Here is a 57,671-nt window from a genome sequence, read left to right on the forward strand (position 1 = left end):
GGCGGCGAAGCCGACCGCGCAGGACAAAGCGCCGTCAAGGCTCGACGCCTGCCGGTCATCGGCCGCGCCGGTAAGCAGCGCGCGGAGCAGCCGCTCGTCACCGCCTCCATGGCCGCCGCCCTCGTCGGTCAACGGAATCTCCGTAACCGCGTTATTCCGTCCCACCACCCGCATGGTCTGTACGGTTTGACCGGCATACGGGCCTGTCGATCCATTCAAATATTCCGCTTCCAGCCTGCCCTTCGTGCCGGTGAAGACGATCCGAAATCCTTCATACGGGGCGTAAGCCGTTAACGAATAGCTCATCATCGCACCCCGCGCATACCGTACCGTCAAGCTGACGGTGTCCTCGATATCGATTTCGTCCGCAAAGACGCAGCCGTCCCGGTAATACCGGTCCTCTTCCTCGCAATCCGCATACAGCTCCTTATAGTTCCCTTCGCGGATATCGAGATGGAACTCGCAGCTCCCGGCATAATCGCACCCGAAGCAGCGCACGCCTCGTTCCTCTTGCGTCGGACCGTAATATCGGGTCGAACCGAAGGCATGCACCTCTATCGGCTCATCCGCGAGCACCCAATTGACGATATCGAAATGATGGGTCGACTTGTGGACGAGCAGCCCGCCGGAATTCGCCTTCTTGCGGTGCCACCTTCGGAAATAATCGGCGCCGTGCTTCGTATCCAGAAACCATTCGAAATGGACGTGCGTAATCGTGCCGAGCGAACCTTCGCCCGCCATTTCCTTCAATCGGCCCATAAACGGCATATAGCGCAAGTTAAACGTAACCGTCACCCGCTTGCCGGTTCGCCGCTCGGTTTCCAGAATAAGGCTGCACTTGTCTTCGTCGATCGTAAGCGGCTTCTCCGTGATGACATCGCATCCGGCTATCAGCGCTTGAACGATATAAGCGTGATGCGTGCTGTCGATGGAAGTGACGATCACAACGTCGGGCTTTGCCTCGGATAGCATCGCCGTAAAATCTTCATAGACAGGAAAATGGCCGCCGGCACGCGATCTCAGCAAAGCCGCGCGCCTGGCGTTCGTGTCATAGACACCGACGATTGTCGCCATTTCCGGATAATCCCGGCTCATCGGAACAGCGTACATATACGTTCCCCGATTGCCCGCACCTACGAAAGCATAGCTTCTCACCTAAGAACCGGCCTCCTCTTAGAAAAAGTCCGTCATAAACGAAATGCGCCGCGGCAAAGCCAGCTCCCATGCGGCAACGGCTTCCGCCGACCCGTCCAAGCGGCCTTGAAGGGCCAATTGCGCCGGGCGCTGGCAGCCTATCATCATGGTTGAGAACGTTTGGATCGTGCATCGGATTGCCTCCCGGCTCTTCACTTCGTCGTCTACTCGTGAAGCAGCTGCGGTTCCATCCGCATTCACGGAAATTTCCCAGAGGCCGCTGTTCCAAGCGGCATGCTCGTCATCGAGCATGATGTGCAGGCGGCTCGCCGGCGAACCGTCGAACCGGTACCGCTTCACGAAAGCCGCGGCATCGACGACGCGTACCATGAAATTCGCGTGCACTTCATGCTGGAGGTTAGGTTCGGACAACGCGAACAGAAACGGATCATCGCATGGCGCGGTGAATTTCAGCCTCGACACGACCGAATCATGATTGCCGATGAATTGCCATAAGCCGTTTCGGCTATCATTGTCCAGATAGACAAGCTCGTGGATCGTCATGAACCGGTCTTTCATGTCATAGAGCATATAACCGCTCGGTTCCCCGCCGCCATGCGGATAATAGACGGCCAAGCTGCCAAGCTTCCGCTTGAAGACATGGCGCAGCCACCAGTTCTCCTCCCGCTGCAGCATGCCATTATACCGCTTTGCATACGAGTCATAGACGATATCGGCTTGCGCCCAATCCGACGCATGAAGCCTTTTCACCGTGCCTAAAGGCGCTTGGCACTTCGGCACGGCGCTCATCTCAAGCGTATACGCGCTCTGCGTCGAGAAGTACTCCCAACCGTATTTCCGGTAGAATCCGTATAAGAATGGATTCAGCATCGAAACGGATTGTCCTGCTGCGCGCATCGAATTCAAGCTTCGGACGAGCAGCTTGCCGACCATCCCCTGCCTGCGCATTTCCGGATAGGAAGCCACATGGGCAATGCCGCCCATCTCCATGACTTCTCCCTGCACATAGATCCGAAGCGGCAATACAGCCAGCTGCGCTGCCAGCTGCTCCTCAACATAGAATCCCAGATAGTGCTCCATGTTCATTTTCGAAAGGCGGTCCTGAATGTCGCTCTCCGTGAATCGGACGGCAAAAGCGGCCTGCGTCAAATCGAGCGATTGCCGGGCTTCCTCCTGCTTTATCGTTCTAATCATGCTACTCCCCCTCTTGCTTCCTTTGCCGTTCACGTCTCCATGCCCTCACTATAACGAATCGCCGCACCGCCTGAAACGGGCAGTATTTGTTATCGTTCATTTAATTTGCAATACCCAAAAAAACTGTGAAGTTATGAAAATAAGACCATTGTTCAAACACCGTCTATTAATTAATATAGATGTAAATAGGCTTGAAAACAGACCACGACGAGAAAGGGTTGTTTTCATGAATCGGATTGCGACGCTTCTAAAGTTACCCTACGCTCGTATAAAATCTCCCTCTCTTTTCTTCTGGCTCCTGCTGAGCTACATGACGATCGTGATCCTGCTTGTTACATTCATTTTATATTCCGTTTTCTTCTACAAAGGCCAAATTAAAGATGAAGTCATCACCTACAATACCGTCAATTTGAAAAACACGATCGACAGTTACGAGGCCAATATCAGCCTGATCCAGAATTCCGTCCTATCCTTTTCCATGAACGAAAAAATCGCCGCCCTGGACAAGCCGAATTTCGATTATGCGGCCGGCAGCAAGCTGATCGACGAGCTTCAAGTTTTCCTTATGAACCAATCTCTCTACCTCGAGAATATGATCGTCTACTTCAAGAAAAGCAACGTGACCATTGAAAAATCGCGCGGCGCCGACGCCGACGTCATGTTTCAGCGCTATTTTGCCAGCGCGGACTATTCCTACGACTTTTGGAGAGCGCAATTCGATAACCTGTATGTAACGCGCATCCTGCCCTCCTCCATATTTTCCGAATATGACTATTCGAACAAGAAGATTACAAGGCAGCTCATTCCGATTATCATTAAGAACCAGACTAATCCGTCCGTCCTCATCATCGCTCTTGCGGATGCGAAGAAGATGTACATGGCGTTTCACCAATCCATCACGGATGATTTCTATATCGTGGACGATGTACAGCGGCCTTATTTCGTAAGCGGCGACGAGGTACACGAAGCATTCCCGGTCTTCGACGTGAATGCCAGTTTCTTGAGGGATGGAAGCAATTATTACTTCTATAAGAAGGGCCAAAGCAGCAGGCTGACCTACGTGAACGTCATTCCGGACGATACCATCTCGCAGATGAAATGGAACATCAACTTTGTCATGCTGCTCGTGCTGGCCGTCCTGATCAGCATCCTTGCCTCTTTCCTGTTCAGCTTGCGGCTGAACCGCCCGGTCAAGCAGCTGGTGCAGGCAATCGGGCAGCTGACGACCGGTTTCCCCTGGCACAAGAACAGCGCAATCAAGGAATTTGCCATCATCCAGGAGAAGGTCCGCCACCTGCTCGATTCCAATTATGACATCAGCCAAAACCTCGAGGAGAAGAATTCCCTGCTGCGCCATTACGCTTATATCAATCAATTGAAGAACATCCGGAACAACGCCAGCTTCCTAAAAGATTTGATCAAGAGCAACCAGCCCTACCGGATCGTGCTATTCAAGCTAACCTTCCGGCCGCAGCTGCTGGAGGAAATCGATGATGACGAGGAACGCGCAACCTTATTCATTAGTGCTTATATCAATAAAATCTTGACCGAGAAGTATCCGGAATCGCTCACGTTCCAGCTCGAAAGCGATCAGCTGCTGTCCGTTATCTATTCCGGCGATGCCGAGCTTAGCTTGGACGAAACGCTGGAAGGGTTCAAAATCGTGCTCGATCTGGACCGTGCCTACTGCTTCTCGACGATAGCGGTCAGCGACCGGTACGAGCATCCGGACGAGTTCAAGCTGTCATTCGAGCAGGTCAAATCGCTTCTTCAGCACCGGAAATTCAACGACATGAATCAAGTGCTGCGCGAGAATGCCAATCCGAGGCTGGCGAATTATTATTTGATGCCCGCCCAGGAAGAAGAGCTTAATGCTTGTATGACCAACGGGAATGAGTCGCAAGTGATGCAGTTCATACATCGCGAGCTTGCGGCGCTTCGGAAGCGGGAATCGACCGAGAATGAGGTGCAGAGCTTCGTAAGCTGCATCGTAGACCGGACCAAACGGGCTTTTATCGTCAATCAGCTCGATTCGGAGCTGCTCCAGACGATGCAAGCCCGCCTGCAGCACTGTCATACGTTCGACGAGTTGGAGCTGCTGTTCGAAGAATGGCTGCCGCGGTTGACGGATTTGATCAAGAGCAAGAAAGAGAAGAAGGATCATATTACGAGCTTCGTGTTTGAGTATTTGGAGCAGCACTATGCCAATGATATTACGCTCGATATGATGGCCGACAAGCTAAACATAACGCGCAGCTATCTGTCCACGTATTTCAAAGAGAAGACCGGCACCTATTTCGTCGATTATGTTAATTTAATCCGGATAAGCCGGGCGAAGGAGCTGCTCTCCCGCTCGGACGTCAAAATCCAGGACGCCGCCGCCCGGGTCGGTTACCAGAACATTAACTCGTTCAACCGGATGTTCAAAAAATTTACGGGCGTTACACCAAGCGAGTTCCGCAAGGTGGAACGGGTCTAGCCTAGGGCTTATTCGTACAAATCGGTGCTTAAGTACTTAAGACCGGAATCGTTGATGGTGAGCGCGATCCGGGCGCCGCGCTCCCGTTCGCGCAGCAGCCGCAGCGCCGCGGCGACGTTAGCGCCCGAGGAGAAGCCGGCGAAAATGCCTTCCTTGCGGGCTAACTCCCTTGTCGCCTCAATGGCTTCTTCATCCGATACGGTCAAATAATCGGTAGCATCCTCCTTATCCAGCAGCGGCAGCTTCATGCTGTACCCGCCGCCCTGGATACGGTGATTCGGATTCGTAACCGGCTGCCCGGCAAGATACGGTGCGGTTTCAGGCTCAACGACATAGCAGCGGATAGCTGGATTGCAGCGTTTCAACGCCTTGGCGCATCCAGCGAACGTGCCTCCGCTTCCGGCGAAGTCGACGAATACGTCGATTTCGCCTTTTGTTTGCTCCCACATTTCCATGGCCGTGTAGTATTCATGGGCATGCGTGTTGCCGAGGCGCTCGAATTGATCCGCGCGGAACGCCCCTTTCTCGCGAACGAGACGCTGCGCCTCCGCTTCCACTATCGCTAGACTATCGCCCGACACCTGCCCCGGTACCGAGCCCGGCGCCTGGTCCACCAGCACGACTTCTGCGCCGAGCGCCATCATCATGCGCGCACGCTCATAGGAATTGCCTTTGGACATGACCGCAACAAACGGATATCCCTTCACCGCGCAAACGATGGCAAGACCGGTGCCGGTATTGCCGCTAGTCAGCTCGACGACCGTCTGCCCCGGCAGCAGGCTGCCGTCCCTTTCGGCTTCCTCAATGATTTGCAAGGCGATCCGATCCTTCTTGCTGAAGCCGGGATTGAGGTACTCCAGCTTGGCATAGATCGCGCCTTCGAAGCCGGCTGTCAGCCTCGAGAGACGTACCATCGGCGTATTGCCGATCGCTTGGTGAACTCCGCTCAACAGTTGTTGTCCCCTCATCGGTTCCATGTACCTCCATGCTGCGTAGTGACTGTCTTTTTCATCGGATCCAGCCAGCTCTCAACGAAGACGTTGCCCGGCTGCAAGACTTGAACCAGATCGGGAATGTCGAAGGCGCAAAGCAGTCCAGGAACGATGATGCCTGATTCATACCGGTGTCCTTTAGCTTCCGCAAACGCTCGGAAGCTCTCGAGCAAGCCCGCAACGCGCAGCCTGTGAATGCCGCCCGTCAACACGGCAGCATACAACGCGGTTAGCGCATGCTCTTCCTCCCCGTATAGGGTGATCTCCGCCTTTTCGAAGCCGCGTAACTGTTTCAAACCGCTGATCGCGGCGAGCGCATCGGCGACCCGCATGCCTTGCAGCGATCGGCCCAGCATCCGGGCGTTGTAGCCGCTGGCATTTTCAGGCTCGAACATGCCGAAGGTACATTCCTTCTCCATTGCCGCAGGCCCTGAGCCGCGCGGATGAATCGTAAACACCGCGTCATACCCGGCCTCCCGGGCTTGTTCAAGGCCCTTCTCGCTCATGCCGCCGACCGCTAGGCAAATCCGGGCCGTACCCCGATCCGTCGTGAAACGATGCAAGGAGCCGGAAATGCGCATGCCCTCCTCGGACTCGAAAGCAATACCGCCATTTTCGTCGACGGCTAGCGGCGACAACCGCAAATCGCTGTCCAGAGGCAGCTGCAGCATCTCCTTCAGACGCTCCCGGACTTCTCCGGGCTCCAGCTTGGAAGGAAGCGACTGCAGATGCTCCCGGATGATTTGCTGCATCGTGCCGTCAGCTGCGAATTCGCTCGATGCCTCGCCTAACCCCATGCAAAGCAATTCCGTCTCCGTAGGCAGCCGTTCATAATCAATTGCCTTATCAGGCTGGTAGGCAACCTGGAACGTTCGGCAGAAGAAACGAAGCACCTGTTCCCGCATATCGTGCCAGAAGCCGTGGCCTTTCATCGATACGTACAGCTCCAATAGCTCTTCCGCTTCGAGCAGCCGGTACAGCTTCTTCGCTTCAATGAACGCATCGCGCAAGCCGTCGATCGGGAAGAAATCGAACATGGCCGCGCCGATCAGATACGGCTTCGGCGCTGCGGCCGTCACGAGATCGCTGTGATCGAGTCCGCGCTGCATGAAGCCGGGCAAGCATTGCTCCGCGTCTTGCGCCATGATGCGGTACAACAGCGAGCGAAGCTCGGTAATGTAGCAGCACGGCGCAACCGCCTGGATTCGGTCGTCATAGGCCCCCATATACGCCGACATCGTGCCGCCGCCGGAATTGCCGGTCACGCCGATCCGCGTCGCGTCCACCTCAGGTCTCGAAAGCAAATACGACAGCGCGGCGATATTATCGCGCATCATGTGGGCGCCAAGATGCTCGCCCAGCAAACTAAGCTTTTGATCCAGGAAGCAGTGGGCGGCCACCGGGTCCATCCATGCCCCATCTCCGCTCCCGCCCGCTTGCGGAACCCGCCTCTCCCCCTGCCCGATCGGGTCGAACGTCAATACGCAGAAGCCGTTCATAACCGCTTCAACGCAGAACGACACATAAGAACCATACGCTTTCCCTTCATTCGCGTGACCGCAGAACAGCAGGAGAGCCGGCAGCGGTCCGCTTCGCTGCTTCGGGTAATAGAAGCTGCCTGTTGCAAGTAGCCCCGCGACCGTTTCGATGCACACCTTGTCAATCAGGTAGATTCCCCGATCCAGCGTTCCGGTTACAAAAGCACTGCCGCCGGCTTCTTCCGGGAGCGGACCGACGGACGCGCGGAAGGCATCCCGAACCTGCTGCCGGTACGCCATCGCCGACGCTTTATCGTTCACCTGTTTTAGCGCAGACTTGCGTTTGACTAAATAATCGGCGTTCAGCCTATCCAGATAGCGCCGGAACGGATGGCTGTGAAACCGCTCGATATCCGGATAATCGTCGATGTAGGACAGCTCTCGCCGCCGATTGGCCTGCTCTTCCTGCAAGGAGAATGTACGCATAGCCAGCTCCTTTCGTCTTGTCGCTTCAATACGTCCTATGTAAAGAAGGAGAGAGTTTCCTCTCTCCCTCACACCTTGGGACGGCCTATTTCCATTCGCCCGCGATTCCGTTTTCGTCCAGCAGTTTGTTGACGTCGTCGATGATTTCCTGGCCGCCCGCGTTCAAATATTCCTCGACCATCTTATCCCAGTCGGCGATCGGCTCCTGACCGACAATCATCTTCGTTGTATGTTCGACAACAGCCTGATCCAACTCAGATACTTTCGCGTACAACAAGTCGGAGTGAATGCGGTTGACCGGGTCCAGATACGTCTTCGTCGTCTTCAGCAGATCGACCGCCGACTGCACGAACCCTTTCGTGAACGGATCCTGAAGCACCATCGCCGGCTGGGTGTCTTCATCCGTCGGCGCCCAGTACCGAATGCCGAAATACGTCGTAGGCATCTCGCTGAACGCGCCATCTATCGAGAGGGCAACGCCGTTCTCCATCGTGTACCCTTTGCCTACGCCGCCGTACTGCCAATCATACTCCGGATTTTGATCGTTGCGCTGATCGACCGGTATGAACGTCATGAAGTAGTTGATCATTTCTAGAATGCGATCGATCTTGTCCGGATCGTCTGCCATTTTCGCGTTTAAGCTGTGCAGCTCGTAAAAGCCCGACAGGCCGGTAAAGCCTTGCTGGCCGTCCTCTTGCACGAACGGAGGAATGACCGCGAGCTCCGCGCCCGGATTCGTTTCCTTCAGCGTCTTGAATCGCGTTTCGGAAATATCATACGGTTGTTCGTAGAAGATGCCGATTTTGCCGGCGAAGAAATCTTTGCGGGCGTCTGCCGACTTGGTGACGGCCCAGTCCTTGCTGATGGCTCCTTCTTGGTACAGATCGTGCAGCAGCGTCACTTGCTTTTTGAAGCCTTCGGAGATATTGCCCGGAATCAGCTGGCCATTCTCGTTCTTGTGATACCATCCGCTGTCCCACTCCGCGCCCATCCATGCACCGTAGACAATGGACTTTGCAAGGCCCAAACCGAGCGTATCGTTCTTGCCGTTCTTGTCCGGATCGTTCTTCGTGAAGGCGATCGCGACTTTCTTCAGTTCGTCATAGGTGGTTGGCATCGACAAGCCTAGATTGTTGAGCCAGTCTTGGCGGATGATCGGCTTCTTGCCATATTTTGAAGGGAAATAATTCGGAATCGCGTAAATCTTGCCGTCAACCGTAACGGCATCCCAGACGTTCTTCGGAATGTTCTTGATCGCATCGTACTTGTCGATGTAATCGTTCAGCGGGAGGAACGCGCCTTGTTTCGCCCATTTGACGAAGTTGGCATCGACTCCTTCCATGCCGATGACATCCGGCAGATCGCCGGCAGCCATGACGACCGGCAGCTTGTTCGCATATTCGTCATAAGGCACGAACTGCGTCTTAAGATCGACGTTGAACTTCTCATTGATCATCTTGGCGCCGTTTCCGTTCGGGTCCGGGAGCGGACTGGCCCATGTGCCTTGTATGGTGGAAATTTCGAGCTGCTTCTTTTCATCAGCCGCAGGCTGCTGGTTGGTTGCAGCCGGCTCGTTCTCGGTTGTCGCGGCCGGCGTATTGCTGGAGTCGGTCGTTTGAGCGGTGTTGGCAGGCTTGTTATTGCCGTTGTCGTTAGAGCCGCCGCATCCGGTAAGCCCGGTAATGATACTTGCGGCCGCTAACAGCGTCACGATTTTCTTCGTTTTCATGCTTAGCCCCTCCCTAGTATCCATCTTAATGGTATGCCGAATCTGGACGCAATTACAATCCTGCTTATTAACCCTTTACCGAGCCCAGCATCACCCCCTTGGCGAAATGCTTTTGCAGAAACGGATACACGATCAAAATCGGTATCGTCGCTAAAATGATGGCGGCCATGCCGATCGTCTCCGGCGGCGGCAAGTGTGCCGATCTCGCGGCATCGCGCGCGGCGCTTGCAAGGGTGTTGGCGGCGTCGTCCAGAATGACGATTTGTCTCAGGATGACCTGCACGGTCCATTTCGCCGGATCGTTCAAGTACAGGATCGCGTTAAAATAGGTGTTCCATTGGCCGACCGCGTAAAAGAGGCCGAAGGCGGCAAGCGCCGGTTTGGATAGCGGGAGAATGATGCGGGTGTAAATTTGCCAATCGTTCGCGCCGTCGATAACGGCGGCTTCGTTCAATTCCTCCGGAATGCTCATGAAGAACTGGCGCATGACGATGAGGTTGAAGGAACTGATGGCATCCGGAATGATAAGCGACCAATAGGAGTTGATCAGGCCCGTCGCTTTGACTATCAAGTAGGTCGGGATCATGCCCGCCCCGAAAATGAAAGTAAACAACACGAGGAACAGATAGAACCGTTGGCCCCACAGCCTTCTCGTCAGCGAGAAAGCCATCGTGGAGGTGAGCAGAAGGCTAACGAGAGCGCCGACGATCGTAATATACACCGTTACGCCGATGGATCGGATAAATTCCTTGGAGTCGAAAATGAACCGGTACGCGTCCAGCACCCAGGCTTTCGGGAACAGGAGCAACTCGGTATTCACGAACTCTTCATAGGAAGAGAACGAGACCGCGGTAATGTAATAGAACGGAAACAGCATCACAAGCGACAGCAGCAGCAGCAGCAACAGGTTGATTCCATCGGTGATCCGATCCGACAAGGTTCGCTTGATCGGCATGACTCGCCCACTCCTCCCTGATTTAGAATACCCCTTCTTCGCCGAACTTTTTGGCCAGCCGGTTCACAGCCAAGATTAGCACCAGGCCGACAAGCCCTTTGAACAACCCGACTGCCGTACCGAAGCTGAAGTCTGACTGCTGGATCCCTTTGAAGTAAACGAAAGTGTCGAGGACGTTGCCGACATCCATCGTGAACGGATTCAACATGAGGAAAATTTGCGTGAAGCCTGAATCAAGCACGCTGCCAAGCCGCAGGATCAATAGAATAATGATCGTGCCCCGAATCGCAGGGAGCGTAATATGCCACATCTGGCGCCACCGGCTCGCGCCATCCACAATGGCCGCTTCATAGAGAGTCGGATTAACGCCGGCGAGTGCAGCGAGGAAAATAATCGTGCCCCAGCCCGCTTCCTTCCAGATGACCTCGAGCACAATAAGCGGCATGAACCAACCCGGTTCCTGGAGGAACTGAATCGGTTCCATCCCGAAGACGAAGTGCAGCCCTTTGTTAACGATCCCCTCCGTCTTCAGGAAAATCGTCACGATGCCGACAACGACGACCCAGGAGAGGAAGTGGGGCAAATAGACGACCGATTGAATGAGGCGCTTCACCCGCTGATTCCTTACTTCATTCAGCATGAGCGCAAGGATGATCGGCACAGGGAATGCGAACAACGTTTGCAGGAAAAAAAGCCAGAGCGTGTTCCCGATGACCCGGACCACTTCCGCATCCTCGAAGATGCGCTTAAAATGCTTCAGGCCTACCCAATCGCTGTGCAGAAACCCTTTGAACGGGCTGTAATCCTCGAAGGCGATAATGTTGCCCAGCATGGGCACGTACCGGAACCAGATAAAGTAGACGAGTCCCGGAAGCAGAAGAAGAAATCCGTAGCGCTCCCGGAATAGCCTTGCGGCAAGAGACCTGGTCGGCGCTTTTTTGCTCTCGATCACCGTATTGCCGGCTTCCACGGATGTCGTAGACATGCAGTTTCTCCTCCCCGCTTTCGTATTGAGTGCGAACTACTCCTTGATATAGCGGATGAAATGAGGAAACGCGACTTCCGGCTCTTCGATCGACGGTACCCACCGCTTCTCCCATTCAAAGGACAACCAGCCCTCGTAGCCTTTCTCGGCGAGCAGCCTGACGCAATCGCGGATTGGAACGTCGCCTTCGCCGACCAGCGTGATTTGGCTATGCATTTCCGCGCCTTGCGTATCCTTGATATGCGCATGCTTGATGTAGCGCCCTAACCTTTCGTAGGTGACGCCAAGCGGCTCGCCGTCCCCGTACTTATAAGGATTGTTAATGTCCCACAATACGCCGAGCGCGCTGCTGCCGACCTGTTCGATCACCGCAAGCAACGTCCGGGAATCCGAGAAATCGCCGTGCGTTTCGATCAGCACGCTGACGCCGGTGCCTTCTGCATGGCGGCAAACCGCTTGCCAGCCTTGCGCAACCTGGGCGATCGTTTCCTCGCGGGCGTTTTTGTCGGGAATCGCATCCCCGAACACCCGTATGTATGGCACGCCTAGCTTGACCGCCAAATCCACCGCTGCCTTTCCTTCTTCGATCGAAGCTTCGAGCTTCGCCGGATCGTGAAAGACGCAGGACGTATCCAGGCAGATGATTTCAAGTCCGTATTCTATTAACTGCCGCTTGGACCGCTCGATATTGTCCGGCAGAAACGGCGTGCATTTGTGCAGCGCCATCTCTTGCTCGATACCTCGAATTTCGATGCCGTCGTACCCGAGCTCGGACGCTTCTTTTAAAATTCTCTCCCAGCTCCAAGCCGGGCACCCCAGCGTGGAAAATGCTATTTTCATAGACTCGCCTCCAATTTGTGTTCGCTTGCGTTGATTCCAATGTACAGTAAGCCCTATAGGAAATGAAACTGCTGCATTTTTCACTCGTTCATTTATTTTGCGCTGGCCGTAAAATTCGTGAAGGACTGAAAAAAGCGACTAGTTAAGGTACGGTAAATTCGTGAACCATCCGAAATTCCTACACTTTCGCTTTGGAGGGCTTAGGCGCACAATGGCTATAGCGGTTAAATTTTGAAGGAGTTGATTCCGAAATGGAGCTTTCGGTATGGGCAGTGAACGACGGCGAGAAGGTGTTGAAGGAGGACTTGGCGAATCCGAATAAAACCGGCAACAGCGTATGGGACGGCCGCACGATTCGGCTGTTCGGCGCCCGAAACGAGACGATCGCTTTTCAGGTCATCGTGGAGAACGGGGACGAGGAGGCCTCAAGCCTCTCTGTCGAGATGTCCGGGCTCGTCCATGCGGAGCATGAGGAAAGCCGGATCGAGAATGACGCTGCGCTCGACCCGGACCCGACTAACTATGTTGGCCGGCGAATCGAAGTGTTCACTCAGCATTATCTGTATGTCTCCCCTGATTTAGGAACGGCACCACAATGGTTCTATGCGGAATCCGCGCCTCCTCTCCACCGCTCCGGCTGGATTCCGGATGGGCTCATTCCCGCAAACGCCCGCCCTCGGCTTGGCGGCCAGCCTGTTCGCGTGTCCGCCCGATCCAATCAAGGCTTCTGGATCGATATCTATATTCCGCGCGAGGAGGCGTTGAAGCCGGGGATGTATAGCGGCTCCGTTACGGTGCGGTGCGGCGATGCGGTGGTTGCGAAGCTGCCGGTATCGCTTCAGCTTTATGACTTTGCGCTGCCGGACGAGAATCATTCGGTCACCTTCGTGTATGCAAGCGATGTGTCCGATTATTACCCGGATACGCCGGACATTCGGGACCGGTTCCGCCGCATGGCGCACCGGCACCGCTTCGACCTGGTCGGCTCCGACGTGCACATGAAGCCGTTCGATGCCGAGCTTCTCGCGCGGTACGCTCCGTATTTGGACGGATCGTTCTTTTCGAAGGAGAACGGCTATGAAGGACCCGGGGAACAAGTCGGCGAAGGCGTTTTTCCGATCGGCATGTACGGCGCCTCTGTTCTCGGACGTGAGCAGGAAGCCATGCAGCGCGAAGTCGATAAGTGGGTCCGGTACTTCGAGGAGCTGAATTGGCCCGGCGTCTATTTCAACTACTTGATCGACGAACCGCTTCCGGCAAAGTACGAGTGGATCCGGGAGCAAGCGGGCATTATTCATGGCTCCCCGGGCGCAGGCAATCGGCTGCCGCTCTTCACGACGCGGCGTTATACGCCGGAAATCGAAGATGCCATCGATATCTGGTGCGCGCATAAAATCGATCCGGAATCAATGGCACGCAGTCAAGAAACCGGAGAGAAGCTGTGGTTTTACAACGGCTATCGGCCCTATCACGGCTCGCTGATCCTCGAAGCGGAAGCGGTCGACATGCGGGTCAATTCGTGGCTGCGGTACCGTTATAGGATTGAAGGCTATTTCGTCTGGCATGGCACGCATTGGCGGCATAACCATCAAGGTCCGCGGGGACGCTGGCACCAGAACGTCTACAGTTATGCGGTCACCTTCATGTATGTCGCGAAGGATGAAGCGGCCTATTATGGCGAGGACGGCGTCCACTTCGGCAATGGCGACGGGATTCTGTTCTATCCCGGCCGCGAGCCGTTCTTCCGTGAGCAGGACCGCGGCATCGACGGGCCGATCAGCTCGATCCGCATGAAAAATCTGCGCCGCGGCATTCAGGACTACGAATATTTGTGGCTCGCAGCCCAGCGCGGCCATCAAGCAGCGGCGGACGCCATTGCGCGGGAGGCAGTGCCGATCGGCATGCACGAAACCGTTGCGGGCGGGCAGGCCTCCTGGTCTTCTTGCGGCAGCAAGTGGGACGACTACCGGAGGCAAGCGGCTGAATTGATCGCATCTTCAGCAATAGATGTTACAGCAAACTAAACGAGAAAACGGAGGCTGCAAACGATGTCGCTGGCATCTACCAAAAAAGTGATCGTCATCGGAGAGTTAAACGTAGATTTGATTTTCGCGGATTCGAACATTAAACCGGAACCGAACCGGGAGAAGCTGGTTCGCGAGTTCCGTCTGGCGCTCGGTTCGTCTTCGGCAATCGCGGCTGCCGGTTTAGCCGGGCTCGGATTCGACGTTTCGTTCGTCTCCATTGTCGGAGATGACGAGTTTGGCCGTTTCAGCGTTAGCGAGTTGATACGCCTGGGGGTGGACGTATCGCATGTAATCATAGACAGAACCGTTCAAACCGGCGTAACGCTATCGCTGACCGATGGAAGCGACCGTTCTCTCCTCACCTATATGGGGTCGATCGGCTCGGTTTCGCCTTCGATGATTCCGCCGGAGCTTATGCGCGAGGCGTCGCATGTGCATTTCGGCTCCTACTTTCTGCAAGAACAAATGCAGCCGCACTGGATCGAGGTGTTCAAGCTGGCGAAGGCGCAAGGACTGACCACCTCCTTCGATGCAGGCTGGGATCCAGCCGAGCATTGGGACCGTGAGCGGCTGGCTGCCCTGCTCGCCTACACCGATTGGTTCATCCCGAGCGAGGAGGAGGCATTGCGGATTTTTGAGGTCGGTTCGGTTGAGCAGCTGCCGGAGCGTCTGCCGTCTGCGCGCGGGGCTGTAATCGTGAAATGCGGCAGCGCGGGCTCGGTCGGCATCTTCGAAGGCGGGCGGATCGAGCATGCCCGGCCGTTCGCCGTTCAGCCGGTCGATACGACAGGCGCGGGCGACTCCTTCAATGCCGGCTTCATCGCTGCTAAGCTCCACGGTTTATCGGATCTCGAAGCGCTCGAATACGCGAATGCGTGCGGTGCGCTTTCCACGCTCGCCATAGGCGGCGCAGGCACTGTTACCTCAGAAGGCTTGGCGCGGTTTTGGCCGGAAGGACGGCAGCTTGCATGAACGATAATCAGAACGTAGAGCAATCATCAGGCATGTCTATCGTCTGCGTCTCCTTGAATAGCGCGATCGATAAACGGCTGCTCGTTCCCGGATTTCAGCCAGGCGCCGTGAACCGCGCCGTCCACGCTGACGCAACGGCAGGCGGCAAAGGATTGAATGTGGCCCGCGTCGCACAATCGTTAGGCGCTACCGTACTGGCGACCGGATTCGCGGGCGGCAGCAACGGGAGCTGGATCATGAACAAACTGCATGAGATCGGTTTGCCCCATCAGATGGTGCCGATTTCGCAGGAATCCCGGATATGTTTAAATATCATTGACGAGCTTACCGGTGGATCAACTGAGATTTTGGAGCCCGGGCCTGAAATCTCCCCCGAAGAGAAGGAACGCTTCCTCGCGCTATGGCGTACCCTCTGCCAGCCAGGCAGATGGCTCACGCTGTCCGGCAGTCTGCCGCGCGGACTTGGCGATTCATTCTATGCCCAGTTAGTCGCGGAGGCACGGAAGGCTGGGGCGAACGTTATACTGGATACGAGCGGCTCCGCACTGAAGCTTGGGATGCAATGCGGGCCTCATACGATAAAGCCGAATGAGGAGGAGTTCCGGCAATGCTTCGGCACCGATCCGCGCGACCATACGGCCGTGAGACAAGTGGCCGAGCAGCTCGGCGGTTATGGCGTGCAGTCGCTGCTAGTTTCGCTTGGACGCGAGGGCTGTCTAGCAGCCCGGCCAGACGGACGACTCTGGCTGGCCGTCCCCCCTGCCGTGGAAGCCGTCAATCCCGTCGGCAGCGGCGACTCCTTCGTCGCGGGCTGGACGGTCGCATGTTCGCGAGGGCTGGATGTCCCGGACGCTCTGCGCTGCGCGATTGCGGCGGGAACCGTCAACGCGATGTCGCCGAGTACCGGCCAGGTGAGCCGGGCGGACGCGGAAGCGATGATCGATCGCGTACAGGTCACGCCGATTTAGCAAAGCAAAAAGGCTGCCCCGGAACCATGTTGATGGTTAGGTGGCAGCCTATTTATTGCGGTTTCAACGTTCTGCTTGAACTGGAGCCAAATATGAAAAAGCTCATGCGTGCGACGCAGAAACTTTTTGCTTGCTTTTGGGTGGATGCAAGAGATCTACCAGACTCTAACGGTCATAAATGTCCGTTAGAGCCTAATTTATTGAAAAAATAGTGTCTAACGGTCATGGATGACCGTTAGACTCGAAAACAGCCTCATAACCACATAAATTCAGCCCTAACGGTCATAAATGTCCATTACAATCTCGAAAACTTGAATTTGTGCTTCTAACGGTCATTTATGTCCCTTAGAAATCACTACCTTCGCACGCGGTTATGCCCTTCTGTCGTTATCTCCTTTACTATAATCCGCTCAAATGTCGCCGAACCGAATTGGACGAAGAATCGAAGGTTTCCATTCCCACCGCCGGTTCTGGAGATAAGAGTTCTGGTCCCTCCAACGCAGAGATCGATCCAGCCTTCCTTGATAATAGCTTCGATGGCGACTCTCTCCTTCAGTCCTTCCACCTGATAGATCGATGCAAACTCATCTTCTTGCAGCGAGCTGGCATGGATTCGGTGAATGCCCGCCTTTCGGGCCGACGGTTCGAATCGGACATCGTAACCCTGCTCGAAACGGGGTGAATCTGACAAGGAGAAGCCAAAATACATGTTGGGGTAATTCGCTGTCACCTCAAACGTAACAACGTATTCCGAGTCGAACGAGCCGATTGTCTTAGCATTGAATCCACTCATAGCGTCAACCGTAAAGTCGTCGAATGTCCATTCCGATCCTGTCCCTTCACGCAGCTCAGGTACGAAACCAAGTCCCAAAGCGCCGTCTGCCCGTTGTAAAATCTCGCGGAAAACTAGCTCGCCTCCGTATCTGCCCGGTTCGGACAGAAACCCTGCCGCGATCCGTCTTCCTCCATGGAATGGAGCTGTCTTTGGCACGCGCCATTGTACGCAGTCAAAGGCATCCATCGCCGGCCGCAGCCATGGTCCTTCCGGATCGCGGGAATACCGATAGTGAGCCTGACCGTCGTTGCTGAATATCAAATAATGCCAGCCATTCCATTCGAAGAAATCCGAGCACTCAGGCTCGTCGTGATAGCCGGGCACGATAAAGGGCTCAAGTTCCTCCCAATCCGTCAAATTAGCCGATACGAGATGCGCGAGGCAGCCTTCGTTTCTGACCTCATGAACTAGGCTTGTCGTCACGAGCATATGATAGATTCCCTGATTATCCTGATACACATGTGGATCGCGGACGGACGAGAGCAGATAGCGGTCCGACATACGGATGCTTGCATTGGTTTTTTCGAAATGGATACCGTCGCGACTCTCTGCCCAGGTCAGCCGCGCCGGGGAACCGTCGGTAGCCCTGACCGCGTAAAACGCATAATAGACGCCGTCCTTAAGAAACACCGAGCCGGTGCATATTGAACCTTCCTCTTCTGCTGTAATGCCAACCGCAATGGGATGATGCGCCCACGAACGGAAGTCTTTCGTCGAGATTTGTGCCCACTGATGCGCTCCGAGCCCCCACTTGCTGGCATGGCCTCGGCGGTCGAACAGGTAATACAACCGGAAGGTTTCGCCGTCAAAATAAGGCATGCAATCGCCGACCCCCGTGTTGAATCCTTTTGGCCGCCAATATTGTATGGTTGCAGGCTCTATTCCCAGAATGCGATTCTCCAATTCCGGTGTCCCGGGCTCCGGCGACACCGCTTCATTCCATATGCGAAGACGCTCAGCAGCCGTGTACATCTGAATCGAAGCGTCACTCAGGTCGATGGCACCCAACGGCCAATCCTCATCGACGAGAACCCCGTCCACGAATAAACGAACGGCATGTCCCAAGTATTGCAGATGCACCGTGTGCTTCGAGCTGCCGATGCGATGCCATGGAGCGGATAAGACAAGCGGCGTTTCTTTGGCATCCGTAAACAGTTCGGCGATCAAGGATTGCTCTTTATGTTCATTCAAAAAGCCGTTATAGAAACGAAGCCGCGCGCCCGCTTCCGCAGACGCGATCACTGCAATAGCTCCCTCGGCTTGGCCTCCAATATCAAGGGCGACCGATATCGCTCGTACTCGTCCCCAGTCCAGCTTAATAGGTACTCCGCCGTATTCGGCGGTAATCGCAGCCGGTGTTGTCTCATGCTTGTTCATGAATGATCCGCTCCGTTCTTATCGGGTTGGTAATCCAGCAATGGAAAAAGCTTCTTATTGTTGTTGTACAGTTCTATGTATACGGCATGAAGCCTCGCATAAACTTCGCGGTTTTGCAGGTTAGGTGTAACCGGCGTTTCTTGGATGCGTACTACGGTTCGGCAGGCTTCTTCCACGGTTGCGTAAAGTCCGATGCCGACGCCTGCCATAATGGCAGCCCCTACGCAGGCCTGTTCTTTCATCTTGCTGGTATACACGTTTTCACCGAAAATATCGGCTATGATTTGTTTCCAGAGCGAGCTCTTCGCCCCGCCTCCGGACACAATCAGCTTGTCTGCCTTGACGCCGAGCTGGTTGAAAATATCAAAACTGTCCTTTAGCGAGAAGCCAACGCCTTCCAGCACGGAACGCACGAAATGGCTGGTACCATGACGTAAAGTCAGTCCAAAAAACGCCCCCTTCGCATGAGGGTCCATATGAGGCGTCCGATCCCCTGCCAAATACGGCAGAAACAACAAATTATCGCTCCCTGCAGGACAATCCCTCGCCAACTCATCGAGAGCAGCATAATCACGATTGTTCAATACTTGTCCGCCCAGCCATTTGAGCGATAATCCCGCGCTCATTGAGGCGCCTAGCAGGTACCATTTGTCCGGGGTCGCATGAACATACGTATGGGTCCGTAATTCCTTATCGTATGCCGGACGATCGATCGTCGCAAAGAGCTGGCCGCCCGTCCCGATCGTGCAGGAGACCATCCCTGGCTGGACAATGCCGTTTCCAACGGCCTGCATGGCTTGATCGGCACCGCCAAACACGACCGGAGTGCTAGGAAACAAGCCGGATTCCGCGGCCGCCTCCGCTGTAACGGTCCCGCAAATATGCCACGGTTCGCTCGTTTGCGGAAATAGAGAAGCATCGATATGTACGCGCTCCAACAACGCTTGCGACCACGCCCGGTCCGCCACATCGAACGCTGAAGTGCTTGATGCGTCGGTTGTATCTACGCCAATTACGCCTGTCAGTCTGTATCTGACATAATCCTTGGGAAGAATGACTGTCCGAATTCGACGGTACACCTCGGGCTCGTTCTCTTTTACCCACAATAAAGAAGTCAACTGGAAGCCGGTCGCGACATGATTCTGAATGAGCTGACCAAGCTCCTCCGGCGAGAAAAGCCGTTCCAATTGCTGCTTCTGCGGGATTGAACGCTGATCGCACCAGATGATCGCAGGCCTTACCGCCTTGCCGTCCGCATCCAGCGCAACAAGACCGTGCATTTGGCCGGAGAAGCCGATTCCGGCGATCTCATCCGGCGTTATTTGGGCTTGCCGAATGGCAGCTAAGGAAGTTTGGCAGGTCAAGCCCCACCAATCGTCCGGATTCTGCTCGGCATAGCCGTGAACCGGAATACGGATTTCGTAATCCATTTGCGAGAAACCGAGCATGTTCCCTTGATCGTCCATTACCATCGATTTCACGCTGGACGTACCGATATCAATGCCCATCAGTATGGCCACTTAGATAACTCCTCTCATCTCTAGTAAAATACTCTACAATTTACCGTATAGCGCTTCCTCTATTATGTTCGCTGTATTGTTTCTTCCTCCTCTTGCCAATTGACAAGAGCTCAACCTAAATAGAAAGTCCGCGATCTCCGTTGACTTGAATCGGATTATGTTCGTTGCTACATAGTAGATCAAGGTTTTCTCGTTGTCTATAGAATTGTCTCTGCAAGGATTAAACCACTAAGATCACAAAATAAGTATAAGTATTACATACGCAAGGCAATTTGCTGTTTTATAGAATTTTGTTAAAGTGCATAAGAAATCCGAAAAAGCCCGCGATTTCCGCGGACTTGAATCGGATCCTCTTCTTTTCGCCTACACCCTCATGCCCGCCAATCCAAAATAACGCCGCAGGCTCGATCTTTATTATGAAGCAGCAGCTCATAAGCCTGCTTCGCTTCCGTGCTTGGCAGCCGGTGCGTAATGAACGGCTCAACGCTTAGCGCGCCGGTTTCGATCATATGCAGCGCTTCTTTATAGAGCATGCCCGATGTCGGAAGGCCTTCGATGCCTTTCAGCGAAGCATGCGCGCCGGTTAGACTGATGCCTTTGCGGTGAATCAGGTCATAGACGTTCAAGGTGACGAGCCCTCTCGTCGAGCCGAGCAAAATCGCTTGCCCAAGCTGCCTGCATAGCTCCAGCGCGGTAATGACCAATTCAGGTACGCCGGACGCCTCCACGACGATATCAGGGTCTTTGCCCCCAGTAATCTCATGAACGGCGCCTTTCAGCTCCGCTCCCTCGCCACCGGACAACACAACTTGCGCCAAGCCGGTTCGCTTCGCCAGCTCGAGCCGTTCAGGCACGACGTCGATCCCGATCGGAATCGCGCCTTTCTGCTCAAACAGCTGTGCGGCTACATTACCAACGAGCCCCATGCCGAGGACGGCGACATAATCCCCTTTCCGCACCTTCGACAGCAGCACGGAGGTCATCGAAATCTCGGCGATCCGGCCGAACAGAGCGAGCTCCGGCGCCAGCCCGTCCGACAGCGGCAAAATTGCATCCTCCGAGGCTTGAAACACTTCATGGCTCGCATGATGCCCTCCCGTAAAGACGCGGTCGCCTGGACGGAAGCCGCTGCCCGCCCCCGCAGCCACCACCTCGCCGACCGCGGCATAGCCCGGATAAAACGGAAATTTAGCGAACCGGTTGTTCGGGTTTGGCAAATCGACATGCGTACCCGTGTACAAAGCCAGTTCCGTCCCAGGACTGATCAAGCTATAGTGCGTTTCCACCAGCACGTCACGCTCGACTATTTCCGGATTCAGCTCGCAATCCTCATAGCGAACCGTATACGGGCCGGGAAACACCAGCTTCGTTACCCGCATTGCTCTTCCCCCTCATTTGCGTATTGGGACGCGTATGCAACCGCGCCAATGAGGCCTGCCGAGTCGCCCAATGCCGCTTTCAACACAGCCGGTTTCTTGCTGTGGATATACCTGCCATGAATCTTCTCCCGTATGGGACCAAGCAGCAGCTCGCCGGCTTCGGCAACGCCGCCGCCAATGATGACCGCATCCGGATTGAGCAGGCATACCGCTGTCAACAGCTTCGAAGCAAGCACTTCCCCGGCATAGCGGAAAATCTCCCTCGACGCGGCATCGCCATCGTTCGCCGCCCGATAGACGTCGTATGCGGTCGGTTTGCGCCCCAGCAAGCTCAGCGAAGTGCCGCTTCCATGGGAAGCGATCGCCTCTTGCGCCATTCGGGAGATGCCGGTTGCCGACACGATGCTCTCCACGCAACCGCGCTCGCCGCACGCGCATAGCGCGGTCTCTCCAGCCACCTGATCATGGCCAATCTCCCCCGCAAAATGATCACCGCCCCTCACAATCCGCCCATCAACAATAATGGCGGCCGCAATGCCGGTGCCGACGGTCAAACAAAGCACGTTCCGGTAGCCCTGTCCGGCTCCCGCCAGCACTTCGCCGAGGGCATAGATGCGCACATCATTGTCGATGCGCACGGGAATCCCGAGACGGCTGCCCATCTGCTCCGCGAACGGAACGCCGATCCACCCCATATTCGAAGCCGCCTCCGCCCTTCCGCGAACCGGATCAACCTTGCCAGGCACGCCCATCCCGCAGAGCGCCAAGCCATCCGTGCAATCCGCATCCCGCGCGAGCTGGACGATTTCCTCCTTCAGCAAATCGAAGAAAGCCGCCGGATGATCGGTCGTTCCGGGCAGATGAGGCAAAAGCGTGGGAACCGATTTTTTGCCCAATAAATTCCTTGAATTGTCGAAGATGCCAATCACCGTGTTGGTGCCGCCGATATCTACGCCTACATAAGCCTGCTTAAGCGGATTCGCCGTTTCATTCAATTGGACTCCCTCCGATACACCGTTTTACCGCGAACGACCGTCTGCCTCACTTGCAGCTCCGGATCAAGCAGCACGAAATCCGCATCCTTGCCCTCCTCCAGCGTGCCCTTCGCATCCAACAGACCGGCCTGCCTCGCAGGAACCGACGTGAGCGACGGCAAAATCGCTTCCAGCGAGTATCCGGTGAACCGGATGGCGTTCCGCAGCGCCTGCGCCATCGTGAGCGAGCTGCCCGCAAGACTGGAGCCGTCCTTCAAATAGATTTGACCGTCGTGCATCGTCACATCGCCGTAATCGCCATCCGGAAGACCGGCACAGGTGACAGCGTCCGTGATCATGCATACGTTCGACGGCCCTTTCGTATCGAAAAGCAGCTTGACGACCGCCGGATGAACGTGAATGCCGTCGCAGATCAGCTCGCAAGTCAGATCATCCAGCATCAGTCCGGCTCCCGCGAGTCCGGGCTCCCGGTGATGCAGCGGACTCATCCCGTTAAAATGATGCGTCGTGTGTCGCAGGCCCCAGCCCACCGCCTCTCGGATTTCCGCATAGGTTGCGTCGGAATGGCCGGCCGACACCGTGACGCCCGATTCGGTCAATTGGCGGACCGCATCCAGACCGCCTTCTACCTCGGGTGCCAGCGTCACCAACCGAATTTGCTGCCGGGCTGCTTCCAGGAGCTGCTCGATTTCTAGCCTGGAAGGAGTCCGGATATCGTCTTTACTCTGCGCTCCGCGCCTTTTCAAATCGATATACGGCCCTTCGAGATGAATGCCTGCGAGTTCTGCTCCGCCTAAGCGACAATTCTGGACGGCTGAAGCCGCCGCCTCAAGCGCATGAATGATCCGTTCGAGCGGAGCCGTCGTCGTCGTCGCCAAAAAAGCAGTCGTGCCATGCGCGGCGTGGTAAGTGCTGATGCCATCCAGATGCTCGAGCTCGCCTGCCATCACGCTGAAGCCGTTGCCGCCGTGGATATGCACGTCGATGAAGCCGGGAACCAGCAGCAAGCCGCTTACGTCTTGAACAGGCATTTCGGGGTCGACGGCCAGCCCGGCTTCGTCGATCGCCGAGATTTTGCCTTCATCGTCTACTATGAGACGGCCGCGTTCTACGATGCCATGCGGCGTATAGATCGCTGCGTTCGCAAAGCAAGCAGGCACATCCTCATCTCCTTCGTTTCCGTTATTCGGAACCTAACAGCCGGCCATACCGATCTTTCGCAAACCGAACTAATCCCGCGACTTGGCGCTTAAAACGAATTTCTCCTTCTTCCGCGGACGCATCCGAGTACGGCATTTCTCCGCCTACGCCCAGATGTTCACGAAGCTGCCCCTGATTCGCGGCCATGTTGACCCGGTCGCCGTGCAGATACAGCATCATGCTCGTTTCGATGCCGGCGGCATGATCGCTTGCGCGGCGCGGATCGTCCGGCTCCATGAGCAAATAGTCCATCGTGAAGCATACCGGCTCCGCCCCTTCATCCGTTTTGCAGATGAAGCACACTTCGTCGATGACGTTTTGCTGGATGGTCGGATTATGGCCGGAGACGAGCACGACTAATCGGAAGCCGCGGCTCAAGTAGTTGCGGCATGCATTCACGAGCAGCGACTGGAACAGCTTCGTATCGATGGGGTAGAAGGAGCCCGGCAGCGCGTAACCGGCGGTCGCGTCCATCCCGTAGCCTACGCCGAAGCCCGCATCCCAATAAGCATCCGCCGCAAAATGAATCGCCGGCATGACGACCCCGCCCGTCTGCTTGGCCGCTTCGATGCACAGGCTCTCGGCTTTCAAAGAATCCACGCCTAGCGGATTGTGTCGTCCGTGCCATTCCAGCGTGCCTAGCGGCTGATAGGCGACCGGGAATCGTTCTTGAATGGCCAGCAGCTCGCCCGGCCGCAAGTAGAGCGCCCGCACCTCGGCGGGAATCGGCTCGAATGGAATCTCGCTTTTCACTTTGTCCGCGTCATAATGTTTTTTCATCGGCCGCCCCTCCGTATGATCCATATGCTATATATGCATTTGCTTATGTTGAACATAATTGCGGCCCACTAATTCGATGCCAAATTCGCTTCGCCCATAATGCGAATCCGATCGTTCGGCTCCACCGCTTGAAGCGCCGTTCGGTCAGGAACCAGCTTCATCTCTTTGACCCAGATGCTGCCCCCCACCGGTTGATCGACCAGCAGCTTTACGGCTTTAACCGTCCGGTCCGGATGAGGATTCTCGATCAGCCATCTGTAATAGGTTTCATCGCCTGCCCGCTCAGGCAAGGACGTATATGCCGCTTCCAGCAAAATCGCATCCACGTCGTACTGCGCCGCCGTATGGATCGTCCTTTTGGCCAGCTTCCTCGTCCAGAACCTGTCCTTATTCGAAATGTTAAAGCCGTACGTGATAGGGACGCTAGCCTTCGAGCCGTCCTCATACTCCAGGATGTACTCGCCGATACGGTATTCCCGATTGTCCAGATAAATGCCGTCGACGAACTGGTGGTATTCCCGAAGATGATCTGTCGTATGGAGAACTTCCACGTAGGCAGTACCGGAATTTTGCGTCGATCCATGGCCCAGCGCCTCCCGATAGCGATACCGGTACAGCTCCTCGAAGGCGAGGCTCGCCGTCTCTTCATGCATCGTATCGTCATAGATGTCCCGCCAGAACAAATACGCCGAATAGGCCATGGAAAATAGCGCGCCGTTGCGTTGCAAATTCTCCTCTTTCAGGGCGCTCCAATTGGAAATGATGCCGCCGAGCGGCTTTTGCCGAAGACGCGTGCTCCAATCGACAAACGATGGCCCGTCAAAATTGCCGAATACGACCGGCATCCCCCGCTCGAAGAACGCCTGCTCGAAATGCCGCTCGATGCCCCAGTACCAGTGCATCATGAGGATGTCCTTCGGCACGAGGTCTATCGCTTTGTAAGTCGCAGGGATCGTTTCTCCAAAGTAGACGCCGGTATAGTAATCGACCATGCGCCGTTCGGAGCCGCCGTAGGTTTTGCCATCGGACGTAACGGCATTCAGCAGCTTCTCGCTCCACAGCATCGTTTGAACGCCTCGCGCCTGCAAGTAGGCATAGATGCGATTAATGTCTCCCGCATAAAGCTGCTCCGCAGGCTTGCCCTTGCATTTGTCGCACAGCCCGATGGAATAGAGCTCGTCATGTCCGATATGGACCGTGCGCGGCTTAAATACATCCAATACTTCGTCCAGCACGTCGAACAGCAGCTCATAGGAACGATCGTCCGACGGACAATACGAATCCGGGTAGGGGTCGTTGTGCCGCTCTTTGATTTCGGGATGGTTAATGAGCAAATAATCGCAGTGGCTAAGGCTCGGCACCTCGGGAATGACGTCGAGGAGCCGTTCCTTGCAATAGTCCACCAGCTCCCGTACTTGCTCCTGGGAGAGGTACCGGCCGCCGCCGTTCTCGGCATGAATCGAATTTTTGTACCAATTGAACGTTTTCTCCTGAATGACGATGGTTTTGCCGCTGTATTCGTACATCTCTTCGCAGTAGCGCACCCAGCCTTCATTGATTTCCGGATGCTTCTTATATTCCATCGCGCCGCCGACTTCAATGACGATCGTGTTGTATTTGAAATGCACCAGCATGTCGACGAACCGTTTGAAATACGGGATATCTTCCTCCGTCGGGAGATACACCTTCAGACCTCTTACCGGACAAGTCGGATAGTTGTAGAGCAAGCCTGAAGGCAGGAAGCCTCTCCCGCGGTCCGCAAGCTTCGTCAGCGTAACCGCTCCGTACAGGAATCCTCTTTCCTGCCCGGCATACACCGTAATTACATCGCCGTCCGCATGAATGACATACCCTTCTTCAGCCTCGGCGTATTCGCAATTCAACTGCTCGCGAATTTGCTGGCGAACCTGCTCCGGTACGCCATACCGGAACGCGATCGCCTTGCAATTCGCCCCGTCATCAAGCGGCTGCTTAGCCGCAGCTCCAAGCAGTAAATCCTTGATGAATGAAATCCCGCAATCAATCGCCGTCTCATTCGTTATCCGGCTTCCTGTCTGCTTCCAAGCCGCATGCGACGTCAAAAAATCGTTCATCCCGTAACCTCCCGTTTCGAATTGATGATACGATTGCCGTGATAGGCTTCCGCCCGTCCGCGGACCGCTTCCATGATTTCCACCGATTGGATGGACGAACGAAGATCGTCTTGCAAATCCTGACCGGATTGGAGAGCGTCCAAAAAAGATTTGTTTTCCTCGTAGAAGCCGAAAGCGCTGACCCAATCTCCTTCCTCCGTGAACGTTTCCGTTCTTCCGTTCTCCGAGCAGATCAGCCCTGCGAAGCTGCCAGCGTTCTCCATCAAGGGCATATGCAGCTCGTAAGTGAAGCCTTCACCCCGGACGGTCACCGACTCCCGGGCCAAACCGGCGTACGGATAACAATTCAGCCGCACCCGGATGCCGCTAAAGGTAACGCCTTCGGCTGTCATGTTCATTAGCCCTGGCGAAATCGCGGACAGTTCGTCATAGTGGAAACGAAGGCTTTCGTAATCGGAGCCCGCAATCCACTTCGCCGCATCGATCGCATGAACAGCCGTAGTGGAGAAATCGGCATCCGTCCGCTTAATGCGGATCATATCGTAGGTAAGGCCGTAGATCCGTCTGCCTTGCTGCGTTTGTTCATCCAGCTTGCCGATCAGCTTGCTGACCATCGGGACATGTCTGCGGTTAAACGCGACCCGATGCCTGATCCTTCTCTGGACCGCCTGCTCGTGCAGCAGGATGACCTCCGCCGCGTTCGCTCCGGGAGGCTTCTCTAAGAAGACGGCCGCTCCCGTTTCCATCACTTGAAGCGCGACGGATGTCGTAAGCTGATCGGGAACAATGACCCAGACCGCATCCAGCCGTTCCTCCTTCAACATCTCTTCGAAGCCGGTATAGGCTCGTTCAAAGCCAAAATCCGCCCGGTATGCTTCCGCCGCTTCCATGTTCAGATCGCAGCAAGCGGCCAAAAGGAGATCGGGATGATCTGCCTTATACCGCTTCAAGCTCGGGCCATGCGCAGCACGCGAATGCCAGCCGCAGCCTATAACGCCGATTCGCAGCATCATACACCGCACCGCCTATCGTGATCCACTATGCCCGGATTGCGGACAGGCTTCTTAGGTGGCGTCGTCAAGTAAATCGCATACCAGTCGTCTTGTTCGATTTGAAAGGGACCTTGATAGAGAAGTCCCATATTGATCTCCCTCGGCACCGTCGCCTCAACTCCTTGTGCGTGATGATCAAACTTACTTTCACCATAAGAGAAGCTCCGCGCAAAAGCTATGAGCGATATTTTTGCTTGTTCATCATTTTATCGATTTCCGCAATTCCGGTAGCAAAAACAAAAAAGCGATAAGCCAAGCTCATCGCTTTCTCCTTTAATTAATTCGCCTTCAGCTGCTCGATGTATCGATCGAAGCTTACCGTCTGACCGGTCAGGCGCGATTGTTCCGCTGCGAATACGAGCAGATGGCTGTGCGCGGATTCCATGCCAGAGCTGACCCCCTCGCTTTGCGTCACCACTTGTCTGACGAAGCTCTGCATCAGCACAGAATCGGCGCCGCCATGCGAGCCCTCCTGCTGCTCAGGCCGGATGATTTCCGTTCTCCCGTTGAAGTGGCGGATCTCAATCTCGTTCGTCCCCGAATGGCCGAGCAGCTCTCCGGTCGTTCCCATGATTTTGAACGAACGGCTGGTGTCCCGCGTGAAGGCCGTCATGGTGAAGGCCACGGTCACGTCGTTATCGAAAAGCAGGTTTACGACCTGATGGTCGACGACATCGTTATCGCAGCGGTAGACGCACCGGCCATAAGGGCCGTGCTTCAGCGCATGCAGGCGCGCTTCCAGCGTCGGCTCCAGCGAGACGACGTTTTGCGGCCAATCATCCTTCTCGTTTAGATAAAGCTTGATCGCCGATACGGGGCATTCATGCTCCACCTTGCAGCCGTCCGTGCAGCGGGCGGTCGATCCTTCAGGCGCATTCTCCTCGCGAAAGTAAGACAAGCTGCCGTAGGAGGATACGCTCTTGCAGTTCGCTCCAATGATCCATTTCAAATAGTCGAGATCATGGCAGCATTTCTGCAGCAGCATCGGGCTTGACAGGGCGCTGTTGCGCCAATTGCCCCGCACGAAGCTGTGCGCTTGATGCGCGAAGCCGACATTTTCCGTCCACTGGATCGTCATCAGACGGCCGACCGCTCCTTGATCGATCAAACGCTTCACCGCGCTGAAATAGTCGGAGTACCTCATGCTATGGCAAATCGTCAGGATTCGGTTGCGCCGCTGCGCTTCTTCCGCCATGAGCAGCGCTTCCTTCGGGTCCGGCGACATCGGCTTCTCCAGCAAAATGTGATAACCTACCTCAAGCGCCTTCATCGTCGGCTTGAAATGGTCCCGGTCCATCGTGCAAATCAGCAGCGCGTCGCAAAGCTTGGGCTGGTTGAGCAGCTCCTCCCAGCTTTCGAACTGCATCTCCGGCGCGATGCCGTACATCGAAGCGAATTTACGGCGCCGTTCTTCGTTCGGCTCCGCAACGGCGACAAACTTGATTTCATGAGGCTTGCGTAACGCGTAGGAGCCCAGACCGAACATCCCCCGGCTGCCGGCTCCGATGACTGCTACATGGATCATTTCTTCATCCTCCCAAGAGATTAGAATGATTCCTCGCTAAGATCCGTAATGACGCCGGTAACATGGTCGTAGGGAACAATGGTGAACAGCGCCGTTTTCCGAAGCTTCGTTTGATCAAATACGGCATAGACCTGGCTTGAGCGTGCTATGAACAGCTGAGCAATGCGTGCTTCCAGCTCGGAATGCGTCGTGAACCCGTGCTCGCGCGAGGCGCCGTCAACGCCAAGGAACATTTTCGTAATATTCAGCTTCTCGATGACACTCTCCGCAAGCGGCCCGATCAACTCATAGCTTTTATGCCGCATGACGCCTCCCGAGACAACGACTTGAACGCCCTCGGCATCAAAGAGTTCGGCCGCGATGTTGACTGCGTTCGTAACGACCGTAATGTTCTGATGCTGCTTAAGCGCTTTGGCAATCATGAACGTCGTCGTTCCCCCCGTGAGGCAAATGACATCGCCTTCTTCGACCAACGCCGCAGCCGCGGCGGCTATGCGCTCCTTGCCTTCCTTGCTGACAAACCGTTTATCGGCAAAAGCAAGCTCGGCATTTCTGCCGCTGCCCTCGTCATAGATGGCCCCGCCGATCGTGCGGATGATTTTGTTCGATTTCTCGAGCGCTTCCAGATCGCGGCGGACCGTTGCGATGGAGCTTTCGGTCACCTCCATCAGCTCGCCGATCGTCGCTTTACCGGATTCCTTAATGCGCTCCAGCATTTTCGTTCTGCGCAATTCGCCTTTCGATTGCATCCAGCCTTTCCTCCAGCTTTAGCGTAGTTGTGCGGCCTTGCCAATACAGCCGCAGAGCTGCATCTTCTCGATGGCGAGCTGCTTGACGGCTTGCTTGGCCGGTATCATGTACGTTCGCGGATCATTCTCGTCGGGCCGGCTAGCGAATACCTGCTTGATCGCATCGGAAAAGGCGATGCGAAGCTCTGTCGCGATATTCATTTTCGCCATGCCAAGCGAAACCGCCAGCTTCACCTGTTCGGCCGGGATGCCGGATCCTCCGTGCAGAACAAGCGGCGCAGCCACCCGCTCCGCGATTGCGGCGATCCGCTTGAAGTCGATATTCGGCGTTCCCTTGTAAATGCCGTGCGCCGTGCCGATGGCAGGCGCGAGCGTATGAACGCCGGTTCTTGCCATGAATGCTTCGCATTCGTCCGGGTCGGCCAGCAGCGCATCCCGATCGTCAACGACGATATCGTCTTCGACGCCCCCTACTTTGCCAAGCTCCGCTTCTACGTTTACGCCTGCGGCAGCCGCGACCTCCATGACCTTCGAAGTGCGGGCTGCGTTCTCCTCGAACGGATGCATCGAAGCATCGATCATGACGGAGGTGTATCCGGCCCGAATGCACTTGACGATGAGATTGAAGTCCGTGCAATGATCGAGATGAAGCGCAATCGGCAATCCTGTCCGGTTAGCGGCTACGGTCGCGGCTGCGGCCAGATAGTCCGGCCCCAAATGCTTCACGGTGCCCACCGTTGATTGAATGATGAGCGGGGACTGCGTTTCCGCGGCTGCTTCCGTTACCGCTTGGAGCATCTCCAGCGTGTGCACATTGAACGCGGCTACGGCATAGCGGCCTTCTCTTGCACGCTGAAGCATGTCGGTCGATGAAATAAGGGGCATACCCTTTTCTCCTCCTCATGTTGGATAATTCGCTGTTACCCTCATCATAGCTGGCTGATATGATCTTTACAATCATTTTTTGATGCAAACGATCAATTTGTGATTGATAGCATCAAGAAAAGCATCTATGATAGTAACAGAGATCGATTCATTCGGAGGAGGCGTTCGACGATGAGCTTGACTTATTCAGAAATCAAATCGCAATACGCTGCCCTGCAGCAAACCTACGATTATATGCTTAGCAACCGAACCGCCATTACCGAGTTTGTCCGCTCGCAAGGGAAAAGCTCCGTCGCGTTCATCGGATGCGGTTCGAGCTATACCCTAAGCGTCTCGGCGGCCTTCTCTTTCCGCCTGCGGGCAGGGCTGCCCGCATCCGCTCTTGCCGGCGGGGACCTGCTGCTGAATGCCGATGCCTATGCCCCGCTGCTCCGAGATACGCTGCTGGCAGCGCCATCCCGCTCGGGATCGACGTCCGAAATCGTCGAGGCGGTCCGCTTGCTGAAGTCTCAAGGCGAGGCTCCCTTACTAGCGCTCTCTTGCGTCGCCGACTCGGCGCTGGCGGAAATCGCGGATTTCGCGTTAACGCTTCCTTGGGCGTTCGATCACAGCGTATGCCAAACGAGAACCGTTACCAATTTATTTGCCGCGAATTTGATGCTCGCCGCATTTCTCGGCAATGATGAAGCGGTTATCGCCGATATCGGAAAAGCCATTGCGGATGGCGATGCCTATATGAGCCGCGTAGAATCATCCATTCGGCAGGTCAGCGATTATGCATGGACGAACGCCGTCATCCTCGCCGACGGAGAGCTGAACGGATTGGCTGCCGAAGGGGCGATTGCGCTGACGGAAATCGCCAAAGTGCAGGCGCATGCGTACCATGTGCTGGACGTCCGCCATGGCCCGATGGTGACGGTCGGCCCGGATACGCTAGTCATCGCGCATTTGACGAATCGCGGCGCCGAGCATCAGCGAAAGCTGATGCAGGACATCCGCGCACGCGGCGCGAAAGTGATAGCATTCGGCGATGCGTCCGTAACGATTGCGCAGTCTGACGTTGATCTTGCGATCACCGCGGAGTCGCAGTTGTCGCTGCCCGTACAAGGCATCCCGTTCTTGTTCATCCCTCAGATCGTCGCCCTTTGCAGCGCGGAGCGGCAAGGCTTCAATCCGGATCAGCCGGAAGGCTTGACGGCTTGGGTCAAACTGTAGCCGGACTAAACAAAAAAGATGGCAGCCTGCTTTAGGCGCCATCTTTTTTTGAATTTCTTGCGCAGCTGAACACTCAATCCATCTTCGTCTCTTCAATCCAAGTCTGCCTCTTATTCCGCAACGCCGAAAGCGCGGCTTCCGCCGCCGAACGCTCAGACCGGAGTTGGTTGACGACGATCCGAACGTTATGAATCGCCTGCAGCGTCTGCTCCTGAGAGCTTTGAATCCGGCCTTGCACGATCCAATCCGTAATCAGGCCATCGAACCAGAAATCGGCCATTTTCAACGTGCCGCTAATATCGATTTCGACATGAATGGTGCGTTCCAAATCCTTCAGCTCATCACGGAATTCCAGCAGCTGATGATTCGCCTGATGAATGAAGTTCCTTGCATTGTCAATATGATCATGCTTCGCATGGTGAGTGATCATACCGCCGCCGCCCCATAAGTCCCATTTGCCCCAATTTTCCGCCTTCTCCAGGCTGTTTGAGGCATCCTCCAGCGAAGCCATCACCCGTTGACCGGCAGTCAGCGCTTCCTGGATCTCCTTGACGCTCACGGTCTGGTCCGCGATTTGCTCCTCCATCGCAGCCAGTTCCAGGGAAGACTCAGGCGCGCTGCGCAGCGCGGATTCTTTCGCGGCCATCAGCTGTTTGTAGTCGTGCTCAGCAGTTGAACAGCTGGCAAGCATTTCGCCAACCTGCAGCAGATTCGCTTTCGTGTCCTCCAGCTTTTTCTTCTCCTCCTGCAGCCTGAGTGCCGCAGCCAGCGCCTGCTGGCGCTCCAGTTCCAGCTGCTCGGCTTTGCTGCGCAGCACCGTATGAAAAAGATTGGTCAGCGTAAGTCCGGTGAGCTTATCGACATCCGCCTGTTCAGCTTCTAGCTGCAATTCATACTCAACGATCGCGCGCTCTTGAGCGTACTGTCGCTTTTTAAGCTCCTCTCTTCTGCGCTGCGCTTTCTGCAAGCGATGTACGCGTTCCTTCGCATCCGCCAGTTTTTGACTGAAATCTTCCCACATCGCAATCCCTCCTAGAGCCTCTGCCAAAGATTTTGATAAAGCCCCGTCAATGTCAGCTTAACGATGCCTTTTTCATCCAATGTGATCTCGCCGCTCTCATAGGCATCTACCGGAAATAGATAGAACGAAAAATCATCCCCATCTTTAAAATTGATGCCGCTAGTGCCATATGTCGCGCTTTCATAAACGTTGCCCTTATATTCGGCCTTCATCTTCGCCGTCATTTTCGTCGTAAACTCATGCTCGCCCAACGTCTCGTGGTACTGGCCTGATATTAAGGACGCGCCGTTATGCGAATAAGTTCCAACTGCCCGGAACCCGATTCGGTATCCGCCGCCTGAGACACCTACATTGTCCACCCACATCACATAGATCCGGTGCTTCCCATCGTTGTACAGCTCTTTGCCGACGTTGCTATCTAAATCGGACAAATCAATCGAAACGGAATATTCCCCATCGACGGCATGACCGTGCCGATCTGAAAAAACCGATGTGTCATTCACGATATCAGCCATCTCTCTGGTCCACAGCTCCGGGAGATCGGTCAACCGAAAAACGAGCCATATCCCGAAACCGACAATGATAAACGCACGAAGGAAGTTTGAACTGCGGCTGTCGTTCATCCTTGATCCTCCTTCGCACCGCTGGCATCGTCAAGTTTCTTCAACATATCGAACATACTGAGAATCACGCCTCTTTCAAGAAAGCTTGAAATTGCTCGAGCGTCGCGAATCGGTTAATGGTGACTTCTCTTTGAAGCAGGTGCCCTTCCAACTTCCGGTCCAGCTCCTCTACTGCGGCAAATAGCGGCTCTAAGTCCCGCGCGTCAAGCAAGGCTGTTAGATTTGGGAATCCATGGCTCAGATACAACTCCTGCTCTTGTCGGTTTAAGCGGCTTGGCCATAGCCCCTTCTCCGCAAAAAACAGAAAACGCGCGATTTCGTCTTGCACGCCGATCGCCCAATAGTACGCGCTCGGATAATCGTTCATCTCGCACGCGGTCTTCACTTTGTCGAGCACCCCCTTCACCTCCTCATAGAAGCCCTTCATTCGGTCGGGATAGGAGGGCGCTTCGGCGTAAGAAGCTTTTTGCTTTAGCACAATTGCAATCGTTTCCGACATAAGCTCCATGCACGCTTGCCGAATTGCCGCGGCCGACTGTTCCACCATAATTGTACGGGTGAGCAGCTCCAGACGTTTCGGCTTGAGCGGCAGTGCTGAAATCTGTTCCTCGTTCTTCCCCCAGCCTTTTGTATAGTAGGTTTGGTTTAATAGAGCAAGAGATTGAAGGATTGTTGTCATTACGCCATGCGCTTCTAAGCGAATGCAGGCTAAATCGTCCATGCGATCTGGCTTGCTCATTTCATAAACATGTACCGCAGCATCGCTGATCAGCGTTTCGGCTCTTTCCGTGAAATGTTTCCCATGCTTAGGGTTGCGGATATCGCTAACTCTCTCTCTCAGCTTCATGAATCGCTCATAATCCTCATCGGAGCGAACATACAGCAGCTTGCAATCCGAAATGATAGCCGTCTGCTGTTCCTCGAAGGCTGCCATACGTTCAGCCCTCTCCCAGCTGATCGGCCAGAAATCGAAGCTGATGTCGTTCACGATAAACTGCAAGCTTGCGCGGTAACCTTCCGAAGTTGCCGGGATGAAGAAGAAATCCAAATCCGACCGCGCAGTGGCACTGCCTTGAGCATAGGAACCATAATACGCTGCAACGGCAATCTCGTCCGGATATTTCGTTTTCATATAATCTATAAGCGCATCTGCAACGTCCATGACATGGAACATCCCGCCAATCCCCCTCAGCAACTGTTAAAAAATAACAACTCTAGTTTAACATGATATAGTGCATATAAAAACCCAACCGCTGGCCGCGAAAAGCACGGTTTGCGTTTGGGTTCCTAGCAGGAGATCTAGAACTATTAATAGGACGATTTACGCTTATATCTTTTTCGCTGCAGCTTTTGATAGACAAAAATATACCTGTCCAATTGCTGGCTAACATGAATGACCTTCTCGTGAGTGAGACTTCCAAGTTTACATGCCTGGTCATACATCTCGAAACGTAATGATTCAATTTTCTCTTTCATATAAGATTCCATTGCATCATTCTCCGTTCTTTTAATGACCCTCAGCAGCAGGATGCGCGATATCCAGAGAAAGCCGGTGTCCGAAATGGGTGCAAACAAGTATATTGAAAAGACCCGTGTAGAGGCTGATAAGGCTATATGGGTGCAAGCGAGTATATTGAAAAGACTCGTGTTTCGGCGGATAAGTAAAGAAAAAAACTCGGCGGACATTCCGCAGAGTTTCTCTTCTTCCACTAAATCTGGATAAATACCGTACCTGCTTCTACCTTTACGGGATACGTCTGCAAATCGACGCAAGCCGGTACGCGTACAGCCGCGCCGTTCGTAATATCGAAACGGCCGTTGTGCTTCGGGCATTCGATCTGCTTGCCCATCACAAGTCCGTCGGACAGATGGAATTTACCATGCGTGCAAAAGCCTTCTGTTGCGTAGTAATTGCCTTTATCGTCACGATAGACCGCAAAGGAACGGTCTCCTTCATCGAAACGGATAACATCCTCCACATCGATTTCGTCATCATCGCAAACTTCTACCCATTCCGCCATTATGCTTCACTCCTTGTTGGATAACTCTCGTTCGGGCCGTAACGGTAAGGAACCGCCGTAACCGGCAGCGGCTTGACGACGACGTAGGACGGATCGTCTTTCTGCTTGCGCAGCGCGCCGATGACTTCTTTCAGTGCCGCCCACAGGCTCGGCCGCGCTTCCGGACAGTCGCTCTTCATCTCTTCGTGCAGCTTTGGAAGCGCATGATAAGGCACCATCGGGAACATATGATGCTCAATGTGGTAGTTCATGTTCCAATACAGGAAACGGAAGATCCGATTCGTATAGAATGTCCGACTATTCAAACGGTGATCCAGAACATCCTCGTAAAGGCCGAGATGCTGCGTGACCCCGAACGTGAGAACGAGCAGAAAACCGTAGAACGTAGGAAGAATAACGAACATCGCAGGCAAAATGCTGCCCGTATAAATGCATGCGGCAATGACAGCCAGGAAAATCAACATATAAATGCGCGCTTCGCGGTAAACTTTATGATGCTCCGAAGCCGGGATATATTCTTTCTCATGCTCCTCCAGCTTGCCGAACGTATGCAGGATAAAACGTTTGATTTCGATCGGTCCGCCATACAGGTGGAAAAGCTGCATGTAAAGGATTTTCCAGATTGGCGGTCTTGCCGTAATGATCTCAGGATCGCGGCCGACGATAATCGTATCGGTATGATGACGGGAATGGCTCCAGCGCCATGGCGTTGCCGAGCGCAAAACGGTGAAGGATGCGAAGTGATAAACGACATCGTTCATCCATTGCGTCTTGAATGCAGTACCGTGGCCGCATTCATGCCATCTGGAGTCGCCAGGCGTCGTGTAAAGCAGACCGTAGAAGAAGAATGCAGGTACCGCCCACCAGGTGCCCCACGACATGTAAGCCAGCGTTCCGAGAATAATAAGTCCGATGAACCAAATCAGCGTGTCCCGGATTGCCGGACCATCCTTCCTCTTCATCAGTTCCTTCATCGTCTTGCGCGGAATCGGCGACGCATGCCATTCGGCGGACGCTAGGCCTTTCTCTTCGGCACGCTTGCTTTCAGCGCCCTTCAAGCTGTAGTCTCTGCGTTGAACTACGATTGCCATATTAAACTCCTCCTTCAAAATTTTGTCGTGCGCGGGCACGAAAATTGTCAAAAAAGAAAGCCTTAGAGGCTCTCAGGAATATAAATGTGCGTTTCCGTATAATGATGCTCCATCTCCGGCTGCTTGCCCGCAAACACATGGTCAAACAAAATCCGCAGCGATAAATAGCCTTGCCTCTCCGGATTCTGGACGATCGTAAAATCGATAATGCGCTCCTTGAGACCTTGCTCGGCTGCCGGCATCAAATCGTTGCAAACGACTCGAAGCGCGCCTTCCTTCTTGTGCTTCTTGATGACATCCACGCAAGCGCCAATGTCGCCCGTTGCCACGTAGATGCCGTCAATGGCATCGGCATGCTCCGTCAACGCGCGATCGAGCAGCGTGAAGGTATCCACATAACGATCGTAGCCTTCAATTACCTGCTGCACGAGAAGCCGGTTCCCATGCTCGGCTAATCCTTGCTTGAAGCCTTCTACTCGCGATCGGTGAGCGTGAAATTTCAAGCTTCCCGTCACGATCAGCACCTTCGCGTCCGCTTGTAACACCCGGTTCATGAGCCCTGCCGCGACCAGGCCGCTCTTATGCAGGTCCTGTCCGATAAAACAGATCCGTTTGCAGCCCTCCACGTCCGAGTTGAACGTGACGACCGGCACGTTCCGGCCGGCAGCAAAATCGATGCTCTCGCGAACAAGCTCATCATCCATGAATGAGTACATGATGCCGCTCACGCCTTCGTCCACGAGCTCGCGAATCGCCGCAGCACCTTCTTCCGGCTTCTGATTGTCCACAAACCGGTATTCCAAGCGCACGCCAAGATCTTTAAGCTCTTCTGCCGCGCTGCTGATGCCGCTTCGGATGGCTTCAAAAAATTGAATCTCCTTTGGAGGCATCACGATGCCGAACACAAACGGCTTCTTCTGATAAGCAAGCGCTTTGGCTGCGATGTTGGGAACGTAATTCAATTCATTAGCGATCGATAAAATCCGGTCGCGGACCTCTTGTTTTACGCCGGGCCTGTCGTTCAGCACCCGGTCAACCGTGCCGCGCGACACGCCTGCCTGCTTGGCAATTTCTCGAATGGTAACCGTCATAGTTCGCTCCTATGCCTCGTTAGTGCTCGGGCACATTCAATATTATAGTGTGAATGCCGCGATCTCACAAGAGCCTATTGCCTGGCAAGGCCGACGTTTTGTTCGCGCAGTACTCAATGCCGCTAAGTTGGCTTTATACGCCGACTGTTTTCAGCTTGCCGTCAAGGAATTTCTTCGCGCGTGGAATATCCTCTTCTTCAAGATGCTCGATGATGATCGGAATGTTCGGATGCTGCTTCGCAAGACGCTGCAGGTACAAGTCGTAGTTCAGATCGCCAAGGCCAGGCGCCGGAAGCTCGACTGCGCCAGCGCCGCGGAACGAATGCGATTCCGAAGCGTCGATTGCGGCATGCTTCTCACCCGTGTCTTCGGCGCGTTTGCAGTCTTTTGCGTGAGCGATTTTGATTTTGTCGCCCAGCGTATTGAAGATCTGGTTCAGCGTAGCGTCGATATGATCGATATTGCTGTCCGTGAAATAGTTGGTAGGGTCCATCATTAGGCCAAGACCCGGGTGATTCACGTCGGAGAACAGGCGCGCCACTTGGTCAACCGAACCGATGACGTTGTTCACGTAGTTCTCGATCATGAACATCGAGCCGTTGTCATAGGCGAACTTCGCCAGATCTTCGATTGTCTTGCACACTTCTTCGTAGGCTTCTTCCGTGCCGTTCTTCGGATCCCATACCCAGTCGCTCTCGATGTTGTATGTGCCGGTTTCGCTGACAACATACGGGCTTCCGAGATCACGCGCGAATTGCAGGATTTGCTTTACGCTATTTACGTTTTGCTGGCGTTTAACCGGATCCGGGTGAATCAAGTTCGTGTATGCGGAGACGCAGACGATCGGCAAATTCGCGTCACGGAACGCGTCGCGGATGATATGGCACTTCTCTCTAGTCAAAGCGTCGTACGACAAATCCATATCTTTGAAGGCAAGGTCCAGCTGAACGCAGGAAAAGCCGTCTTTCTTCATGCGGGCGATCGATTCTTGCAGCGAATACGGGTAGTACGCGTTAAAAATACCTACGGATAACATAGCAATTACCTCCACTAAAATTATTTTTGGTTAAATATTTCCGCAAACGTAACGGTTCTTTCTTCTGCAATCGACTTGTAGCATGCATCTACGCAAGCGATCGTTCTCAGGTTATCGCGGCCGCCGATTTCCGGCTCGGTATCGGATTCCACGGCGCGCAGCAGCTGCGCCATCGTGCCTTGGAACGCATCCGGGAACCAAACTTGATCCCATTCCGGACGAATCCACTCGTTCGGCGCTTGCTTCGTCGTGAACGCGAGCGTACTTGGGGAATGCTCCGGATAACGCGGCCAGCCGATCGTTCCCGTTGCCATGCCGTCAAGTCCTTCGACGCGCCACTTGATGTAGATATCTTTCTCTGTTCCTTCACCCGGCCATGCCCATACGTCATCCAGGCTTGTTGCCATGAGCTCGTTAGCGTACTGGAAGGTGTACTGCGTAATGCCGTCAATATGCTTGAACTTCGTACGCGGGTCTCTGCGGGTGACGGCCGTAATTTTCTCCGGGTCGCCGAACAGATATCGGAACGTATCGATATGATGGATACCCATGTTCAATATTTCAATTTGCTCGTATTTCTCCAGGTAAGCCTGCCAGTGCGGAATCGCGCGCATTTCAATCGTAGCCAATACCGTCTCGCCCAAGTAACCGCCGTCCAGGATCGCTTTCAACGCCCGAATGGACTGGTCGTAACGCATGTTGGAGTTAACCGCGAGTTTGATGCCCGCCGCTTCGCACAGCTCTACGATTTCGTGTGCCTCGCGCGAATTCATCGCAAGCGGCTTCTGGCATAGAATGCCTTTGATATGCGGCTGTTTGACCGCTAGCTTAACGACCTCAAGTTGACGGTCCGGTGGAAAAGCGATATCGAGAATTTCAATCTCGGGATCGCAGACAAGCTCTTCCCAAGTGCGGTGCACCTTCGGAATGTTCCGAAGCTCCGCGACTTCCTTAGCATTCTCATACGTACGCGACGCAATCGCTGCAGGATTGAAGCCGGCGTCGCGGTAAGCGACGAGATGGCAATCGCGCATAATGAAGCCGGAACCGATGCATCCTATGCGGTAATCCTTTCTTTTCGGCAATTCAGGGCGAATAATCGTGTTAAAATCGAGCTGTTTCATGGGATGTATTCTCCTTTGCTACTTTACTGACTCTTCGATCCATAATGCTGTCGTTAAACGGCATTCTTCTCCTGCTTGCAGGCCGCGTACGCCGGTGAGCTCATGCTCGTACGGGAGATTGAAGGCGTCCGTCACATAGGTATACGGCTCAATCGAGAACGCTTGATCCCAGTTCGGCCGGAACAGCAGCACATACGGGAATTGTTGATCCAACCCGTACGCAATCGTGTACCCCGTATCATGAAGCGCGATACGGCAAACCGGATCCGCGTTCGGATCGAGCGTCAGCAGCGTACAGCCTAGCTCCGGATATGAGCCTAATGCAATCCCGTCCTGTCTGATCTCATTGCTGAGATCGGTCGGCGCCGGTCTTCCGGTCACGAACGAAAGGTTCGTAATCGGCCATTCCTCCAGCGCGGGAATCTGCAGCCTAATGTTGTTATCGCTTTCATAAGGCAGAGAAAAATAGGGATGCAACCCGTAGGCGAACGGCGCTTCGACATCGCCTTCATTATGAATGACGCTGTCCATGTACAGCTTGCCGCCTGCTAGACGATATGTAATTGTAAAGGTCAACTCATGCGGGAAATACGCCAAAATCTCAGGGTAATCCGCGTAACGCAGTCTGCTGGTCACCCATGCGCCCCGTTCATCGGAAGCGCCGTAGTCGACCACTTCCCAAGGACGGACAATCAGCTCCCCGTGAAGATGATAATCAGGCGGTTCGTTAATCGGGAAATTGTACGAGCGCCCGCGAAATTCGAATTGCCCTTGGCGGATCCGGTTCGGCGGGAACAAGATCGGCGTGCCGTATTTCGAAGCGGCAGAATTTTCTTCCTTCAGTGTCTGCATGGAGACTGAAGTCTTGATCACTTCGCGTCCGCCGGTCGTAAAGCGGTACAGGTTGTTGCCGACCTCCGGCAGCAGCTCCGCGACGCTTTCGTTTGCGGAATCGGTCAATACCACAATGGAAAATCCGTCTTGTTGGCGGCATTCAGCTGAATATCTGCTCATGTTTTCCCTCCGATACATTCGTGGGTAAAGCGCCTGGCCTGAAACGGTGTCAGCGGTTTCACGCCCTCCGTGTGCCCGGGCACAGTTGATTATATAACAGGACTTATAAACTCACAACACCAATTTTTTATATTAAACAACGAAATAAGAGGCTCTGATATCCAGAACCTCTCATGTTCGCCGCTAAACTAAAATAAGTATGCCCCGAAGAATTCGGCCCTACTCTCCAGGATTTCGATCTATCATTCAACGATGTTGATATCCATGCAGTAGAGCAGGTTCATCGCCTCAGGCAGCGTAAAAGTCGCTTGGCGAATTGGATTTCGGCTCGGATCAATGGTGTAATTGACGGCATTCGTCAAATCGGCGCCTGTTAAATCCGTATCGTCAAACAAGCTTTCGCTGAAATCCGTTCCTTTCAAATCCGCCTTCGGCAGCTTCGCTTCCCGGAAATCAACGTCCTTCGCGCTGCATCCAACCCATGAACATTGCGGTAAGGAAAGGCCGATAAAGGTGGAATGGTTGAGCGTGCATGCCTCGAACTTCAGCAGGCCCGGCACCTTAATTCTGGGCCACTCCGCCTCGGTCCAATTAATGCCGACTAGCTTGGATTGCACGAAGCTCACCTGCGCGAACTTGCTCCCTGTCATTTTGCAAAGGTTCAAATCACAGCGGATAAACGTACAGCCCGTGAACTTGCATTCGTCAAACCGCGACTCGCCGAAGCTGCAGTTCGTGAAGATGCAGTCGTAGAAGCTGACATCGGCAAGCTCTTGCCCTGAAAATTGGATATTGTTGAAGGTCTCGTCAAAATATTCGCTTTCAATGAACATGCGGTCACTTCCTTGTACGTATTAGAGCTTCCAGGTGAACCAACGGCCGTGGCCGTCCGTTTCGGCCAGCGTCACGCTAGCGTGCACGCCTTTTATGTAAGAATCGAGGTGGAGCTCAGCATCCCACATGTTATTGTACAGGTGGAACACATCCCTAGTCTCCCCCAGCCGATGAATTTGATCGAATAGCCGTTTCTTCGCTTCCTTCGTCAATTGATTGGCAACATGCGTATGAAAAATACATAATGCATGCTCGCGATCCGCCGTGATTAGATCCAGATAAGCGATGCCATCGCCTTCGATGAGCTGAACCGCATGCTGCTGAAAATACCGGGCAGCGGCATTGAAATGATTTCGCCGATCGGCATGCTCCGGCCAAATTAACGCCTTCAGCCAAACTCGGTCTTCCTTGACCTGCAGGCGGTTCACATGCAGATCAATGCCGATCCGCGATGCTACCGGTGGACTATGCCGCGTGAGGAACGGCTTGTTTGCGCCTCGTATGGTCGTCTCGATGACGAAATCCGAATCTGGGTTGCCATAGTACTCATCCGCGCCATTGTAGCGATACCTGTACTGGTCCCACAGCAGCTGCAGACCGGCGCTGGTTCCGATTTCGACCAAAGCCAGCGGCTTGCCGGCGAGCCGATGGATATGGCAAAATGCGGGATACAGGTAGGCGCATCTGCGGACTTCGTTCGTCTGGACGAGCTTGGTTTCCAAAAGCCGTACGATCTCGTTGCGGTGCAGAAAGCAAAACGCTTTGAAGGCGGGGAATGCGGATGATGGATCTCGAGGCTGCTCAGTCAAGCTGGGGTAATACTGCGTGACTTCATGCTGTCTTCCTAGAATCAGCAAAAAATGGACAGCGGCCAGGAGCAGATTCGGGACCGGCTGTCCCGCCTTGCATGCAGTAAGCATGCCAAGCAGCTCTTCATCGGCTGCGATGCGATGGGAAAGCTGTTCATAGAGAGGACTAGACCCTCTGCACTCCCGGTCGGCGAACCTTTTAAACAGGTCGGAAAGGACGGACGTTTCCACGGCTACACCTCCGAGTAGGATGACTTTTTCGTCGATTTCTAACGTGGCATCTCCCACAACTTGAATGACTTCGATAATCGAAATGGCCTCATGTTAACGCGCATACGCTAACGGTTGCCACGCACGCTATTTAGCCTCGAATGACCCTTTTTGAAAGGCTGACGGTTCTCAGAAAGGCTATTTGGCGATTGGGGCAGTGAATTCTTCCGATTTGAACCAAGTAACGCCTCTGGCAACCGTTAGATTTTATCAAAGGCTATTGATGTGCAAATAAGCGCTGGAGCAACCGTTAGAATTTCCGGCTCTCTCCTGTTACCGCGTACACGCTAACTATATAAAAGTCGACAAAGCCGCCAATTAACAGATGGTGGGATTCTCTGCAATCTGAAGGAACGGCCCTACGGACGCTCCTAGAAGCCTTATCCAAGGGGCTTCTCTTCCTTCAGGCGATCGTAATCGCTCTTTGTCATGCCATAGACAAGCTCATCGTAATGCCGGCCCTTCGTGAAAATCATATCCCGCAGATGCCCCTCCTGCTTGAACCCGAGCCGTTCCTGCAATGCGGCAGAACCTTCGTTAAACGAATAGACGTGGGCATTGGCTTTGTTGTAGCGCAGCTCTTCAAAGTAATAGCGAAGGATGATTCGGACTGCTTCGGACGCAAATCCCTTGCGCCAATGCTCGCGGAAGACCGCTACGCCGTATTTGAACGTGCCGCTGCGCGGATTGCAGCCGTTCGTGCAAATGCTGCCGGCCAATTCGCCGTCCAGCGTCTCAATCGCCAGCCAGACGTTATCGCCGTCCGTCGGCCGTTCGGCCTGCCCCTCCGCCCAAGCCTGCGTCCCGTCCTCGGAGCGCGGAAAATAGATCACATCGCACAGCCTCGCGCTTTCGGAGTCGAAATCGTTCGCATGGAATAGTGCCCAGTCGCTGCGATGCGCCGGCCGCAGCCTGATTTTGCAGCCTGCCCATAGATAGGATTGCATGTTCGTCCCCTCCCTGGGATCGCTTCTATCGATCAAGCCCTAGCAGCTCGCTTACCGTGACAAGCCGATACCCTTGCTCCAGCAGCTCAGGCACCAGCACGGATAACGCTTCTAACGATTGCGAACGGTCGCCGCCAGCGTCATGGAACAGCAGAATGCTTCCATCCCTTATAGAGGGGCGGGTCTCAGCCAAAATATGCTCGGTTCCCGGCATGGCCCAATCATTGGCCCTCAAGTTCAGCCCATGGATGACTTTGTAGCCAAGCTCTGCGGCCACTACGAGCAGATCGTCGTTAACATCCAGATAAGGCGGACGGAAGGTGTTCGGTTTGCGCCCTGTCACTTCAACGATCAACTGTTCAGCCTGCTGAAGCTCGGCCCTCTGTTCGTCCTTGCTGATCTCGGGCATATGCGGATGGGTCAAGCTGTGGTTGCCTAGCTCATGACCTTCTTCATGTATCTGCCTAGCGATCTCCGGGTATTTGGCCATATTCGTTCCCAAGGTGTAGAACGTCGCCTTCGCGCCGTGCTGCTTGAACACATCCAGAAATTGCGGCGTCCACTCCGGATCGGGTACGTCGTCGAACGTAATGGCGATTAGTCTGCCCGCCGATTGAACCTCATTGATGATTTCCGCTGCTTTCATCTTCGCTCTCCCCTTCTACCTAAAAATAAAAAAAAGGACTACCAAAATCATATCGATTTTGGAGTCCTTGTACAACAAAATTACTCGTGCGTAGGCTCGATCGCAGGGTAGCCGATCTTCTGCCAGCGGAACAGATGCTTCGCGCGGTCCGACATTTGCTCGTAGGTTTCGATCGGAATTTGAACGCGGTTGTCGCGGTCCATCGCGCTGTAAATGAGCGCAAGGTTCGGACGAATCGAATCGCCGCGGTTCGGCGTGCCGCGGTGCCACATGCGCACGTCGCGGAGCAGGATCGAACCTGCAGGCATGTGCACTTTGATCGAGTGCATGTGCGGCGCCAATTCTTCCGGATTCGGGCCGTTCGGGCCGTAGTAGTTATCAGGCAGCAGGTGAGTGCCGCCCGGCCAAATTTCCATCGGGCCGTTGCCGTCGTGAACGTCGACGAGCGGAATGTTGAAGACGAGATCCGTAATCGGCAGGTGCGTGTTGCACAGATCGCCGAATCTAGCGCCGTAATCCGGGTGAACCGGCTGCGATTTCTGGCCGCCAGGAAGCGACGTGTTCGACGAGAACAGCGTTACGGAGTAGTCTTTGCCAAGAATGCGGTCCATGATCGCCAGTGCGAACGGGTGCTCGATAACGAGCGGATCATTGAACGGCGCTTGGAACGGAAGGAAGATGCCGAGGTGGTTCGTTCCTTCGTTAAAGCCGGTTTTATTCAAATAAATTTCTTTGCCATGCTTATCGATGAACCAGTCCATCGCTTCCTGGAACGCGGTGCGAAGCTCGACGACTTTCGCTTCAGGCAGGACGCCTTCGAGAATCACATAACCGTTTACGCGAATCAGGTTAACGGCAAGCTGGATCGTTTCTTCATTAAGAGTAAGCGTATCCAATTCTTGTTGACTTACTTTCACGATCATTCACCTCACGAAATTGATGTCTTCATAGGACAGGTAATACCTTTACTAAAATAGCACTTTTATTCCCGAAATACTAAACTTATTATCCGATCCTGATCTCACTTTACGGACATTTACCCGAAAATAAGCGCAGTCCGGCGCTTTTGCCCCTCCTTTCGTCGCGATCGTGCGATCATACTCCTACAGTATGGAACAATCAGGCCAAATTTATTTGGCCTGTCTTCCTGGCGTGGCCTCGATAAGATAATAGAAGCCCGTCGTTCGGATTCCGCGCCCAGTCGCATGTTTCTCAAACTCCGCTTTAATCCGTTCATAGCAAAACGCTCTAACATACTCTGCAAAAGTATCGCGCTGACCGAAGCAAACCAATGCCAAAATATCTTCCGCCGATGGGATCCATACCGTTTCTTGCAGCCTCTTAAGCTCGTTGACCCGAAGCCCGCTAGCTTCAAGCCGTTCTACGATCCTATCTAGGATAGGCGTCCCAGGCGCCGGCGGATCGAATAGACCCGGAAAGCATCGGCCGAGCTCTGCCCCTTCTCCATTCCCATCCCCAGGATGAAAGAGCAGCAGCGTGCCGCCTGGGCGAACGACCCGATTGCCTTCCCGGTACCAGCTCGTCGGCCCTTTCTTCGTGTAGGCGATGTCAAAGTAATGATCCGGAAACGGCAAGCTCTCCTTCGTGCTGCCCTGTACGAAACGCGCATTCGGCTTCCCGGCCAGCTTTGCCGTCTCAAGGTAGCCTGCCGTCAGATCGAACCCGACGATCTCCTCCACCCTGTCTGCCCATCGGTTCGTATAGCTGCCATGTCCGCATCCGACATCAAGCACCTTGCCGCGCATGACGGCGGCAAGCTTCTCCGTTAGTGCGTCTTCGGCCGGCTTGCCCTCGATGTCTTGGTTCCACGTAAACTCGTACTTGCCTGCAGCCGCAGCCAGCTGTTCATTCCACGGCTGTGATTGCGGACTTCGATACTCCGGATGGTTTCTTACGTCAGGGAACATTACGGTTCGCGCCTCCTCGCCTATTTCGATGCAGCTTGACTAGCATACAGAATATTTTTCCAGCTGGCTAGTAGTAAACGCAATAAAAGAACCCGCTTCAAGAAGCGGGTTCAGGGTTACGGTATAACGATCTAACGGTTACTCCTTACGCTCCCCGCCTGATTTCGCCGCAGTCGCCATCAGGAATGCGTTCAAGCAATCGATACAAATGCATGCCTTTCCCCGCAGCTCCGCCGGGACCAGCTCGAAAATCCCGCTAGGAAACAGCTCGCTGGCGCACCAGCAAGCATGGCTTCCTTCGCAATCGTTCCGGTTATGGCAAATGGGACATTCCTTCTCATGCCGGTGGACATCTTCATTCATGCGATTCACCGACTCCTTATTCGAATTATGCGTCAGCAGGCACGGCGTACTTCTGTCTTGCCGTCCGCGTCGCTTCAACCATATTCCGCAAGGCGAGCACGGTCTCCTCCTCCTTGCGGGTCTTCAAGCCGCAGTCCGGATTGATCCAGAACTGCCCGGGAGAAAGCACGCGAAGCGCGCGGTCGATCATGGCCTCCATCTCCTCCACAGCCGGGATGCGCGGACTATGAATATCGTACACGCCCAGGCCAATGCCTTTGTCATAGGTTTTATTCTCGAAGCTCGCAATTAATTCCCCGTGGCTGCGGGACGTTTCGATGGAGATGACATCCGCGTCAAGCGCGCTGATCGCGTCGATGATTTCATTAAATTCGCTATAGCACATGTGGGTATGAATTTGCGTTTCGTCCTTCACGGTTGCCGTCGCCAGGCGGAAGGCGCGAACCGCCCAGTTCAAGTAATGCGGCCACTTCTCCCGTTTAAGCGGCAAACCCTCGCGAATCGCCGGCTCATCCACTTGAATCATCCCGATGCCGGCCGCTTCCAGCGCTTCGACTTCCTTGCGCAGCGCAAGCGCAATCTGATAAGCTACTTCTTCGCGGGACAGATCGTCGCGAACGAAGGACCAGTTCAGAATCGTGATCGGCCCGGTCAGCATCCCCTTCACCGGCAGCTCCGTAAGCGACTGAGCATAGACCGTCTCCTCCACGGTCATCGGAGCGTCCAGTTCCACATCCCCGTAAATGATCGGCGGCTTTACGCACCGCGAACCGTACGACTGCACCCAGCCGTTCGCCGTGAACGCGAATCCGGCAAGCTTTTCCCCGAAAAATTCAACCATATCGGTGCGCTCGAACTCGCCATGCACGAGAACGTCGAGCCCTAATTCGGTCTGAATGCCGATCCAGCGCTTAATTTGTTCCCGGATAAACCCGTCGTACTGCTGCTCGCTCCATGCCCCTTTGCGCCATTGATGCCGTGCGCCGCGGACTTCAGCCGATTGCGGAAAGCTGCCGATCGTTGTCGTTGGCAGAAGCGGCAGCTGCCAGCGTTCTTTCTGCGTCTCCCGCCGCTCGGCAAAGCTGCTTGCCCGGGCAAACGGCTGCGTCGCAAGATCGGCAATCCCCTGCAGCGCTTCGCTGCGGGCACGCGATGGCGACTGCTGCAGCGCTTGGCGGCTGCGCTGCGACTCGTCCAATTCCGCGCGAATCGCTTCTTCGCCATGCCTGATTCCACGGGCAAGCAGCGCCGCTTCCTCAAGCTTCTCATCGGCGAAGGCAAGCGCGCCGCGCAGCACCGCGTCAAGCGCTGTCTCCTGCTCCGCGCTGACCGGCACATGCAGCAGACTGCAGGAAGGCTGGACGATCACGCGATCAGCATCAATCTTCTCGCAAATCCGCTGCAGCGTCTCCAGTTTACGATCCAAATCGGACCGCCAAATGCCTCTACCGTCGATAATGCCCACGCCCAGCACTTTATCCGCAGGAAATCCGTGCGTTAGGACCGCTTGTTCGTTCCTGCCGCCATCATGCACGAAGTCGAGCCCGATGCCGTGAACCGGCAGCGCGGTAATCGCTTCATAACCCTCGATGGCTTCAAAGTACGTTTGCAGCAGGATGCGAATGCCTGGCGCCTCCTTGCGCAGCGCATCGTATATCCGATTGATTCGACCATACTCAGCTGCATCCAGCGATGTGCACAGTACAGGCTCGTCGATTTGCACCCATGCCGCGCCTTCCGCTTCCAGCTCGCGAAGCACCTGCGCATACAGCGGCAGAAGCGCCTCGATCCACCGATCCGTTTCCGCCTCCGTATAGCCCTTGGACAATTTCAGGAACGTATACAATCCGAGCAGAACCGGCCGGCCATCGATGCCTAGCTCGTTCTTCGCCTCCCGATACGCATCGACCAACCGGTTATGGGTCAGCGTTGGCGTCAGCCCGTTCAATTCAGGCACGATATAATGGTAGTTCGTGTTGAACCATTTGGTCATTTCGCAGGCCGCCGCCGCTTGATTCCCCCGCGCCAGCGCATAGTAGAGCGCCAGATCCGGCTTGCCGCCGGCGGCATGGTCGCCGAACCGTTCCGGAATCAAACCGAACATGACGGCGGTATCCAGCACGTGATCATAGTATGTAAAGTCGCCGACTGGAATAATATCGATTCCTGCAGACCGCTGCTTGCGCAAGTGCTGAAGCCGGATCGCTTTCAGCTGCGCATGCAGCTCGGCCTCTTTCAAGTGCCCTGCCCAATATAGCTCCAATGCTTTCTTCCATTCCCGGCCGCGCCCAATGCGCGGGTACCCTAGATTTGCGCTTTGTACCATGATGATCTCTCCTTGTTTCGTTGATAAGGAAAAGATACCACTCCCGCGCCGCTATAAGGTAACTCCAATAAACTATTGCCGGTTATAGCAAAAAGCTATATGAAAGAGCCTAATTTTCTAGCGTAGCTTTAAGAGCCTCCACATATTCCAGTGCCAGCTTCGACAAAGCCGCATTCCGGTGACAAATCCATCCGACATGGATCGTCTCTTCGCTCGCAAGCGGAACGGGAATGATCTCGTTGCCGTTCAAGTCGGCGCTCAATACGCCCGTCGATATCGTGTAGCCGTTCAGACCGATCAGCAAATTGAACAGCGTTGCGCGGTCGTTCACCCGGATGCTCTTCTTATGGGACAGCGTGCTCAAAATTTCTTCGGCGAAATGAAACGAATTGTACTCGCCCTGCTCAAAATGCAAATACGGATAATCCTGCAGCTGCTCGAGCGTAATCACCTTTTGCTTGGCAAGAGGATTATAGACGCTTATGAACACATGCGCTCTAGCCGTGAACAGGCTCGTGAACATCAGATTTGCGTTTTTGAGCAGCCGGTTCATGACGTTTTTGTTGAACTCGTTGACGTAGAGTATGCCGATCTCGCTGCGCTGCGTCCGGACATCCTCAATAATTTCATGCGTCTTCGTCTCGCGCAGCGCAAGCTCATACTCGTCCTGTCCGTGCTCGTTCACCAGCTTGACGAACGCATTCACGGCAAACGCATAGTGCTGCGTCGAGACGGAGAAATGCTGCGGCGCAGGCTTTGCGTTCTTGTACCGGCTCTCCAGCAAATCCGCCTGCTCCACTACCTGGCGCGCATAGCCGAGAAATTCCGCGCCTGCCTTCGAGAGCAGAATGCCCTTGTTTGTCCGCTCGAATATCGTAATCTGAATCTCTTCTTCCAGCTCCTTGATCGCGTTCGACAGGCTCGGCTGCGAAATAAACAGCCGTTTGGCCGCCTCGTTAATGGAGCTCCGGTTGGCCACCTCGATGACATACCGCAACTGCTGCAGCGTCACATCCACCACTTCCTTGCTAATTACATTTGTTCTCATTCTAGTACAAAGCGTCCGGGAACAAAAGAAAAAAGGCCGCGCATAACGCGGCCTGTCACACCTTAATGGAACGAACGCCAGAAGGCGCCATCCGTATCAATGATGCTTCTGATTTCGGCGAACGGAATCGTGAACGTCGGGAACCCGGCCGCATACGGCGCGATTTCGTAGGGCTCGAAATAGAGATGCAGGGCATCCTCCGTCACATAGAACGGCTGATCCGGGCGAATGCCTTTGTAAGCGTCCGGGAACACGTAGGAATATTGCGGATCTTCTTTGATCTGCTTCCCGACGATGTCACTGAGCACCTTCACATAATCGCTTCCCGGTTTGAAAAGATCCTTCAGCGCATACATACGGCCGGTCGACAGGTCTATAATCGCGTACACCCTGGTCGGCATGCCATGGGCAGCGCCGAATGGATAGTTATAACCGATCAGTTCAAGCTCCAGCAGCTGCTGCTTGAAGAATGCCACCTCAAAGTCGCCTGTGTACGAATATTCGAGCTTCGTGTCCGGCGGGATCGGCTTCACTTGCGACATTTCGCGCAGCTTTGTATTGACGGACCGTTTGGCGGCTTCGTCCGACATGCCTTCTACCTGAGGATAGTAAACCAGGTAATCCCGGTTTGGCTTATATTTTTCCTCCTTCACATAGTAAGGCTGCTTTAGCGGGATGACCGTGTTCTGCTGCCAAACGACGCGGCCTGCGCGGTCCAGGTAGGAAAGACGCAGATCGACATAAGACTTGATGAGGCCCCCGTGCTCCAGTGTAAGGATACCGCTTCCGTCGACACGCGGAAAGCCGGGCGCCGGCTTGCCGGAGGTATCGATGAAATAGGTCTGCTTCCCATCCGAAGCGGACGCGACGCCGTCCTTGTAATCGAAAACATCAGTGTAGACAAAGTCCGTTAGCAGCCGGCCGTCCCAATCCGCAATGGCAAAGTTCGAGCCAAGGTAAGGCTGATCCTTATTGATCGCGCGGCCGAGCGCAAAGCGCCCGCTTCCCAGGTTTCGGACATCGTTATATTCCGGCTTAACGATATACGTTCCCTGTTTGTTGATGACGCCGTAATTGTTCCGGTAATCCTCGGAGGTGTTGACGATGGCCCTGCCGTCTTCAAACGGCATCGCGGTGGAATAGGCCGGTTGAATGACGACGTTGCCCCGTTCGTCCATATATCCGGCTTTTCCGCCTGCCTCTTTGACGAAGGACAGCAGCCCGTCACCAGGCGGGCCTACGACCATATAGGGGGAGTACGTGTGGATTTTGCGCCCATCAGGCCCGATCAAAGCGTACTCATTGTCTTTCACTTTGACAAGCGCCTGGTTATCGCGAAAATCATTCGCTTCTTCAAATTGCGCAGAAATAACGGGGTTGCCCTGCAAATCCAAATAGCCGTATTTCGACGTATCCTGGCCGCTGCTATCTTTTACGGTGTCATTGAAGACGGCTCTTCCGCCCTTCATGTCGGCGATATACGGATAAGCCCGATTGGTCAGAACCGTACCGCTCTCGTTGATCAGCTTGAAGCCTTGATGATCGATAACGGCCGCCCGATGTTCGGAAAATTGGCCGATCGAGTCGTATTTCGGAGGAACGACGTATTGCGCGGAGGCATTGATAACGCCATATTTCCTATTCTCGGCCACTACGGCAAGATCATTGTCCTGAAAATCGCTTGCATCGTCGAAGCGCGGCGGTATCGCCATGCTTCCTTTGCTGTCGATATAGCCCCATTTCATGCCGTCCACGGTTTTGAGCGATGCCGGGAACAATTCCACTACACGCTGCGAGCGAACCGGCTCCAGCACATCCCGGATATTCTGCTCCAGCTCAAGCAGCGTCTCCCGAGTCGGCTGGGCAAACGCCAGCGCCTGATGGACGGAAACGAGCGCGGGCTCCGGCGAGCCGGCGCGGTACTGCGCGTCCGCGAGACAGTACCAATAGAGCGGATACTGCGGATATTGCCATACTAATCGCTCATAATAGCGGACGACATGCGGAAAATAATAGCTGTAAACGTCTTGCGCCGGAACGAAAGCGCCGCCTTGCCATCTCAGCACCTCGATCCGGTAAGATTCGCCGCTGTTTTGAAGCCAGAGCGCAAGCTCCGCCTTTCCGTCTTGGCCATTGTCACCGGGCATATCGATCGCATCCAAATAGCTGTAGCTCATGCCGGACGGCGCAACATCCCGCAGTCCTTCCTTAGACCATTCATAGACCGACAGCTTCGACCACTGCTCATTGAGCTGCCAGCCGACGATCAAGTTGTTCCGCCCGGCTCTTAACACCGGCATGACCGTAAGCCGGGAAACGCCGTATCCCGGCCCTTTCGCTTCCGCGGCCTTCTCCCAAACGCCGTTTCGAGCCTGCAGCACCATCAGATGAAGCTGGCTGCGAAACCGGTAAACCGCGGCAATTTCCTGCATTCGGTCACCGTTTAAATCCGCTGCACACACCGCCGCATAAGCGGCGGACGGGTTGATCAACATCAGCTCGGCACCGCTTGGCATGTTCGCCAAGGCGATTTGCACCAGCTGCTGTTCGTTCGCGGCCATGTCAGCATCCTCCCTCTCCCCGCATTCTTCGCCTAATCGTATGCGGGTTGATGCCAGATATGCCTATTTATGGTGAATTGATTCCTCCCTAAATAAAAAACCCGGCCGCGCGTACAACTACGCAGGACCGGGTTTCCGTCAGGATGAATGCAGGACTAGCTCCAGAACCAGAAAATAAGCAGCAGCATCGTAAAGCGCACAACCTCATACGATGTGTCCACGGCAACTACGAGCCAGCTCTTGAACTGCCAAACTTTCTTGCCGACCGTGAACGGCAGCGTATAGCCGGCAGTGAGCAGCATCGTGAACCAGAACGCGCCGGCCAGCGAATCGCCGTCATAGCCGAAGGCCTGTCCGCCGGCTTTCCACAGCTGCAAGCATACCGAAAACGCAATCGATGTGATGAACGAAACCAGAATGTAGATGATAAAGGATTGAATCTTCGTCGCCTTGCTCGGTTCGTCCGGGCCGGCTACTTTACCGTACATATCCCGTTGATAAGGCTTCTTCCAGATGACGGCCATCCATAGAAAGCCCAGTACCAATGACAGTACGCCCGTTACCGCAACCGCCCCGTAATTTACTTCGCTTAACAGCATAAACAATACCCTCATTTCGATAAATGTCGTTTAATACGAAACCATTTGGTTTCACTTTATGAATCCGATTATATACAACCATTTGGTTTCCTGTCAATCGCCTTTCCGCAAAAAATTCCGGCCTCCTATCAGGGAACCGGAACCTCATTTAAAGCCACTCTCGCTTTACCCGTTTACGTCCAAGCCTGCCGGTCTTGCATGCGGCGTGCGGCGCTTCAAATTCGTGATCGCCACGCCGACCAAGATGAGCGCGCCTCCTGCGATTTGCGCCGCATGAATCGGGTCTCCGAGGACGAAGTAACTCACCACGATGGCAACGAAAGGCGGTATGTTCATAAACATCGCGCTCATCGATGCGCCGACAACCGCGATGCCCTGATTCCACCAGAACCCGGCTAATCCTTGACCGATTACCGCTACGACAACCAACAACACCCAGACGAACAAACGGTGGCTTCCGTGCAAATGTCCGCTCCACGCCTCGACGCCTACTGCCGGCGTCATGAGGATCGTACCGATGACCGTGGAATAGATCGTCACCTCATAAGAAGTCAGTGTAATGGTCAATTTGCGGATGAACAGCAGGCTGACCGACATGCCAAGCATCGCCGCGAGCAAGTAAATGTCCCCCTTGGAGATTCCGATTTCCTTGCCCCCATACAGCACAATACAGACTACGCCGACAAGCGCGACCAAGGCACCTGATATTTTTTGCACCGACATCGTTTCGTTTAGAAACATACGGGACAGCAGCGTCGTCGCAATCGGCGATAACGCGATAATGAGTGCGGCATTGCCGGCCGTCGAATGCTGCAAGCCGGTGAAATAGAACAGCTGGTTGATGAGCGTGCCGGTAATGCCGGCTAGCATCAGCAGTCAGAACTCCCGAATAGTCGGACGCCTGACGGATTGGCCGACCAGAGCAACGCTGATCAGAAAGAGCGACATGACGACTAACCTGGCAAAGGACAAATAAATCGGCGAGAAATCACGCAGCATATAGGCGCTGGCAACATAGTTGCCGCCCCAAAGCAGCGATACGGCACATAGCTTGAATAGTACAGTGCGGTCTTGCATCGTTATATAAGTCTCCTTGATAACTCGCGGCAAGGCCGCGAGCGTAGTTGCTTTGCGCCATTCGGACCACATACGTGACCGATTGCTGGATTGATTATAGCACCGATTGCTTACGTTAACGTTAGTTTTATCAAAAAATAAATCCAGTTTTACTTTCCAGCGGCATAAAAATAAAAGGAGCGGATGATCGACAAGCCAAAACTGGGAGATGAACGTCAATGAACACAGGAAAAGCTTTGCGGTTATTGGTGATCGGTTTCGTCATAGCCATCCTTGCGATCGGAATGCTGCCCTTCCTTGTCGTTTACAGCTGGAGCGATCTTTACGGCATAACTGAAATGGAGCCCGCCTCCACCCCGCTGTCGGTTTTGTTAAAGCTGCTAAAGCAGCAGTGACGACATTAATAAAGGCACCCCATTCTTGGGGTGCCTTCGTTCTGTTACGCATGAATCGTGCCTACCGATAAAGCTTCGTACTCCCAAAGCACGCGCTGCACGTCATGAAACCGGTTCTCCTCGCAATTGATCAGGACCGCAATCTCCGGCAGCCGCTCTTTCACGCGGAACACCTGTTTAAAGTATCGGGATTGCATGAGCCTAGTGATCGTATAGCCCGCGAAAAATCCCGCTCCCGCTGCCAGAAGCCCCCAAATAAGCGGCCCCCAGTGAGCAATAAAGCCGAAGCTGATGCCAAAGACGCTCATCGCCGTAGCCGTGGCCATGCCGAATTCGAATGCCATCGTTTTTTTGTTCGGATGGCTGGTCGCGCTTTTGTCGATGCGCTCATCGTTGTTATCCATCATCACCGTCATGATCGAAGACCGCTCCACGCCAATCTCCTCAAGCACGGCGAGCGCCTGCTCTACCTCGATGGAATGTTCAAAGGTACTAATGATCAACAACTGGCTCCTTCTCCCTTCCAAACAAGTGTAGACGGAAATGCGGATAACGCTCCGAGAGGAACCGCTTCTGTTCAAGCCGGAACAAACGGTTATGATCGCGCGCGGACATATAAGCGTCATACATGGCTCCGCCAATGACGGAAGGCATGAAGAGCAGCCATTGCGGTTCCAGAATCGCATTCGCCTCGGTTAGCTTGCCCGTTAAGATCAAGAAGACGGATTCGTGGGAATGTGACATCGTCATATAAGTGAACCACCAGAACACGCCGTAAAAACCAAGCGCGATCCTGTTGTTGTACAACTGGCCAAGTCCGGGGAAGAAAAAGGAGCATGCCATGGCCGCAACGGGACGTTTAGGACTGATATTCGTAATGTTCCAAGGTTTAATCAGATTCGCCTTGAAGCGGGCGTTTTCTAACTTTGCCAAGTGGTACATCCGGTTTGAGTCAATCGCTTTTACATAGCTGTCCCAGATGGCGAACAAATAAACGATGGCATAGGCAAACAGCCATTTCGGCTCCAACACGTCAATAGCCTTCTGAAACTGACCGCTGAAGGAGTACGCGACCGCTTCATTCACATGAGCAAGCGTATTAATGACTACCTCCCACGCCGACAATATAAACCCTCGTATGAATTGGTGCAGCAGGAAATGGCCGAAGCCCGGGAATGAGATGGACCACCAAACGATGATTTTGGGATCTTGCCAGCGCAGGCAGGATAATCCGTCTAGGCTCAGTAACGCTTGCTGCCTGCGTGCCATTGGCTCTTGCTCCTCATGTTCGTGGTGGATTTGGCTCTGACGAACGTTTCTCGAATGAAATTGTACATGAGCACCATCAGCGTTTGGACGAGGAGGTAAATGTAAAACGAATAAGTCAGCCTCCACCCTTTATATTGAAAGACGTCAAACTGAACGTTCAACGCTTCGAAACATACCCCGAGCACAGCCCACAGCAGGATATAGCCGGTGATGGCGACGCCGCTGATTCGGAAGCGATAATAGAAATAGGTGAACAAAAAGCCGAATGCAGGGTACAGCAGCAACGTGAGCGCATCTGGACCGTTGAAGGACGGGATGATGTTCGTATTGTAGAAATCGAATGGCGGCAAGCCCAATGTATTATCCAGACTAAACGCTAAATCCAAGCTGAACAGCATCATAATCATGCTGACGGAAGCAGGAAGCGCTTTGCGAAGCCTCCAAATTATCGTATAAGCGACAATCAAGCAGGCAGACGTGAATAACACGTTTTTCTTCTGAATCAGAAACTCAACGAAACTCATGCAAAGCCCCATCCTTCCCGAGCACACGGCGATAAGCCAGCATGGCCAGCCAAGCGGCCGCGATCAGAAGCGGCGCTTTCGAAAAAGTTACCCACGGCTCCCAAATCGATGCATCCTTTAAGATATCCAGCCGCCTTAGCATCATGTTCAATAGGATCAATAAAGCGGTAAAGAACAAATACCAGCTCCACTTATGCCGTGCCAACCGGCTCGAGTTCATGAGATCTACCGCCCAAACGACGATCGTTGGCGTGATGAACTTATGCGCAAAGATGCGCACGAAAAAATCGGACAGCCGCATGGAAGGGACAACCATCTTCAAATTTAAGGATACAAGGGTGAAATAGGCGTCATGCAGGATGACGACAAGCAACCACCCGAATATCAACTCAAGCAGATGCAGACTCTTCTCCGTCGCAAAAAACGTCACGATTAGGATAAAGAAGCCTGTGACTAATAGAATGTGATCCATTGAATGAATGCCCTCACTATCGTCCGATGACTCCGGTAATCTTACAAATATGCCCAATTATGGCTGCTTTTAAAAGCGTTTCCGTGTAACGCGGCTTGGTTCCGAATTCCAATCTTCTACACAAAACAGCTGCCGGATACCGGCAGCTGTTTAATATCAGGGCTATCGATTGACATTGATAGTCTCAAGGCGTATACAGTAGAAGTAAGAAAAGGAGGTCATGGGAATGAAGGATCGAAATCAAGTCGTCATGGTAACCGGCGCAGGGAGCGGAATCGGCCGGGAAATCGCAATCGCCTATGCCCAGCATGGCGCCTCATTGATTCTAGTCGATCGCAACGCGGAAGCGATTGCCGCAACTTCAGAACGGATTCATAGGCTTGGCTGCGAGCCGCCGGTCTGCCGAACGCTCGACTTAAGCGACGCGCAAGCGATCGCCTCATGCTTCAATGAGTTGAAGGAAAGCGTCGGCCGGCTTGACGTACTGATCAATAATGCCGGACTAGGCATCTGGAAGTCGGTGTATGATCTGACCGTCGAGGAATGGGATTACGTCGTCAATACCAATTTGCGGGGCAATTTTCTGTGTTCGCGCGAAGCAGCCAAGCTGATGAGAGCCGGCGGCGGCGCGATCGTCAATATCGCTTCGACGCGGGCGCTGATGTCCGAGCCCAATTCGGAAGCCTATGCCGCCTCGAAAGGCGGAATTTTGTCCTT

The 57,671-nt window shown here is 54.3% G+C and carries 53 protein-coding genes and 1 pseudogene (2 of these 54 running past the window's edge); 7 read left to right on the forward strand and 47 right to left on the reverse strand.

Annotated features, from left to right (window positions below; translation table 11 throughout):
• Positions 1–1,155: the 5' portion of a Gfo/Idh/MocA family protein gene (locus DL346_RS11125; RefSeq protein WP_112882195.1), read on the reverse strand. It extends 57 nt beyond the left edge of the window; 1,155 of the gene's 1,212 nt are visible here — the first part of the coding sequence; it begins with the start codon at positions 1,153–1,155; the stop codon falls past the left edge of the window.
• 18 nt (positions 1,156–1,173) lie between these two features.
• The gene (locus DL346_RS11130; RefSeq protein ID WP_112882196.1) at positions 1,174–2,349 is read right to left on the reverse strand and encodes a GNAT family N-acetyltransferase; all 1,176 of its coding nucleotides are present in this window, start codon (positions 2,347–2,349) and stop codon (positions 1,174–1,176) included.
• A 310-nt stretch (positions 2,350–2,659) separates the two neighbouring features.
• On the opposite strand from DL346_RS11130, the gene DL346_RS11135 reads away from it, so the two are divergent.
• Positions 2,660–4,828 carry a helix-turn-helix domain-containing protein gene (locus tag DL346_RS11135; protein ID WP_165822472.1) on the forward strand — a complete coding sequence of 723 codons (2,169 nt, stop codon included), beginning with the start codon at positions 2,660–2,662 and terminating at the stop codon, positions 4,826–4,828.
• Between the two features lie 8 nt (positions 4,829–4,836).
• Here DL346_RS11135 and DL346_RS11140 read toward each other — a convergent pair whose 3' ends face one another.
• The 6 genes from DL346_RS11140 to DL346_RS11165 form a co-directional block, all read right to left on the reverse strand.
• On the reverse strand, positions 4,837–5,796 hold the full coding sequence (locus DL346_RS11140) for a PLP-dependent cysteine synthase family protein (protein ID WP_112882198.1): 960 nt from the start codon (positions 5,794–5,796) through the stop codon (positions 4,837–4,839).
• Complete coding sequence (locus DL346_RS11145; RefSeq protein WP_112882199.1) at positions 5,793–7,784, reverse strand: alpha/beta hydrolase family protein; 1,992 nt, start codon at positions 7,782–7,784, stop codon at positions 5,793–5,795. The genes DL346_RS11140 and DL346_RS11145 overlap by 4 nt, the downstream gene beginning before the upstream one ends.
• Before the next feature lie 85 nt (positions 7,785–7,869).
• Positions 7,870–9,513, reverse strand: a complete 1,644-nt coding sequence (locus DL346_RS11150) for an extracellular solute-binding protein (RefSeq protein ID WP_112882200.1) — start codon at positions 9,511–9,513, stop codon at positions 7,870–7,872.
• Between the two features lie 67 nt (positions 9,514–9,580).
• Positions 9,581–10,468 (reverse strand): carbohydrate ABC transporter permease, encoded by an 888-nt coding sequence (locus DL346_RS11155; RefSeq protein ID WP_112882201.1) that lies wholly within the window; start codon positions 10,466–10,468, stop codon positions 9,581–9,583.
• Between the two features lie 22 nt (positions 10,469–10,490).
• On the reverse strand, positions 10,491–11,453 hold the full coding sequence (locus DL346_RS11160; RefSeq protein ID WP_112882202.1) for an ABC transporter permease: 963 nt from the start codon (positions 11,451–11,453) through the stop codon (positions 10,491–10,493).
• Between the two features lie 36 nt (positions 11,454–11,489).
• The gene (locus DL346_RS11165) at positions 11,490–12,293 is read right to left on the reverse strand and encodes a sugar phosphate isomerase/epimerase family protein (RefSeq protein ID WP_112882203.1); all 804 of its coding nucleotides are present in this window, start codon (positions 12,291–12,293) and stop codon (positions 11,490–11,492) included.
• Between the two features lie 251 nt (positions 12,294–12,544).
• Between DL346_RS11165 and DL346_RS11170 the strand changes: the two genes are divergently transcribed.
• The 3 genes from DL346_RS11170 to DL346_RS11180 are packed head-to-tail and all read left to right on the forward strand — an operon-like array spanning position 12,545 to position 16,260.
• Positions 12,545–14,317, forward strand: coding sequence for a DUF4091 domain-containing protein (locus DL346_RS11170; RefSeq protein WP_112882204.1), 1,773 nt, complete (start codon positions 12,545–12,547; stop codon positions 14,315–14,317).
• Between the two features lie 24 nt (positions 14,318–14,341).
• Positions 14,342–15,292, forward strand: coding sequence for a carbohydrate kinase family protein (locus tag DL346_RS11175; RefSeq protein ID WP_112882205.1), 951 nt, complete (start codon positions 14,342–14,344; stop codon positions 15,290–15,292).
• Positions 15,289–16,260 (forward strand): 1-phosphofructokinase family hexose kinase, encoded by a 972-nt coding sequence (locus tag DL346_RS11180; RefSeq protein ID WP_112882206.1) that lies wholly within the window; start codon positions 15,289–15,291, stop codon positions 16,258–16,260. The genes DL346_RS11175 and DL346_RS11180 overlap by 4 nt, the downstream gene beginning before the upstream one ends.
• 355 nt (positions 16,261–16,615) lie before the next feature.
• Here DL346_RS11180 and DL346_RS11185 read toward each other — a convergent pair whose 3' ends face one another.
• The 12 genes from DL346_RS11185 to DL346_RS11235 form a co-directional block, all read right to left on the reverse strand.
• Entirely contained in the window at positions 16,616–18,472 is a 1,857-nt protein-coding gene (locus tag DL346_RS11185; RefSeq protein ID WP_112882207.1) for a glycoside hydrolase family protein, read from the reverse strand.
• Positions 18,469–19,992 carry a xylulokinase gene (gene xylB, locus DL346_RS11190; protein ID WP_112882208.1) on the reverse strand — a complete coding sequence of 508 codons (1,524 nt, stop codon included), beginning with the start codon at positions 19,990–19,992 and terminating at the stop codon, positions 18,469–18,471. The genes DL346_RS11185 and xylB overlap by 4 nt, the downstream gene beginning before the upstream one ends.
• Positions 19,993–20,363: 371 nt before the next feature.
• On the reverse strand, positions 20,364–21,371 hold the full coding sequence (locus DL346_RS11195) for a zinc-dependent alcohol dehydrogenase (protein ID WP_112882209.1): 1,008 nt from the start codon (positions 21,369–21,371) through the stop codon (positions 20,364–20,366).
• Complete coding sequence (locus tag DL346_RS11200) at positions 21,362–22,366, reverse strand: ROK family protein (protein WP_112882210.1); 1,005 nt, start codon at positions 22,364–22,366, stop codon at positions 21,362–21,364. The genes DL346_RS11195 and DL346_RS11200 overlap by 10 nt, the downstream gene beginning before the upstream one ends.
• Positions 22,363–23,526 carry an N-acetylglucosamine-6-phosphate deacetylase gene (gene nagA, locus DL346_RS11205; protein ID WP_112882211.1) on the reverse strand — a complete coding sequence of 388 codons (1,164 nt, stop codon included), beginning with the start codon at positions 23,524–23,526 and terminating at the stop codon, positions 22,363–22,365. Before nagA ends, DL346_RS11200 begins: the two co-directional genes overlap by 4 nt.
• A gap of 22 nt (positions 23,527–23,548) precedes the next feature.
• Positions 23,549–24,346, reverse strand: a complete 798-nt coding sequence (locus tag DL346_RS11210) for a creatininase family protein (protein WP_165822473.1) — start codon at positions 24,344–24,346, stop codon at positions 23,549–23,551.
• Positions 24,347–24,414: 68 nt separating this feature from the next.
• Positions 24,415–26,439, reverse strand: a complete 2,025-nt coding sequence (locus tag DL346_RS11215) for a family 20 glycosylhydrolase (RefSeq protein WP_112882213.1) — start codon at positions 26,437–26,439, stop codon at positions 24,415–24,417.
• On the reverse strand, positions 26,436–27,452 hold the full coding sequence (locus tag DL346_RS11220) for a Gfo/Idh/MocA family protein (RefSeq protein WP_112882214.1): 1,017 nt from the start codon (positions 27,450–27,452) through the stop codon (positions 26,436–26,438). Before DL346_RS11220 ends, DL346_RS11215 begins: the two co-directional genes overlap by 4 nt.
• Complete coding sequence (locus DL346_RS29040; RefSeq protein WP_165822474.1) at positions 27,449–27,598, reverse strand: hypothetical protein; 150 nt, start codon at positions 27,596–27,598, stop codon at positions 27,449–27,451. The genes DL346_RS11220 and DL346_RS29040 overlap by 4 nt, the downstream gene beginning before the upstream one ends.
• Before the next feature lie 170 nt (positions 27,599–27,768).
• Entirely contained in the window at positions 27,769–29,016 is a 1,248-nt protein-coding gene (locus tag DL346_RS11225; protein WP_112882215.1) for a Gfo/Idh/MocA family protein, read from the reverse strand.
• 20 nt (positions 29,017–29,036) lie between these two features.
• Positions 29,037–29,765: a DeoR/GlpR family DNA-binding transcription regulator gene (locus DL346_RS11230; RefSeq protein ID WP_112882216.1), complete on the reverse strand. Its 729-nt coding sequence runs from the start codon at positions 29,763–29,765 to the stop codon at positions 29,037–29,039.
• 18 nt (positions 29,766–29,783) lie between these two features.
• Positions 29,784–30,650, reverse strand: coding sequence for a class II fructose-bisphosphate aldolase (locus tag DL346_RS11235; protein ID WP_112882217.1), 867 nt, complete (start codon positions 30,648–30,650; stop codon positions 29,784–29,786).
• 171 nt (positions 30,651–30,821) lie between these two features.
• On the opposite strand from DL346_RS11235, the gene DL346_RS11240 reads away from it, so the two are divergent.
• Entirely contained in the window at positions 30,822–31,865 is a 1,044-nt protein-coding gene (locus tag DL346_RS11240) for an SIS domain-containing protein (RefSeq protein ID WP_112882218.1), read from the forward strand.
• Positions 31,866–31,938: 73 nt separating this feature from the next.
• Here DL346_RS11240 and DL346_RS11245 read toward each other — a convergent pair whose 3' ends face one another.
• The 23 genes and pseudogenes from DL346_RS11245 to DL346_RS29465 form a co-directional block, all read right to left on the reverse strand.
• Positions 31,939–32,886, reverse strand: coding sequence for a hypothetical protein (locus tag DL346_RS11245; RefSeq protein WP_112882219.1), 948 nt, complete (start codon positions 32,884–32,886; stop codon positions 31,939–31,941).
• Positions 32,887–32,897: 11 nt separating this feature from the next.
• The gene (locus DL346_RS11250; protein WP_112882220.1) at positions 32,898–33,509 is read right to left on the reverse strand and encodes a hypothetical protein; all 612 of its coding nucleotides are present in this window, start codon (positions 33,507–33,509) and stop codon (positions 32,898–32,900) included.
• Positions 33,510–33,573: 64 nt separating this feature from the next.
• Positions 33,574–34,683 (reverse strand): nucleotidyltransferase domain-containing protein, encoded by a 1,110-nt coding sequence (locus DL346_RS11255; protein WP_240633132.1) that lies wholly within the window; start codon positions 34,681–34,683, stop codon positions 33,574–33,576.
• A 134-nt stretch (positions 34,684–34,817) separates the two neighbouring features.
• The gene (locus tag DL346_RS29890) at positions 34,818–35,195 is read right to left on the reverse strand and encodes an aspartyl-phosphate phosphatase Spo0E family protein (protein WP_112882221.1); all 378 of its coding nucleotides are present in this window, start codon (positions 35,193–35,195) and stop codon (positions 34,818–34,820) included.
• Between the two features lie 23 nt (positions 35,196–35,218).
• Positions 35,219–35,530: a MocE family 2Fe-2S type ferredoxin gene (locus DL346_RS11265; protein ID WP_112882222.1), complete on the reverse strand. Its 312-nt coding sequence runs from the start codon at positions 35,528–35,530 to the stop codon at positions 35,219–35,221.
• Entirely contained in the window at positions 35,530–36,621 is a 1,092-nt protein-coding gene (locus DL346_RS11270; protein ID WP_112882223.1) for a fatty acid desaturase family protein, read from the reverse strand. Before DL346_RS11270 ends, DL346_RS11265 begins: the two co-directional genes overlap by 1 nt.
• A 62-nt stretch (positions 36,622–36,683) precedes the next feature.
• On the reverse strand, positions 36,684–37,712 hold the full coding sequence (locus tag DL346_RS11275) for a LacI family DNA-binding transcriptional regulator (protein ID WP_112882224.1): 1,029 nt from the start codon (positions 37,710–37,712) through the stop codon (positions 36,684–36,686).
• Between the two features lie 133 nt (positions 37,713–37,845).
• Positions 37,846–38,748 carry a sugar phosphate isomerase/epimerase family protein gene (locus DL346_RS11280; protein WP_112882225.1) on the reverse strand — a complete coding sequence of 301 codons (903 nt, stop codon included), beginning with the start codon at positions 38,746–38,748 and terminating at the stop codon, positions 37,846–37,848.
• A 20-nt stretch (positions 38,749–38,768) separates the two neighbouring features.
• Positions 38,769–39,872: a Gfo/Idh/MocA family protein gene (locus tag DL346_RS11285; protein WP_112882226.1), complete on the reverse strand. Its 1,104-nt coding sequence runs from the start codon at positions 39,870–39,872 to the stop codon at positions 38,769–38,771.
• A gap of 18 nt (positions 39,873–39,890) precedes the next feature.
• Positions 39,891–40,886, reverse strand: coding sequence for an aldose 1-epimerase (locus DL346_RS11290; protein ID WP_112882227.1), 996 nt, complete (start codon positions 40,884–40,886; stop codon positions 39,891–39,893).
• A gap of 242 nt (positions 40,887–41,128) precedes the next feature.
• Positions 41,129–41,719: a pentapeptide repeat-containing protein gene (locus tag DL346_RS11295; protein WP_112882228.1), complete on the reverse strand. Its 591-nt coding sequence runs from the start codon at positions 41,717–41,719 to the stop codon at positions 41,129–41,131.
• 21 nt (positions 41,720–41,740) lie between these two features.
• The gene (locus tag DL346_RS11300) at positions 41,741–42,760 is read right to left on the reverse strand and encodes a DUF2332 domain-containing protein (protein ID WP_112882229.1); all 1,020 of its coding nucleotides are present in this window, start codon (positions 42,758–42,760) and stop codon (positions 41,741–41,743) included.
• 419 nt (positions 42,761–43,179) lie between these two features.
• Positions 43,180–43,746 carry a GNAT family N-acetyltransferase gene (locus DL346_RS11305; RefSeq protein WP_112882230.1) on the reverse strand — a complete coding sequence of 189 codons (567 nt, stop codon included), beginning with the start codon at positions 43,744–43,746 and terminating at the stop codon, positions 43,180–43,182.
• A 25-nt stretch (positions 43,747–43,771) separates the two neighbouring features.
• Positions 43,772–44,392, reverse strand: coding sequence for a polysaccharide deacetylase family protein (locus DL346_RS11310; RefSeq protein ID WP_112882231.1), 621 nt, complete (start codon positions 44,390–44,392; stop codon positions 43,772–43,774).
• 80 nt (positions 44,393–44,472) lie between these two features.
• The gene (locus DL346_RS11315; protein WP_165822476.1) at positions 44,473–45,309 is read right to left on the reverse strand and encodes a phytanoyl-CoA dioxygenase family protein; all 837 of its coding nucleotides are present in this window, start codon (positions 45,307–45,309) and stop codon (positions 44,473–44,475) included.
• 213 nt (positions 45,310–45,522) lie between these two features.
• Positions 45,523–46,320 carry a class I SAM-dependent methyltransferase gene (locus DL346_RS11320; protein ID WP_112882233.1) on the reverse strand — a complete coding sequence of 266 codons (798 nt, stop codon included), beginning with the start codon at positions 46,318–46,320 and terminating at the stop codon, positions 45,523–45,525.
• A gap of 138 nt (positions 46,321–46,458) precedes the next feature.
• The gene (locus tag DL346_RS11325; RefSeq protein ID WP_112882234.1) at positions 46,459–46,683 is read right to left on the reverse strand and encodes a cysteine-rich CWC family protein; all 225 of its coding nucleotides are present in this window, start codon (positions 46,681–46,683) and stop codon (positions 46,459–46,461) included.
• Positions 46,684–46,708: 25 nt separating this feature from the next.
• On the reverse strand, positions 46,709–49,009 hold the full coding sequence (gene metE / locus DL346_RS11330; RefSeq protein ID WP_112882235.1) for a 5-methyltetrahydropteroyltriglutamate--homocysteine S-methyltransferase: 2,301 nt from the start codon (positions 49,007–49,009) through the stop codon (positions 46,709–46,711).
• A gap of 109 nt (positions 49,010–49,118) precedes the next feature.
• Positions 49,119–50,021 carry a LysR family transcriptional regulator gene (locus tag DL346_RS11335; protein ID WP_112882236.1) on the reverse strand — a complete coding sequence of 301 codons (903 nt, stop codon included), beginning with the start codon at positions 50,019–50,021 and terminating at the stop codon, positions 49,119–49,121.
• Positions 50,022–50,119: 98 nt separating this feature from the next.
• Positions 50,120–52,618: a WG repeat-containing protein gene (locus DL346_RS11340; protein ID WP_112882237.1), complete on the reverse strand. Its 2,499-nt coding sequence runs from the start codon at positions 52,616–52,618 to the stop codon at positions 50,120–50,122.
• 155 nt (positions 52,619–52,773) lie between these two features.
• The gene (locus tag DL346_RS11345; protein ID WP_165822477.1) at positions 52,774–53,217 is read right to left on the reverse strand and encodes a DUF1761 domain-containing protein; all 444 of its coding nucleotides are present in this window, start codon (positions 53,215–53,217) and stop codon (positions 52,774–52,776) included.
• A gap of 165 nt (positions 53,218–53,382) precedes the next feature.
• On the reverse strand, positions 53,383–53,883 hold the full coding sequence (locus DL346_RS29460; RefSeq protein WP_420849567.1) for a DMT family transporter: 501 nt from the start codon (positions 53,881–53,883) through the stop codon (positions 53,383–53,385).
• Between the two features lie 9 nt (positions 53,884–53,892).
• Positions 53,893–54,366: pseudogene (locus DL346_RS29465) on the reverse strand (DMT family transporter); the annotation flags it as partial.
• A gap of 146 nt (positions 54,367–54,512) precedes the next feature.
• Between DL346_RS29465 and DL346_RS29050 the strand changes: the two are divergent.
• A complete protein-coding gene (locus tag DL346_RS29050; RefSeq protein ID WP_165822479.1) occupies positions 54,513–54,689 on the forward strand; it encodes a hypothetical protein in 177 nt (58 codons plus the stop codon).
• A gap of 44 nt (positions 54,690–54,733) precedes the next feature.
• Here DL346_RS29050 and DL346_RS11360 read toward each other — a convergent pair whose 3' ends face one another.
• The 4 genes from DL346_RS11360 to DL346_RS11375 are packed head-to-tail and all read right to left on the reverse strand — an operon-like array spanning position 54,734 to position 56,954.
• Positions 54,734–55,195, reverse strand: coding sequence for a hypothetical protein (locus DL346_RS11360; RefSeq protein WP_133257520.1), 462 nt, complete (start codon positions 55,193–55,195; stop codon positions 54,734–54,736).
• On the reverse strand, positions 55,182–55,958 hold the full coding sequence (locus tag DL346_RS11365; protein WP_112882242.1) for a hypothetical protein: 777 nt from the start codon (positions 55,956–55,958) through the stop codon (positions 55,182–55,184). Before DL346_RS11365 ends, DL346_RS11360 begins: the two co-directional genes overlap by 14 nt.
• Positions 55,931–56,482 carry a hypothetical protein gene (locus DL346_RS11370; protein ID WP_112882243.1) on the reverse strand — a complete coding sequence of 184 codons (552 nt, stop codon included), beginning with the start codon at positions 56,480–56,482 and terminating at the stop codon, positions 55,931–55,933. The genes DL346_RS11365 and DL346_RS11370 overlap by 28 nt, the downstream gene beginning before the upstream one ends.
• Positions 56,469–56,954 (reverse strand): hypothetical protein, encoded by a 486-nt coding sequence (locus DL346_RS11375; RefSeq protein WP_112882244.1) that lies wholly within the window; start codon positions 56,952–56,954, stop codon positions 56,469–56,471. Before DL346_RS11375 ends, DL346_RS11370 begins: the two co-directional genes overlap by 14 nt.
• A gap of 220 nt (positions 56,955–57,174) precedes the next feature.
• Between DL346_RS11375 and DL346_RS11380 the strand changes: the two genes are divergently transcribed.
• On the forward strand, positions 57,175–57,671 hold the 5' portion of the coding sequence (locus DL346_RS11380; protein WP_112882245.1) for an SDR family NAD(P)-dependent oxidoreductase. It continues 256 nt past the right edge of the window; 497 of the gene's 753 nt are visible here — the first part of the coding sequence; it begins with the start codon at positions 57,175–57,177; its stop codon lies beyond the right edge, outside the window.

Origin of the sequence: Paenibacillus montanisoli (assembly GCF_003268025.1) — a bacterium.
Classification (GTDB): domain Bacteria; phylum Bacillota; class Bacilli; order Paenibacillales; family Paenibacillaceae; genus Paenibacillus_Z; species Paenibacillus_Z montanisoli.

Excerpts from the sequence above, each read along its gene's own strand:
- DL346_RS11130 (WP_112882196.1), bottom strand. The coding sequence starts at position 2,349 with ATGATTAGAACGATAAAGCAGGAGGAAGCCCGGCAATCGCTCGATTTG.
- DL346_RS11135 (WP_165822472.1), top strand. The coding sequence starts at position 2,660 with ATGACGATCGTGATCCTGCTTGTTACATTCATTTTATATTCCGTTTTC.
- DL346_RS11140 (WP_112882198.1), bottom strand. The coding sequence starts at position 5,796 with ATGAGGGGACAACAACTGTTGAGCGGAGTTCACCAAGCGATCGGCAAT.
- DL346_RS11145 (WP_112882199.1), bottom strand. The coding sequence starts at position 7,784 with ATGCGTACATTCTCCTTGCAGGAAGAGCAGGCCAATCGGCGGCGAGAG.
- DL346_RS11150 (WP_112882200.1), bottom strand. The coding sequence starts at position 9,513 with ATGAAAACGAAGAAAATCGTGACGCTGTTAGCGGCCGCAAGTATCATT.
- DL346_RS11155 (WP_112882201.1), bottom strand. The coding sequence starts at position 10,468 with ATGCCGATCAAGCGAACCTTGTCGGATCGGATCACCGATGGAATCAAC.
- DL346_RS11160 (WP_112882202.1), bottom strand. The coding sequence starts at position 11,453 with ATGTCTACGACATCCGTGGAAGCCGGCAATACGGTGATCGAGAGCAAA.
- DL346_RS11165 (WP_112882203.1), bottom strand. The coding sequence starts at position 12,293 with ATGAAAATAGCATTTTCCACGCTGGGGTGCCCGGCTTGGAGCTGGGAG.
- DL346_RS11170 (WP_112882204.1), top strand. The coding sequence starts at position 12,545 with ATGGAGCTTTCGGTATGGGCAGTGAACGACGGCGAGAAGGTGTTGAAG.
- DL346_RS11175 (WP_112882205.1), top strand. The coding sequence starts at position 14,342 with ATGTCGCTGGCATCTACCAAAAAAGTGATCGTCATCGGAGAGTTAAAC.
- DL346_RS11180 (WP_112882206.1), top strand. The coding sequence starts at position 15,289 with ATGAACGATAATCAGAACGTAGAGCAATCATCAGGCATGTCTATCGTC.
- DL346_RS11185 (WP_112882207.1), bottom strand. The coding sequence starts at position 18,472 with ATGAACAAGCATGAGACAACACCGGCTGCGATTACCGCCGAATACGGC.
- DL346_RS11195 (WP_112882209.1), bottom strand. The coding sequence starts at position 21,371 with ATGCGGGTAACGAAGCTGGTGTTTCCCGGCCCGTATACGGTTCGCTAT.
- DL346_RS11210 (WP_165822473.1), bottom strand. The coding sequence starts at position 24,346 with ATGAAAAAACATTATGACGCGGACAAAGTGAAAAGCGAGATTCCATTC.
- DL346_RS11215 (WP_112882213.1), bottom strand. The coding sequence starts at position 26,439 with ATGAACGATTTTTTGACGTCGCATGCGGCTTGGAAGCAGACAGGAAGC.
- DL346_RS11220 (WP_112882214.1), bottom strand. The coding sequence starts at position 27,452 with ATGATGCTGCGAATCGGCGTTATAGGCTGCGGCTGGCATTCGCGTGCT.
- DL346_RS11225 (WP_112882215.1), bottom strand. The coding sequence starts at position 29,016 with ATGATCCATGTAGCAGTCATCGGAGCCGGCAGCCGGGGGATGTTCGGT.
- DL346_RS11230 (WP_112882216.1), bottom strand. The coding sequence starts at position 29,765 with ATGCAATCGAAAGGCGAATTGCGCAGAACGAAAATGCTGGAGCGCATT.
- DL346_RS11235 (WP_112882217.1), bottom strand. The coding sequence starts at position 30,650 with ATGCCCCTTATTTCATCGACCGACATGCTTCAGCGTGCAAGAGAAGGC.
- DL346_RS11240 (WP_112882218.1), top strand. The coding sequence starts at position 30,822 with ATGAGCTTGACTTATTCAGAAATCAAATCGCAATACGCTGCCCTGCAG.
- DL346_RS11245 (WP_112882219.1), bottom strand. The coding sequence starts at position 32,886 with ATGTGGGAAGATTTCAGTCAAAAACTGGCGGATGCGAAGGAACGCGTA.
- DL346_RS11250 (WP_112882220.1), bottom strand. The coding sequence starts at position 33,509 with ATGAACGACAGCCGCAGTTCAAACTTCCTTCGTGCGTTTATCATTGTC.
- DL346_RS11255 (WP_240633132.1), bottom strand. The coding sequence starts at position 34,683 with ATGTTCCATGTCATGGACGTTGCAGATGCGCTTATAGATTATATGAAA.
- DL346_RS29890 (WP_112882221.1), bottom strand. The coding sequence starts at position 35,195 with ATGTCCGCCGAGTTTTTTTCTTTACTTATCCGCCGAAACACGAGTCTT.
- DL346_RS11265 (WP_112882222.1), bottom strand. The coding sequence starts at position 35,530 with ATGGCGGAATGGGTAGAAGTTTGCGATGATGACGAAATCGATGTGGAG.
- DL346_RS11270 (WP_112882223.1), bottom strand. The coding sequence starts at position 36,621 with ATGGCAATCGTAGTTCAACGCAGAGACTACAGCTTGAAGGGCGCTGAA.
- DL346_RS11275 (WP_112882224.1), bottom strand. The coding sequence starts at position 37,712 with ATGACGGTTACCATTCGAGAAATTGCCAAGCAGGCAGGCGTGTCGCGC.
- DL346_RS11280 (WP_112882225.1), bottom strand. The coding sequence starts at position 38,748 with ATGTTATCCGTAGGTATTTTTAACGCGTACTACCCGTATTCGCTGCAA.
- DL346_RS11285 (WP_112882226.1), bottom strand. The coding sequence starts at position 39,872 with ATGAAACAGCTCGATTTTAACACGATTATTCGCCCTGAATTGCCGAAA.
- DL346_RS11290 (WP_112882227.1), bottom strand. The coding sequence starts at position 40,886 with ATGAGCAGATATTCAGCTGAATGCCGCCAACAAGACGGATTTTCCATT.
- DL346_RS11295 (WP_112882228.1), bottom strand. The coding sequence starts at position 41,719 with ATGTTCATTGAAAGCGAATATTTTGACGAGACCTTCAACAATATCCAA.
- DL346_RS11305 (WP_112882230.1), bottom strand. The coding sequence starts at position 43,746 with ATGCAATCCTATCTATGGGCAGGCTGCAAAATCAGGCTGCGGCCGGCG.
- DL346_RS11310 (WP_112882231.1), bottom strand. The coding sequence starts at position 44,392 with ATGAAAGCAGCGGAAATCATCAATGAGGTTCAATCGGCGGGCAGACTA.
- DL346_RS11320 (WP_112882233.1), bottom strand. The coding sequence starts at position 46,320 with ATGTTCCCTGACGTAAGAAACCATCCGGAGTATCGAAGTCCGCAATCA.
- DL346_RS11325 (WP_112882234.1), bottom strand. The coding sequence starts at position 46,683 with ATGAATGAAGATGTCCACCGGCATGAGAAGGAATGTCCCATTTGCCAT.
- metE (WP_112882235.1), bottom strand. The coding sequence starts at position 49,009 with ATGGTACAAAGCGCAAATCTAGGGTACCCGCGCATTGGGCGCGGCCGG.
- DL346_RS11340 (WP_112882237.1), bottom strand. The coding sequence starts at position 52,618 with ATGGCCGCGAACGAACAGCAGCTGGTGCAAATCGCCTTGGCGAACATG.
- DL346_RS11345 (WP_165822477.1), bottom strand. The coding sequence starts at position 53,217 with ATGCTGTTAAGCGAAGTAAATTACGGGGCGGTTGCGGTAACGGGCGTA.
- DL346_RS29050 (WP_165822479.1), top strand. The coding sequence starts at position 54,513 with ATGAACACAGGAAAAGCTTTGCGGTTATTGGTGATCGGTTTCGTCATA.
- DL346_RS11365 (WP_112882242.1), bottom strand. The coding sequence starts at position 55,958 with ATGGCACGCAGGCAGCAAGCGTTACTGAGCCTAGACGGATTATCCTGC.
- DL346_RS11370 (WP_112882243.1), bottom strand. The coding sequence starts at position 56,482 with ATGAGTTTCGTTGAGTTTCTGATTCAGAAGAAAAACGTGTTATTCACG.
- DL346_RS11375 (WP_112882244.1), bottom strand. The coding sequence starts at position 56,954 with ATGGATCACATTCTATTAGTCACAGGCTTCTTTATCCTAATCGTGACG.